This is a genomic window from Stagnihabitans sp., assembly GCF_964946895.1.
Map to the genome: position 1 here is coordinate 54,069 of NZ_CBBQHX010000016.1, position 40,599 is coordinate 94,667.

Below are 40,599 nucleotides of genomic sequence, written 5' to 3' on the forward strand. Positions count from 1 at the left end.
GCCGGATTTGGACGCCGTTCCGGGTCGACACAGCCACGCAAAGTTCCCGCTCGCGCCCCGTATCCCGAAACAGCCGCCCGTCAACTTCGCCAGGTCGAATGTCATGGTGCTGCATCGCCGCGATGAACCTGCGGTCAAGTTCATCGCCGGGGTCCTCCAAGTTGAAAACCCAAACCTTCAGGCCGGGTGCCGTCCATTCGCCCAAGATGCGACGGCCAGAAGCCATCGCCAATGCTTCACAGATCGTCAAAGACGACTTGCCGACACCACCGGGGGCAACCGTCACCGAGACTTGGCCGCGCAAGAGGTGGTGCCCATAAAGCCAAGGGCGGGGCGGGATTGTGGCGGCGTCTCTCCAAAGGAAGGGCGTCGGCAAATTCGACGAAGCCTTGGGCGCGGTGGTGTCGGGGCTTGGGTAGCGCGGGTCGTGCATCATGTCGCCCGCTCCCTCAGGTAGACAAGGAAGGCGCATTGGTCTTTCGGCGAAAGGGCTTCGTAGCAGGCAAGGCCATAAGCTTTGAGTTCCCTTCGTGTGGCAAATTCCGCCCAAGACCGGGCTTCTCCCATCACCCCGAAAAGCGGCGGAACCGGGGGTTTCACGGCGAATTCCGCCAAGGCGTCCAGCAATATCTCGCAAGCCTCCCTTCGCGGGCAGGCCGCAATCGCTTGGATCAGGGCGAGAATGGGTGCAGAGGTGCTGGCGGCGGGTTGCTGCATCATGGCAAAGCCTCGCTTGATGGGCGTTCGTTATGGCGTGCTATGCTGGATTGCACCAAAGGTCGGATCAGATCAGGGACTGGCTTCCAGATCGGGACGGCGTGCCGCTCTTGCCAAAACGAAGGCGGATCACCGGGCAAAGGGAAGCCGTCGCATAAATCATGCGTCATGGCGGTTTCTCGATTTTCAGAGGAGGGTGGGGCAGGCGGTCAGGCTCAAGCCAGACGCGACCATGCCCCCCGATCAAGTGCGGCTGTCAGGCGGTGGCGACGATATTGCGTGCCAACCAGTCGTCCAGATCGGCGCGGCGATAGACGACACAACCGCAGACTTTTGCGAACTTCGGCCCCTGATGGCGAACCCGCTTCATGCGCAGTTTGTTCAGCATGGAAACGGACACGCCCAGATATTGCGCGGCGTCTTGGGGGCGGAGGTTGTCGGAGAGGAGAGAGGGACGGAGAGACATTTCAGCAGGTTCCTTTTGACTGATTTCGTGTCACCTGCTTGGAGAATCTTTCCTCTCAAGTCGTAGGAAAAAATCCGGCCAGAACTTTTCCTACGTCAATATCCAAGCCGGGAAAACGCACCCACGGTGCGTTGACAACCTTACGGACTGCTCTTTGAGTGATGCTTTCGCCATGATTGCTCAACGCAGTTGCAACGATCTTGCTTATTGTCTGGCCGTTTGAAGTCACATTCTCCTCCAGAGGGAAATCAAATTTCCTTCGCAACAGATAGGCAACGACTTGAATTGAAAAATTTCTCAAACGGTTGGCATTTTTTATCGGACCCGGCTTTTTTGCGAGTATCGGGTTTAGTAGAAGGTACATGATCAAATTGGAAATTCCCGTAGATAGCTTCAATTCGTTTGTTAGATAGTGTGAAATCCAGACCATGGCATATCTGCGGCTTTCGGAGTCCACAGCAATTAATTTCAATAAGGTCTGCGCCGCTGTTTCAGGCATTTCACGCCCGAATTCGGGCAGGCCAATATCGCAGATAATTTGAGAAAATTCATCGCCTCTGTTAGTCATGAAAAAATGGTTATTTCCGTTAATTTTGCCTAAAAAAGCTGAAAATGCATGATTTGCGCACAAATTCACATCATCACAATCCGCAAAATACCGGAAAATTCCATAAATTTCATGCGGGTTTTCCATCAGCCAAAGCCAGTGTGTGAACACCTGCTTCTCCCTGACAGTGAGTTCATCATTAACCAAAAGATTCTGTTTGAACACCTCCGTCGAGTTTGAGATGAATTCAGAAATTAGCACCAAGTCATGGTCACGGATTTCTTCTTCGGGGCCTGAAAATAGATTGGTCAACAGGTCAACTGATTGCTGCCCAAGGCGTCGATTTCTCAGCACTTGGTTCAGCGTTCCCTCGGTCGAATACTTTGACATGTTAAATCCCTTAATTCCTAGAAATACCCGCTGTGAATTCACCCCATTCTCTCATCAATTCAGTTATCCTATCAAACAAGTCGGATCGGGCGTAAGCCCTTTCCACTTCATTCCCAACCGCATGCGACAAAGCAGCCTCCGCCACCTCTCGATCAGCCTCGGCCTCCTCCCCGCACCAATCGCGGAAAGTGGATCGGAAACCGTGTGTCGTGAAGCCTTCGCGTGCCATCCGTTTGAACAGGGCTTTGAAAACCATGTCGGACATGATGCGGCGTTTGTCCTTCTCGTCTTTCAGACTGCTTGGAAAGATCAGGTCAGCATCAAGCCCCCGCACCTTTTCCAGAACCGCCTTTGCCTGCGCCGACAGTGGCACGCGGTGGGGCAGGCCGCGCTTCATGCGGTCGCCCGGCACGGTCCACACATCGCCCTCAATCTCCGACCATTGCGCGCCGCGTGCCTCGCCAGATCGGGCGGCGGTCAAGATGATGAACTCAAGACACCGGGCAGAGACGCCTTCTCGCTTGGCAACCTCAACCATGAAGGCTGGGAGGTCGGACCAAGGCAGGGCGTCCAGATGGTCCTTCGTCCGCTTCACCGGGGGCAGGGCCTTCTTCAGCCCATTGATCGGGTTTTCATGCGGGTAGTGGCCCGCCCCCTTGGCCCAGTCGAAAATAGCGGCAAGACGCTGTTTCAGGCGATTCGCGGTTTCATGCTTTTCGGTCCAGATTGGCGACAAGACTTTGAGGACGTCTGCCGTGCGAACCGTGTGGATCGGGCGGGTTCCGAAACTCTTGCAGGCGTAGGTCTGCACACTGGACAGCCACGACTCCGCATGACGCGGGTTGCGCCAAGTTGGCAACAGCGCAGCGTGAACCCGTTCGGCGGCTTGGGCGAAGGTCACCACTTCCTTTTTTCGGTCGGCCCGTGGGTCTTCGCCACTTCGCGCAATTTTGCGCAGGCGAAGGGCTTCAGTCCGCGCCGCCTCAAGGCTGACATAGGACACACCACCAAGCCCAAGGTCACACTGGCGGCCATGGATGTTGATTCGTGCCACCCATTGCTTGGACCCGGTCTTGGTCACAACCAAGAACAAACAGCCGCCGTCCGAGAAGCGCCCAGGTGTAGAGGCCTTTTCGACTTTCGAGACAGTTAGGTTCCCTCTGGCCATTTTTCCTATACCATTTTTTATACCAAGAATATCTCGCCAAAACATAGAATATTCTGGAAACGGAAGGAAAGAGAAATCTGTAACTACCTATGAAATATAAGGAAAAAATGAACGTACAGGAACGTTCTGACAATAGGGTTCGACGGACCTTTGCTCCACCAATTCGCACGAAATCAAGGATGTTGGGTGGCTGCAGTCGGGTATGACACCGGCCTGCGGCTCGACCGTTGAAAGCGGATCCCTGGTGCGCTCAAGGCGCTTGGGATGGCGGGGGTCTTTGCCAGCCCGGGCCATTCCGACCTGAAACGGGCGTCGGGTGGCGGGGCTTTTGGCCGCATTGACGGGGCGGGATCCGGGCCAACCTTTGTGCAGCAGGCAGAACAGTGCTGGAAAGACGGTGCCGATCAGGTAGAATTCGCCAAGAACCACAAGGAGTTCGCCCGCGCCCCTGCAATCCTGTCCGGTGATGTCGACACGCAACCAGACCTCGCGTCAGGCGGTGCGGATCAACGCGCCGCTTGACCTTTATCTTGGCCTGCGGCACCGCAGGCCAAGCCCCCTTTGCCCGGAGAACCCAGATGGCCTTTGACCGTTCCATCAAGATCGCCCCGTCCATCCTTGCCGCCGACTTCGCCAACTTCGGCGCCGAATGCCGCGCTATTGAAGCCGAGGGTGCCGATTGGGTGCATGTTGACGTGATGGACGGGCATTTCGTGCCCAACATCACCTTCGGGCCTGCAACCTGCGCCGCCCTGCGGCCGCACATCAAGGGGATCATGGACGTTCACCTGATGATCGCCCCGGTCGATCCCTATATCGAGGCCTTCGCCAAGGCGGGTGCCGACGTGATCTCGGCCCATGTCGAGGCGGGGCCGCACATTCACCGCACCTTGCAAGCCATCCGGGGGGCCGGGGCCAAGGCGGGCGTGGCGCTGAACCCGGGCACGCCGGCCTCTGCGGTGGCAGAGCTGATGGACATGGTCGATCTGGTCTGCGTGATGACGGTGAACCCCGGCTTTGGCGGACAGAAGTTCATCGACATGACGGCGAAAATTCGCACCCTGCGCCAGATGATCGGAGACCGGCCCATTCACATCGAGATTGACGGCGGGGTGGATCCCGCCACCGCGCCCTTGGTGGCGGCGGCGGGGGGCGATGTGCTGGTGGCCGGTTCGGCGGTGTTCCGGGGCGGCTCGGTCAGCAACAGCGGGCCTTACGGCGTCAACATCCGCGCCATTCGCGCCGCAGCACAAGCCGCACTCTGACCCATGGCCCGCATCGTCTTTGACCTGGATGGCACCTTGGTCGACAGCGCCCCGGACCTGCACGGCATCGCCAATCAGGTGCTGGCCGCGCGGGACCTGCCCGCCATCACGCTGGACGAGGCGCGCAGTTTCATCGGTCAGGGCGTGGTGGTCTTTGTCACCAAACTGCGCGCGGCGCGCGGCATCCCCGATCAGGACCACGCGGCTTTGCTCAAGCAATATCTGGCGCTTTATGAACACGCGGTGACCTTGACCGTGCCGTACCCCGGCGTGGCCGAGGCGCTTGCGCGGCTGCGGGCCCAAGGTCATGCGCTGGGTCTGTGCACCAACAAGCCGCTGCGCCCGACCATGGCCCTGCTGCACCATCTGGATCTGAAGCGGCAGTTCATCACGATCATCGCGGGCGACAGCCTGCCCGTTCACAAGCCCGATCCTGCACCGCTTCTCGCCGCCTTCGCGATGGAGGGGGCGGGCGGCCCGGCGATCTATGTTGGCGACAGCGAGGTCGATGCCGAAACCGCCCGCCGCGCCAAGGTGCCCCTGCTGCTGTTCACCGAAGGCTATCGAACCACGCCCGTTGCGGACCTGCCGCACCGCGCCGCCTTTTCGGCGTTCGCAGAATTGCCCGACCTGGTCGCCACGGTTGCCAAGGCCTGATCCGGCAGGCTTGCCCGATCTTCGATCTCGACGGCCCCCTCCAGACACCGCAAGCCACGATCAAGCCTTGCCGGGGCGGGGTTCGACTGGCACCGGGCGTTGACGCTGACAAACGCCAAAGCCATCGCGCAGACGCCATGACCCTTCTCGACGCCCCGGGAAATCGCCACCTCATGCCGCAGGAAATCCCTGCCGATGCCGTGGTGCTGGCCTTTCGCATCGGCAGCGCCACCGTTCCGTCAGATGACAGCGTGGCGCAAGGCGACCCGATGTCCAACCGGACCCCGCACGCTCAAAAGAGTTTGGCGGAAAGGGCCGATGCGGCCTGATCCAGGTTATTGAAAGGCCGCGCACAATGGGTTTCAAGCGGCAAACCGACTGGGTGTTGCGGCCCCGATCCGGCCGGAAAGCCACCGCTCCCGGGCCAAGAAAACCACCCTGCGCCGTCTGCAGCCTTTTTGCCGCAGGTGACAATTCAAAGCCGCTTTGGCTGACCAAGGGCCGCACCGAACCCCGCTGCAACCGGGCGTTACAAGCGCTTTGAAGTCGCTGGGAAAACATCCTGCCGTCGCGCCTGTCCACCACCCGAAGCCCCAGTTTGAAAGCGCTTTGAGGCGAGAATCGTTGACTTGTAAAAAAATCATGCGATAACCCACCCGAAACGTTTCGGATAAGCCTGCACAGACAGACCTCTGCCGCCACGTTTTAAGGGAGCTCGCGCGTAAGGCGCATATCAATCATTAGGGAGGAAGACCCATGTCCTTTGGATATCGGGCTGGCGCGATGGCTGTCGGCGCCATTATGGCTGTTTTCGGCGCACCGGTTTTGGCTGACGAAGTCACCGTTGTGTCCGGCGCCGTTGGTGCCGCCGTCGACAACTTCAATACCTACGTCAAGCCGTGGGAAGACAAGACCGGCAACACCGTGAAGCTGGTGCCGATGCCGGCGTCCACTTCGGACCAGTTCGCCCAGTACCGTCTGTGGCTGGCCGCGGGCACCTCGGACATCGACCTGTACCAGACCGACGTGATCTGGGCGCCGCAGCTGGCAGAGCACTTCGTTGACCTGACCGCAGCGGCCAAGGACCTGATCCCGACCGAATTCCCCTCGATCGTGCAATCGCAAACCGTGAACGGCAAGCTGGTCGCGCTGCCGCTCTTCACGGACGCCCCGGCGCTGTACTACCGCAAGGACCTCTTGGACAAATACGGCGTGGCCGTTCCCAAGACCTGGGACGACCTGACCGCAGCGGCCCAGAAGGTGCAGGATGGCGAACGCGCCGCCGGCAACAAGGACTTCTGGGGCTTTGTCTGGCAAGGCAACGCCTATGAAGGCCTGACCTGCGATGCGCTGGAATGGGTCAAGTCCTTCGGCGGCGGTCAGATCGTCGAGCCCGATGGCACGATCTCGATCAACAACCCGAAGGCCGTGAAGGCCATCGAAACCGCCAAGGGCTGGGTCGGCACGATCTCGCCGGCGGGCGTTCTGTCCTACCAGGAAGAAGAAGCCCGTGGCGTCTGGCAAGCCGGCAACGCGGCCTTCATGCGCAACTGGCCCTATGCCTACGGTCTGGGCAATGGCAAGGACTCCAAGGTCGTCGGCAAGTTTGACGTGACGACCTTGCCGGTCGGCGCTGCAGGCGACACCTCGGCCGCAACGCTGGGCGGCTGGAACCTCGCGGTGTCCAAGTACTCCAAGCACCAGGACGCCGCGATCTCGCTGGCCCTGTGGCTGGCTGGTCCGGAAGTGCAGAAGATGCGCGCCCTGAACGAGTCGAACCTGCCCACCATCCAGTCGCTCTATGACGACAAGGACATCGCCGCCAAGCAACCGATCATCCCGCAGTGGAAGAACGTGTTCCTCAGCGCTGTTCCGCGTCCGTCGGCCCCGACCCTGGGCAAGTACAACGAAGTGTCGTCCAAGTTCTGGTCGGCCGTCCACGACACGCTGTCGGGCAATGGCTCGGCCGCCGACAACCTCGCCAAGCTGGAAGCTGACCTGACTGACCTGAAGGGCGATAAGTGGTAATCTCCCTCCCATCTTGGGCGTAACCTGAAAGATGGGCGGCGGGAGACCCCGCCGCCCATTCTTGTTCAAACGGTCTCCGGGAGAGGGGCCGTTCCCTGCGGGGTCAATTTAGGGGGGAAGAATGTCAACACCTGACACCTACCAAGGGCAGGCTCAGGGCCCGTCGCTGCAACAGCAGCGCGCCCGTGCCGCTTTCTGGTTTCTGGCGCCGATGCTGTTTGCGCTGTTCTGCGTGGCCGCCTGGCCGCTTTTGCGCACCTTTTACTTCTCGATGACCGACACCACGCTCGACGACCTCTACGGAGGCCAGTTCATCTGGTTCCGGAACTACTTCCGCGTGGTGACCATGCCCTCGGGGGCGGTGTCCTACAGGGGCACGCTGGTTGACCCGGCCTGGTGGAATGCCGTCTACAACACCGTGAAATTCTCGCTCGTCTCGGTGATCTTCGAAACCGTGCTCGGCCTTGCCGTGGCGCTGGTTCTGAATGCCGAATTCAAGGGCCGTGGCTTCGTGCGCGCTGCCATCCTGATCCCGTGGGCCATTCCCACCATCGTCTCGGCCAAGATGTGGGCCTGGATGCTGAACGACCAATACGGCATCATCAATGACATGATGATGCGGGTCCATCTGATCGACCACAAGATCGCCTGGACCTCGACCACCGACACCGCGATGATCGCCGTCCTGATGGTCGACATCTGGAAAACCACGCCCTTCATGGCGCTCCTGTGCCTCGCCGGCCTGCAAATGGTCCCGCGCGATATCTACGAGGCGGCCCGCATCGACGGCATCCACCCGGTGAAAGTGTTCTTCAAGATCACCCTGCCGCTGATCCGCCCCGCGCTGATGGTCGCCGTGATCTTCCGCATGCTGGATGCCCTGCGCATCTTCGACCTTGTCTACGTGCTGACCCCGAACTCGGCCGCCACCAAGACCATGTCGGTGATTTCCCGCGAAAACATGATCGACTTCAACAAGTTCGCCTATGGGTCGGCGCAATCGACCCTGCTGTTCGGCATTCTGGCCGTTTTCGTCGCCCTCTATATCTGGCTGGGCAAAGTGGATCTGACCGGGGAGGGTGGCCGATGAACGCCTCGCTTAGCCAAAAGTTCTGGAACGTCGCCTTCTACGCCTTCGTCGTGGTGATCGTGATCTACGCGATCTTCCCGTTCTACTATGCCATCGTGACCTCCTTCGCCACCGGCACCCAGCTGTTCGAGATTCACTACCTGCCGGCCGGCTTTGACTGGTCGAACTACGCCACCGTTCTGAACGGCCGCAACTTCCCGCGCTCGGTGCTGAACTCGGTCTTCATCGCCTCCACCACGGTGATCTTCGCCCTTTTCCTCGCCGTCACCGCGTCCTATGCGCTCAGCCGGGTGCGGTTCCGCGGCAGGGGCCTGTTGATGATGACCATCCTCGCCGTCTCGATGTTCCCGCAGATCGCTGTGCTGGCCGGCATGATCGAGATGATCAAGTTCCTGGGCCTGTTCAACACGCCCTGGGCGATGATCATCAGCTACACCGTCTTCACCCTGCCGTTCACCGTCTGGGTGCTGACCACCTTCATGCGCGATCTGCCGGTGGAAATCGAAGAGGCCGCCATCGTCGACGGCGCCACCCCCTGGATCATCATCACCAAGGTCTTCCTGCCGCTTTTGTGGCCCGCCTTGGTCACAACCGGCCTTCTGGCCTTCATCGGCGCCTGGAACGAATTCCTCTTCGCGCTGACCTTCACCCTGTCCGAGGATCAGCGCACCACGCCGGTCGCCATCGCGATGCTGTCGGGCGCCTCGGTGCAGGAAATTCCGTGGGGTCCGATCATGGCGGCCTCCGTCGTGGTGACGGTGCCGCTGGTTGTTCTCGTTCTCATATTCCAACGCAAGATCGTCGCGGGTCTGACCGCGGGCGGCGTGAAGGGCTGACAAAATGGCAAAAATCCAACTCAAGAACGTCAAGAAGTCCTACGGCGCGGTCGACGTCATCAAAGGCATCGACCTGACCGTCGAAAAGGGCGAGTTCATGGTGTTTGTCGGCCCCTCGGGCTGCGGCAAATCCACCCTGCTGCGCCTGATCTCGGGGCTGGAGGAAATCACCTCCGGCGACATGATGTTTGATGGCGAAAGGGTCAACAACCTGATCCCGTCCAAGCGCGGCATCGCGATGGTGTTCCAATCCTACGCGCTGTATCCGCACATGAACGTCTATGACAACATGGCATTCGGGATGAAGCTGGCCAAAGCCTCGCCTGACGAAATGGACAAGCGCGTCCGCGACGCCGCCAAACTCCTGCAGATCGAACATCTGCTGGACCGGCTGCCCAAGCAACTCTCCGGCGGTCAGCGCCAGCGGGTGGCCATCGGCCGCGCCATCGTGCGCGACCCCCGCGTGTTCCTGTTCGACGAGCCGCTGTCGAACCTCGACGCCGCCCTGCGCGTCCAAACCCGTTTGGAAATCGCCAAGCTGCACCACTCGATGTCCAACGTCACGATGATCTACGTCACCCACGACCAGGTCGAGGCGATGACACTGGCAGACCGCATCGCCGTGCTGCGCGACGGTCTTCTGATGCAGGTCGGCACCCCGGCGGAGCTTTACGAAAACCCGAACTCCCTGTTCGTCGCGGGCTTCATCGGCTCGCCGAAGATGAACTTCCTGACCGGCAAGTTCGCTGCTGACGAAGGCTGCACCACCTTGGGCATCCGCTCCGAACACATCGACCTCGTCCAGTCGGGTGGCACGTGGCAGGGCAAGGTGATCCACACCGAAGACCTCGGCTCGGACAACTACCTCTTCGTTGAAGTCGGCTCGGATGAACCGCTGATCGTCCGTCAGGACGGCAAGCTGAAAGTCGCCCTCGGCGCCACGCTGCACCTCTCGCCCAAGGCCGGGATGCTGCACCGCTTCGACGCGGACGGCAAACCGATGCGCTGACCCTTCCGGGCGCCCGACAGGGCGCCCGCTTGCCTCCTCGGCCTGCCGAAAGGGCTTCCCATGACCCCCTATTCCCAAGACCCCGACTGGTGGAAATCCGCCACCGGCTACCAGATTTATCCCCGCTCCTTCGCCTGCTCGAACGGCGATGGCATCGGCGACATCCCCGGCATTATCTCGAAACTGGACTACCTCGCCGATCTCGGCATTGGCTTTATCTGGCTTTCCCCGGTGTTTTCCTCGCCTCAAGCCGACAACGGCTATGACATTTCCGATTATCAGGACATTTCACCCGAGTTCGGCACCCTCGCCGACATGGACCGCCTGATTGCCGAAGCGAAGGCCCGCAACATCGGCATCGTGATGGATCTGGTGGTCAACCACTCCTCTGACGAACACCTGTGGTTCCGCTCCGCCCTTCAGGGCCGCGAGGCGCCCTACCGCGATTTCTACATTTGGCGCGACCCGGTCAACGGGGGGCCGCCCAACGATCAGCAAAGCTATTTCGGCGGTTCGGCATGGGACTATGACCGTGCGTCAGGCCAATACTACCTGCACCTTTTTGACAAGAAGCAACCCGACCTCAACTGGCAAAACCCCGCCCTGCGCCGGGCGATCCACCAGATGATGAACTGGTGGCTGGACCGTGGCATCGCGGGCTTCCGGATGGATGTCATCGACCTGATCGGCAAGAACCCCGACGCCCAAATCTTCGCCGACGCCCCCGACCTGCACCCCTTCCTCCGCGAGATGCACGAAGCCACCCTTCGCGGTCGCAACGTGGTGACCGTGGGCGAGGCGTGGAGCGCCACCCCCGCCGGCGCGCTGCTTTACTCCGGCCGCGACGCGGGCGAGTTGTCGATGGTGTTCCAATTCGAACACGTCTCCCAACAGTGGGACCCGGTCATCGGCAAATGGGCGCCAAAGCCTTTTGATCTTGTCGCCCTGAAGCGCGTCTTCAACCGCTGGCAGGCCGCCCTGCAGGACGACGGCTGGAACTCGCTTTTCTGGGGCAACCACGACCTGCCGCGTGCCGTTTCCAAATACGGCGATGGCTCCGAAGCCTCCGCCAGAATGCTCGCCATCGTGCTGCACCTGATGAAGGGCACCCCCTACATCTATCAGGGCGAGGAGATCGGCATGACCAACGCCGCCTTCACCGCCATCAGCCAATTCCGCGATGTCGAAACCCTGAATTTCTACGCGCTCCAGACCGCCAAAGGCATGGACCCCGCCACCTTCATCCAAGGGGCCAACGAAAACGGCCGCGACAACGCCCGCACGCCGATGCAATGGACTGCAGGTCCGCAGGCCGGGTTTACCAGCGGCACGCCGTGGATTTCGGTCAACCCCAACCATGCCACGATCAATGCCGAACGCGCCCAAGCCAAGCCCGATGGCGTCTTTGCCACTTACAAGGCCCTTGCCGCCCTGCGCAAAACCCACCCGATCATCGTCGAGGGCAGCTACACCCCGCTGATGGAACACCACCCGCAGATCCTGGCCTATCTGCGCAAGCATCAGGGCCAATGCCTTGTCGTTCTTGCCAATTTCACCGCCCACAGCGTCACGTTGGACCCCAACCTGACCCTGCAGGGCGAAAGCCTGATCGCCACCCATTCGGCCCGCGTCAGCCTCAACGGCCCCCTCACGCTGGCCCCCCACGAAGCCTTCGCCATTCTTGGCTAGGCCCCAAAGAAAGAGGAAATCATGCCAATCCGCGTCACCGTCTGGGGCGAAAACGTCCATGAACAGAAGAACAAGGTCGTCGCCGAGGTCTATCCCAAGACCATGCACGGCACCATTGCCGAGGCCCTGAACCGCGATCCCGGCTTCAAGGCCACGACCGTCACCCTGCAAGACTACGAACACGGCCTGACGCCCGAGAAGCTCGCCGCCACCGACGTGCTGATCTGGTGGGGCCATGCCGCGCACGGCCAGGTCGATGACAAGATCGTCGAGCGTGTCACCGACGCCGTCTGGGGCGGCATGGGCATCATCTTCCTGCACTCCGCCCACTTCGCCAAGCCCTTCAAGCGCCTGATGGGCGCCCCCTGCAACCTGACCTGGCGCGAAGCCGGCGAACGCGAACGCCTCTGGGTCACCTCCCGCCAGCACCCGATCGCGCAAGGCCTGCCGGACCATTTCGAACTGGAAACCGAGGAGATGTATGGCGAGCCCTTTGGCGTGCCGGAACCCCTTGAAACCGTGTTCATCTCCTGGTTCCAGGGCGGCGAGGTCTTCCGTTCGGGCCTGACCTACCGTCGTGGTGCTGGCAATATCTTCTACTTCCGCCCCGGCCATGAAACCTACCCGACCTATCACGACGCCAACGTGCAGAAGGTCATCTCCAACGCGGTCAAATGGGCCCATAACCCCATGCAGCGCATCGCCAACCCCAACGCCGCGCCCAACACCTCGATTGATATCGCTTTGGAGCCGCTGGTCGAACGCGGCCCCCGCCTGCACCACGCCGGCGAAGAGGGGTTCCGGTAATGAAGAAGCCCGTCCGTATCCTGATCCTCGGCACCGGTGGCATGGCCGCCAACCATGCCGAGAACTTCGCCAAGATCGAGGGCGTCTCGGTTGTCGCCGGCATCGACACCCGGCCCGAACAGCTGAAAACCTTCTGCGACACCCACAAGATCCCGCACGGCTTCGCCTCGATCGGCGAGGCCATCGCCTGGGGCGAATTCGACGCCGTCACCAACGTGACGCCTGATGCCGCCCACTACGCCACCACCCTGCCGGTGCTGGCGGCGGGCAAGCACATCCTGTGCGAAAAGCCCCTCGCCACCTCGGAAGCGCAAGCCGATGAGATGGCGGCGGCCGCCGCCAAGGCCGGCGTCGTCAACATGGTCAACCTCAGCTACCGCAATGGTGCCGCCCTTCAGCAAGCCGCCAAGATGGTGCGCGACGGCGCCATCGGCGAGGTCCGCCATTTCGAGGCCTCCTACCTGCAATCCTGGCTGACCCAACCGGCTTGGGGCCACTGGGACAAGGAACAGAAATGGCTCTGGCGTCTGTCGACCAAGCACGGCTCCAAGGGTGTTCTGGGCGATGTCGGCATCCATATCCTCGACTTCGCCACCTTCATCGCGGGCCAACCCGTCGATGAAATCTCGGCCCGTCTGGCGACCTTCCACAAGGCCCCGGGCGACCAGATCGGCGAGTACCCGCTGGATGCCAACGACAGCGCCACCATGCAGCTGACGCTTGCCAACGGCGCCCTTGGCACCGTTGCCGCCACCCGTTTTGCCACCGGCCACCACAACGACCTGCGCCTGCGGCTTTACGGCACCAAGGGCGGGCTGGAGGTGACCTACGAAAGCAACATCTCCAAACTCCGCGCCTGCCTTGCGGCGGATATGGAAACCGCCACCTGGCATGACATCCCCTGCCCGGTGCTGGGCACGATCTACGAACGCTTCATCGCAGCCATCCGCGGCGAGGGCGAGGCCAACCCGGACTTCGCCCGTGGCGCCATGCTGCAGCGGATGCTGGACCGGGCGGAGCAATCCTCGGCCAAGGGCGGTCTCAGCCTGAAGGTCTGATCCAACTGCGGGGCCGTTGCTGCGGCCCCGCAATTTCTGCTGCACGGCAGAAAAGTCTTGTCGTAGCCGACGGAACCATGGACTTCTGGCGTTAACAGCAAAACCCCTCTGGAGACTCCCATGGTCAAAGGCTTTTCCCTCACGCAAATCGCGCTGCACTGGGCCGTCGCCGCCCTGATTCTGTTCAACCTGATCCTCAGCGACGACATGTCCCACCTGTGGCGGCAGATCCGTCAGAATGGCCCGACCCCCACCACCACCGGCGCTTGGCTCCACATCATCGCCGGCGTGGCGGTGCTGGTGCTGGTGGCGTGGCGGCTGATCCTGCGCTTCACCCGCGGCGTGCCCGAGGCGCCTGCCGGCGAATCCGTGGCGCTCAAGCGGGCGGGCGATGCCGGCCATGTCCTTCTTTATGTCCTGATGATTGCCCTGCCGGTCACCGGCCTGCTGGCCTTCTACGGCGGCGTCACCGCCCTGGGCGAGTTGCATGGCGGCATCCTGAAGGCGCTGCTGTGGGCGGTGATCGGCCTGCACGTCGTGGCGGCCTTCTACCACCACTTCATCCTGAAAGACGGCCTCTTGAACCGGATGCGCAAACCCGGTTGAAGTCTGGCCCGGCTAGGCGTCCAGAAACACCCGGACCGTCTCTTCGAACTCGCGGGGACGGTCCGCATGCAGCCAATGCCCCGCGCCGATCAGCTTGGCAAAGCGCGCGGCAGGAAACAGCGCCCGGATCGTCTCGCGATGTTCAGACCGCACATAGTGGCTTTCCGACCCGGTCAGAAACAGCACCGGCCCCTCGAACCGCCCAGAGGTTCCCGGCCAGCCGACAATCCCCGCCATTTCGGCCTCCAGCACGTCAAGGTTCAGCCGCCAGACCGGCGGCTGGGCCTTCAAATCCAGCGACTGCAGGAAGAAGGCCCGCAAACTGGGTTCCGCCACCGTGGCCGCCAGCCGCTTGTCCGCCTCCATCCGGCTGGTCAGCCCGGTCAGGTCCAGCCCACGCATCGCCACGATATGCTTGCTCTGGTCATGCCCATAAGCCACCGGCGCAATATCGGCCACCACCAGCCGCCGCAGCAGATCACCATGCGTCAGCGCCAGTTGCATCGCAGCCTTGCCGCCCATCGAATGGCCAAGCAGATCGCCACCGCCGACCGACTCCATCACCTCGGCCAGATCGCCCGCCATATCGGCATAGCTTTGCGTGTCGGCCCGGAAACTGCCGCCATGGTTGCGCATGTCCACCGCCACCACATCGCGCCGCACCGCCAGATTGCGCGCAATCACCCCCCAGTTGCGTCCGGACCCGAACAGGCCATGCGCAATCACCAGGGTCGGCTTGTCTTTTGTTTCACGGGCGGGATGAAGGATGGTGTTCAGCATGGCCTTCCTTTACCCCGCATTCACGCGCCCTGCCATATCCGTTGAATTGGCGCAGGCCCAAGGGTAAAAGACCCCAAGTTTTGAGGCGAAGATGAGCAAAGTCAGCATTCAACAAATGGCCGACCGGGTCTCTGCCCTGTTGGAACAACGCCTGAAAGCCTCAGGTCCGACGCTGGACGCCCGCATCAAGCGCGCCGGCTCCAAGTTGCCCCGCAAAGTGCGCGACGCGGCCGAGGCTTTGGTCCAAGCCACCCAGATGGCCGACAATCCCAAACTGCTGATGCAGATTGATGACGAGGCGGTGGCCATCGCCTATGACATCTGCGTCCGTCACCTCAACGGCCTGAACAGGTCCGAGCGGCGGATGGCTCTGCTCCTCGATGCCGGTGCCCGCATCGCCTTCGCGCTTCTGGTCGTGGGGGTGCTGGTGGTGGGCGTCCTGTACTGGCGCGGCTTCATCTGACGTCCCGCCACGCAAAAAGGGTTGACGCCCCGCGCCAACCCCCTGTTGTCGTTTGCCCATGTCAGGGTGCCCCGCAGGACACCCCGCCCGATCACAGCCCTTGGTAAATCGGGAAGGCCCGGCACAAAGCCTCGACCTTGGCCTTCACCGCCGCCTCGACCTCGGCATTGCCCTCTTCGCCATGGGCGGCCAGCCCGTCGACGACTTCCACGATCCACTTGCCAATCTGCCGGAACTCCGCCGCGCCAAAGCCACGCGTTGTCCCCGCCGGCGTGCCCAGACGAACGCCCGAGGTGACAGTGGGCTTTTCCGGGTCAAACGGGATGCCGTTCTTGTTGCAGGTGATATGGGCGCGCCCCAAGGCCTTCTCGGTCGCGTTGCCCTTCACCGACTTCGGACGCAAATCCACCAGCATCACATGGGTATCGGTGCCCCCGGTCACGATATCCAGACCGCCCTTCATCAGCTCATCCGCCAGCGCCTGCGCGTTGACGATGACCTGCGCCGCATAGGCCTTGAACTCCGGCCGCAGCGCCTCACCAAAGGCCACCGCCTTGGCCGCGATCACATGCATCAGCGGCCCGCCCTGAATCCCCGGGAAGATGGCCGAGTTGACCTTCTTGGCGATCTCTTCGTTGTTCGTCAGGATCATGCCACCGCGCGGCCCGCGCAGCGTCTTGTGGGTGGTCGTCGTCGCCACGTCCGCATAGGGGAACGGCGAGGGATGCGCGCCACCGGCGACCAGTCCGGCAAAGTGCGCCATATCCACCATCAGATAAGCACCCACCTTGTCGGCAATCGCCCGGAACTTCGCGAAATCAATCTGACGCGGCACGGCCGAGCCGCCCGCGATGATCAGCTTGGGCTGCGACTCAACCGCCAGACGCTCCACCTCATCGTAATCAATCCGGCTGTCCTGCTTGCGCACGCCATATTGCACCGCGTTGAACCACTTGCCCGACTGGTTCGGCGCCGCCCCATGCGTCAGGTGCCCGCCCGAGGCGAGGTTCATCCCCAGAATGGTGTCGCCCGGCTTCAGCAGCGCCTGAAACACGCCTTGGTTCGCCTGCGACCCCGAATTCGGCTGCACATTGGCAAAGGCCACGCCAAACAGCGCGCAGGCCCGCGCAATTGCCAGATTCTCCGCCACATCGACGAACTCGCAACCACCGTAATAGCGCTTGCCCGGATAGCCTTCGGCGTATTTGTTCGTCATCACCGAACCCTGCGCCTCCATCACCGCCTTCGAGACGATGTTTTCCGAGGCGATCAGTTCGATCTCGTCGCGCTGGCGGCCCAGTTCGTTGACGATCGAGCCGTAAAGCTCGGGGTCGCGGCTGGACAGGCTTTCGGTGAAAAATCCGGTGTCGCGGTGGCTCGTGGTCATGGGTTTCTCCAAAAGGGGTTGGCGCTATCTAGACCGGGATTTCTCGGCATTGAAGGCCAGAAAACGACAGGTTGATGGTCGCAGACGAAAAAAGTTTCCGATAGGAAACTTAATCAGCCCATGGAAAACCACTGTCGCGGGTTATGGCAGGGCTTGAGTTATCCGCCCAGCCTGCCAAGAGTGGCCGCAAAACAGGGATAGCCTCATGACATTCGGCCAAATCGCCTTCCGCGCCAGTTCCGCGCCCGCCGCCCAAGAGGCTTTGGCCAGCCTGACCGCGCGCTATGGCCAGACCGATCTCGACAAGGCCCGCATCATCGTGGCGCTTGGCGGCGACGGATTCATGCTGCAAACCCTGCACGAAGAACACTCAACCGGCTTGCCGGTCTATGGCATGAACTGCGGCACCGTCGGCTTCCTGATGAACACCTATTCCACCGAGGGCCTGTCCGAACGCCTCGCCGCCGCCGAAGAGGCCGTGCTGAACCCATTGGCCATGACGGCCGTCTCCACCGATGGCACCGTGACCCACGCGCTGGCGATCAACGAGGTTTCCCTGCTGCGCGCCGGCCCGCAAGCCGCCAAGCTGCGCATCCTTGTCGATGGCAAGGAACGCATGCCCGAACTGGTCTGCGATGGTTGCCTCCTGTCGACCCCCGCCGGTTCCACCGCCTACAACTACTCCGCCCATGGCCCCATCCTGCCGATCGGTGCCGATGTTCTGGCCCTGACCGCCGTCGCCGCCTTCCGCCCCCGCCGCTGGCGCGGTGCCCTGTTGCCCAAAGCCGCCGTGGTCCGGTTCGAGGTCATCGACCCCGGCAAGCGCCCGGTCCGCGCCGATGCCGACACCCGCCCTGTGACGGATGTGGTCTCGGTCGAGATCCGCTCCGAACCCGATGTCCGCCACCGCATCCTGTTCGACCCCGGCCACGGGCTGGAAGAGCGTTTGATCGTCGAACAATTCGCCTGACCGGGCGTTGCGTTAACCACGCGGGCAGCGCCCCCCGTGTCGTTACGGAAAAATGACGCGGAAAATACGGATAAAATACGCCAAACATACAACCAAAACCCAAGCTTTTCAGCCCGTTAACCCCGATTCCGCCTGCGCCACATTCTGCACCGCAGAATCCCCCGCTTGACATTTCGCCAAAACACCCCCATCTGCCACCTATCCGAAGCCCGTGCCGCGTGAGCACCTGAAGGCCCGGATGACGGTTCCCACCATCACGCAGGGGTACCTGCAATGTGCACGGCCCGCGGACTCCTCCGCTGGCGAGGGTGCATTGTCCCTATGTTTGATGGACCAACCATGACCACATTCGCAGACCTCGGCCTTTCGCCCAAGATCCTGAAAGCGCTGGAAAATACCAACATGTCCACGCCGACGCCCATTCAGGCGCAGGCCATTCCCCATATCATGAAGGGCCATGACCTGATGGGTCTGGCGCAAACCGGCACCGGCAAGACCGCCGCTTTCGGCCTGCCGCTGTTGCACCGCCTTCTGGACATCGGCCACCCGCCGGCCCCGCGCCACGTCCGCGCGCTGGTTCTGGCGCCGACGCGCGAACTCGTCGCGCAAATCGCTGAAAACTTTATGACTTTTACCAAGGGCACCGCCGTCAAGGTGACGATGGTCGTCGGCGGCGCCTCGATCAACCGCCAGGCCGACCGCCTGCTGAAGGGCTCTGACGTGCTGGTCGCCACCCCCGGCCGCCTGATCGACCTTCTGGAACGCGGCGCCGTCACGCTGGAATCCTGCGGCTATCTGGTTCTGGACGAGGCGGACCACATGCTGGACATGGGCTTCATCCATTCGCTCCGCAAGATCGCCAAATACATCCCGCAGCACCGCCAGACCCTGCTGTTCTCCGCCACGATGCCCAATGACATCGAGGAAATCAGCCAGACCTACCTGCGCAACCCGATCCGCGTGCAGGTCGCCCCCCCGGGAAAACCGGTCGAGAAAATCGTCCAGGGCGTCCACTACATCCCCAACGGCGACAAGGCCAAACTGTTGGAATCCTACCTGCTCAAGCACCCGGGCGAACAGGCCCTGGTCTTCGGCCGCACCAAGCATGGTGCTGAAAAGCTTTACAAATTGTTGGTGGCATGGGGCTTCAAGGCCTCCTCGATCCACGGCAACAAAAGCCAGAACCACCGCGACCGCACCCTGACGGAATTCCGCGACGGCCAGCTTGACGTGCTGGTGGCGACCGACGTCGCCGCCCGTGGCATCGACATTCCCGGCGTCCGCCACGTCTACAACTTCGACATGCCGAACGTGCCGGAAAACTACGTCCACCGCATCGGCCGCACCGCGCGGGCAGGGGCCGAGGGCAACGCCATCGCCTTCTGCGCCCCGGCCGAGATGGGTGAGCTGCAAGCCGTGGAAAAGCTGCTGAAAAAGGTGATTCCCGTCATCGGTGGCGCGCCTTGGTCCTCCTCGGAAGTCGCCGCCGCGCCCAAGCCCGCACAAGGCCGCGGCGGTCGTCCGGGTGGCAAGCCGATGGGCCAGCGCCCGCAGGGTCAGGGCAAACCGGGCCAGCGCCCGACTGGCCCCGCCGTGGCCAAGCCGGTGCGCCCGGCGTCCAAGACCGGCGGCGTCCAATCGCCGGCCCGCCAAAAGTCGCGCTAAATCAATGGGGTCGGGGCCAAGGTCCCGACCCTAGCTGACCTCGTGTTCCAGGTTCAGCTTCATTTCCAGAATCACCTCCTGAATGGCCAGCGTTTCGCGCAGCATCCGTTTGGCCTCGTTGATCGTGATCCGCCCGTCGCCGATCGCCTGATTGTATTCCGACATCAGCTGCGCAAACCGCTGCGCCAGCGCCACCACATCATGGTTGACCCCGCCTGAGGCCGCATTGTGCTTGGTGCCATCGTAAGACAATGTAATGCCACGCAAATCCGCCAGCGCTGACGTCACATGCGGAAAGCCCGAGGCGGCCTCCAGCTGGGCCACCACATCAATCGGCATGAAACGGTCGTCATGTTCCTCGGCGTCGGAATAATAGCGGCCCAGCGTGGCTTTCGATTTCCCGGTCAAGTCACAGGCGGCTTCAATTCCCACATCCTTGACCAAAGCCTCGGTATGCTTTTTCAGATAACTTTCCAGCGACATCATTCCAAACCGCGTAAACCGAGGGAAATTCCCTCCGTTTTTCCCATTAATCTGATGACAACACTTTGTCATGTATAAAGAAGTCCCGATGTTGGGGGCTGTGTGAGTGCTGGCCGAAAGGCCAGTTTGGGTGGGGGTCCGCCGGGCCGAAGTCTCGCAAACAGGCTCTGGCGGGCCCGTCTTCCCAAGCTGGCCCTTATTGCAGAAGACTGCGGCCTTGGGTAAATCACCCCATGGCCAAGTTGTACTTTCACTACTCGACGATGAATGCCGGGAAATCCACCCTGCTGTTGCAAGCCTCGCACAACTACCGCGAGGGGGGGATGGCGACCTATCTGATCACCGCCCAATTCGACAACCGCGCCGGAGAGGGCCGGATTGCCAGCCGCATCGGCATCGGGGAACCAGCCGACACCTTCGCCCCGGGCGAGGATCTGTTTTCGAAGCTTAAAGCACGGTTTTTAAAGGATAAAATCGCCTGCGTCTTCATTGATGAGGCGCAGTTCCTGTCCAAGGAACAGGTCTGGCAACTGGCCTGCGCCGTTGATGATCTGGGCGTTCCCGTCATGTGCTACGGCCTGCGCGTCGATTTTCAAGGCAACCTTTTCCCCGGCTCCGCCGCGCTTCTGGCTTGGGCCGATGAGATGCGCGAGGTCCGCACGATCTGCAGTTGCGGCCGCAAAGCCACGATGGTGATCCGCCGTGCCCCCGATGGCAGCGCGTTGAAAGAGGGCGAGCAGGTGCAGATCGGTGGCAACGAGACCTACGTCAGTCTCTGTCGCCGCCATTGGCGCGAGGCGGTCGAACCCGGTTAAGACGCCGTGCTGCGCAGGGCGGGCGCAATCACCCGCTCCTGCAAGGCGCGTTCAAAGCGGCCCGGTTGCCCGCGATCTACCAGATACTGTCGTCGGTAATAGGCAATGAAACGCACCAGATCGTCGTCGGACACGGCGGGGCGAATGGGCGTTGTCAGGGCGTGGAATTGCTCGACCGAGGTAATGCGGTGGGCAATCGCATCATAATCAGACGCTCCAAAGCAATAGATCGGCTTGCGGTGGATCATCACCTCTGAACCGACCCCGGAATTGATCGTCATCACCGCATCGGAGCGCGAGGCCAGCGTGTGGATGCTGTCGTCGCGCAGAAGGATCGCGCCGGTTTCGGCCAGGCCGATCAGCCAGCCGATCATGTTGGGGTCCTTCACCTTGGGGTGCAGCTTGACGACAACCGCAACATCTGTGCCGGCAAACCGATCGACCACAAGCTGCAGCATGGCCTTGGTGCTGAACTTCACCAGATGCGGCGCGTCGATCAGCGGCCCCTGCAAGGCCACGAAGACATAGCGCGCCGGCAACGGCGCTTCGGCCAGATTGGTCTCCGGCTGCCGGTATTTTGAAACATTTGCCAAAACCACATCGCGGTAAATCATCTGGCAGGCCGCTTTGGCCTCCTCCAGCGGTGGCAAATCCAGACTGGCCAGATCCCGCCCTGATACCGAGGACCAGCCGGAATATCCGCCGGCATCGATCACCATATAATCGGGCAAATCGGCTTTCTTGAAATGGACAAAGCCGGGGAATTGGCCCGCCGTGTGGAAGCTGAACACATGGGCCGGGCGCCGCTGCAGAACGCAGAACAGATAGTCGGGGATCAGCGACACCGTCAGCCCCGCCGCCGCCGCCAACTCCGCCGTGGTGGCCAGCGTTCGCAGCAGGGTGGCGGGCAGATCGGTGTCGCCGTCCTCCGGCTGGGCCAGGATGTGAAGCGGCGCGATCAGGCCAAGGTCTGCGGTTTCAAGGGCTTGCAGCGGCCCCGCGCCTTCCAGATAGCGGTGGATCGGCCCAAACAGCGGGCCAAGGCGCTTTCTGGCCTCCAGCAGGCGCGCCGCTGTCCGCCGCATGGCCGGGGCGGGAAGATTGGGTGGCAGGAACCGCAGGACGTCATCCACCCCATAACCGGGCCTGCCCTGATCCAGCAGAGTATAGGCCAGAGTACGGCGTTGCGCATCAAAACCGACAGGGGTCTTGCGCATCTGCGCGATCATCGCCCGGGCCTCTGCGGCGGCCCGCAGCATCGTTTCGGGCTCTGCCAGAACCCCGGCGGCCCGCATCAGGGTCCAATGGTCCTGCAGGGTCTTGGCGGTGCGGCGCCTGGGGGATGACAGCCTGTTGACGTCTGTCCGCGCGTGTCCGGTCCGATTGTAGAAGAACCGAATGGCCTCGCGTTCAGCTTCATCAACCGGAATCGACATCAAAACCTCCCGCTCAAGCCATGCTTGCAGGAAAGGCATTGACGGCGGCAAGTCAAGCCGGATGCACGGTTTGTGCGGCCTGGGACCGCAGGGCGATCATTATTCCGGCAGCGACGATCATCGCCATGCCGGCCACGGCCAAAGGGGTCAGCACCTCGCCCCAGATCACCCAGGACCACGCGGCCGAGGCGGGCAGGATCGCGTATTCAAATACCGAAACCCGTGTCGCATCAGCCACTTGATAGGCGCGCACCATCAGGCCCACCCCAAGCAGAGAGCCCGCCGCCTGCACGAAAGTCCACAGCCAGAAGGCCTGCGTGGGCCAGACCGGGCCGCGCATCAGAAAGCCCGCCGTCCCGTTTGGCACCGGCAGGGGCGCGACGGTCAGCACGGCCATCCCGATCAGTCCGGCAAGCCCAAGCGCCAGAAAGAAGCCGCCCAGCAGCGTTTCGGCACTTTCCTGCGGGCACCAGCGCCGGGTCGCGATGTTGCCCATCGCATACATGGCCCCCGCCAGAACCGGCAGCAGTGCTGGTAACGATGCGCCCTGCATCGCCTCGGGCCCCAGCACCAGAATGACGCCGGCAAAGCCGAGCAGAACCGCCAGCACCCGGAATGGGCCGATGTGGCTGCCATAGGCAAACCGCTCGATCAGCAGCACGAAGATCGGCGAGGTGAACAGGCCCGCCGCGACAAGCGCCACGGGCAGAAAGGCCAGGGCCCCGAAATAGATCACCATCGCAATGCCGTGGATGGCAGAGCGCGCAAGCACAGCTTTCAGGTTCTGCGCACGCAAGCGCAGGTGCAGCGGGCGCGACAGCGCCACCAGCAGGCCAATCGCCATCACGGTGCGGGTTGCATGAAACTGCCACAGCCCCGCCTGAGCGGCGATCACCCGGACAAAATTGTCCGTGAATCCAATGATCCCGGCATAGATCAGGATCATTCCCGCCGCCGCCAATGTCCTGTCGCCCACAGCCTGCCCGCTTGCCATCGCCGCCTCCGCCTTTTTGCCCAGTCGATCTGTGATTTCGGGGTCTTGCCCGCCTGAATGCGACGGAATGTCAGGGATTTGCCCTTTTGGCGGGCTGTTGCCGGTTGGACTGCGGCGGATTGTGGCTTGTGGGGTCCTCCGGTAAGGTCATCTGGCAGACAGCAGACCCAAAGGCCCGATGACAGCGCTGACGAAATACCAAAGGCTGGAATGCACAGGGCTGTGGCGTCTGACGGCCACCTCGCAATTGCGCGAGGTTTTGGTCAATCTGCGCGACACCACGCTGGTTTTGGCCGATCCGCGCACCGAAATGCCGCTGTCGCACTGGTCTTTGCCCTCGGTCGAGCGGGTCAATCCGGGTGCGATGCCTGCGCTGTATACCCCCGGGCGGCTGGAAGACGGGTCCCCGTCCGAAACGGTCGAGGTCGATGATCGCGACATGATCGCCGCCCTCGAGACGGTGCGCACCACCCTGATCCGCCGTCGGCCGCGCCCCGGCCGGGTGCGGGGCATCACGGTCGCGCTGGTGGTGCTTTTTGCCGGGGTGTTCGGTTTCCTCTGGCTGCCAGAGGCGATGATCCGCCACACTGCCTCGGTTCTGCCGACGGTGACGCGGGTGCAGATCGGCAAGCTGGTGCTGCAGGATGCCGCCCGGCTGACCGGCTCGCCTTGTGTCAATCCCTTGGGGCAGCGCGGGGCGGCGGCCTTGGCCCAAAAGCTGTCAGGTCAAGGGGTTGGCGAAATTGACGTGGTGCGCGATGGGGTGGCCGATGCCATAGCGCTGCCGGGTGGCATCGTTCTGGTGTCGGGCAAGCTTCTGGATGCGGCGCAAGATCCTGAGCCGATCGCCGGCTATGTTCTGGCCGCCGTTCTGCGGGCAGAGGTCAGCGACCCGGTCCTGCCCATTCTGCGCCATGCCGGCCTTGCCGCGACCGTGCGCCTGCTGACCACCGGCCACCTGCCCGACGGTGCCGTCAATGGCTATGCCGAAAGCCTGCTCGCCGCCAAGCCCGCCGCCCTTGATGCCGACCGCCTGCTGGAGAAGTTTCGCCAGCTCAACCTCTCCTCGACCGCCTATGCGCGCGCGGTGGACCCCAGTGGCGAAACCACGCTGGGCTTGATCGAGGCGGACCCCTTCAAAGGCGTCTCGCCGACGGCGATCTTGCCGGACAATGACTGGGTCAGTCTGCAAAGCATCTGCGCGGGATGAAAACCCCCGGGACGTTGCCCGGGGCCTGTCTGCTTGCGGTGGTCCGCCTTGAAACCCGGTGGGGCTGAGGTCAGCGCAGGAATGCGTCGGCAAAGCCCGCGCCTTGCACGGCGACCAGCCTCTGCGACGCCTCTGCCGTGCTGCCGAAGGGTCCGGCATAGACGATCTGCAAGTCCTTGCCATTGCGGGAGATTTGCGCCGTTGACACGTGAAGGCCAAGTGCGGCCAGCCGGGACGCGGCGCCTTGCGCGTTGGCCGGATCGGCAAAGCAGCCGACCTGGATGCGAAGGGTGCCGGTGGCCAAGGGGGCGGGCGCAGCCGCAACCGGGGCCGCGATTGGCAATGCCGGTTCCGCCGACATGGTCGAAACGGTGGTGCGCTGCCCGGCTGCGGCCGTCGGCCCTGCCACGCGGGCGGTCTTGGCCTTTGGGTGAATGCCGAACGCACGTTGCCAAGCGGTCTGTGGCAACGGGTCGCCGACCAGAACCATGGGAATCGTGCGCTGCCAGACCTGATCCTGCTGCGCCTCGCCTTGCAGGGTGCCTATGCCGCGCAGGGGATTCAGCCGGTCGTCCTTCCAGGCATAGACCCATCCCTTGGGCGGTTTGGGCAGGACACGCAGGCTTGCAGCCGTCGGTTGCGGCGGTGCGGAAACCGGAACGGGGGCAACCTGCACAGAGATCATGGAGACGTCAGCGCCTTGCGACGGAGCGGCCTGCACCACCACGGGCGCGGCTGACGGGCCGACGTAGGTGCTGGCTTGATAGGCCGGCGCCATCTGTTGCATGGGCGCAGCGGCTGCAACCTTGGCCGGGGCGGGCGAGGTGAAAATGGTCGGCTTGGGGGCTGCGCTGGGACCCGGGCCCTGCGGGGCGGGTGCCAGAAGGGCGAAGAGGTTGCCTTGCGGCACTGGCGCTTGAGCGGCCGGAGCTTGAAGGATCGGTGCTTGAAGGATTGGGGCTTGAAGGATCGGTGCTTGCGCCTGACCGGCGGGTGCTTGCGCCGCTGCCAAGGGATCGGGTGCCATATCGGCCGCCACCGCCGCCTGTGCCGCGGCACTTCCGGTCGGGCTCAGGTTGCAGATCGGCTTGTGATTGCGGTCAACCCGCGCCACCCAATTCACGTTCTTGCCATAGCCGGCCCGTAGGAACAGGCATCCCCGGCTGTCGACGAACTGCTGGCCCTGAAATCCGGGCGGCGGCAGGCTGGCGGGCCCGCCGATCTGGTCAAGGCTTTGCGCCCCCACAGCCGGAGCCATCAGCATCGTCGCGAGAACTGCACCGCTCAATATATTGACAGCCATGAAAGAGCCCCCCAATAGCTGGGGAGAATCATGAATCAAGATAGGGTCTGAGTAAAGGGTAATTCCCTTATTTTGTGCCAAACATGCGGTCACCCGCATCCCCTAGCCCCGGAACAATATATCCTTGGTCGTTGAGATGGCTATCCACAGATGCTGTGACGATCGGCACGTCAGGATGTGCTTCATTCATGTGACGGATGCCTTCCGGGGCGGCCAGAAGGCACAGGAAACGGATGTTTCTGGCACCTGACTTCTTCAGCAGCGACACCGCCGCAGCGCTGGAATTGCCCGTTGCCAGCATCGGATCAACCACGATGCAGACCCGCTCGTCCAGATGATCGGGCACTTTGTAATAATACTGCACGGGTTGCAGCGTCTCATGGTCCCGGTACAGACCGACGAATCCGACGCGGGCCGCCGGGATCAGTTCCAGAATGCCGTCCAGCAGACCATTCCCGGCGCGCAGGATCGAGATCAGCGCCAGTTTCTTGCCGTCAATCGCCGGGGCATCCATCTCGCACAGCGGCGTTTCGATCTTCTTGGTGGTCATCGGCAGTTCGCGCGTGACCTCATAGGCCAAGAGCAGACTGATCTCGCGCAGCAGCTGGCGGAATGACGCGGTGGACGTGTCCTTCTCGCGCATCAGGGTCAGTTTGTGCTGCACCAAAGGGTGGCTCACGACCGTGAGGTTCATAAATTCGGGCAGGTTCTTAGCCATGTGCAGCCTCCAGCAGCTTGCCGATCCTGTCCTTCGTATCCTTGTCACAAAAGGCGGCGTCAAGGGCTGTGCGGTTGAGAGCGGCAAAGACGCCGTCATCCCAGTCAAACGCCTCGTGCAGCATCTCGTATTCGCGGGTCAGGGTGGTGTGGAAGAAGGGCGGATCGTCGGTGGAGACGGTAACCTTGACGCCCCGATGATGAAGCTGGCCGATCGGATGCTTGCGAAAGCTGGGATAGAGGCCAAGTGCGACGTTGGAGCCGGGGCAGCATTCCAGCACCACGCCGGTTTCGGCAAGTTCATCGACAAGGGCGAGGTCCTCGATGGCGCGCACGCCATGGCCGATCCGAAGCGCGCCGAGCGCCAGCGCATCGCGCACTTCGGAGGGACCCTTCCATTCGCCCGCGTGGATGGTCGGCTTGAGGCCTGCCTCGCGCGCCGCATCGAAGGACCATGTGAAGTCCTTCAAAGCGCCCATGGTTTCCGCGCCGGCGATGCCGAAGCCGACAAGGAAATCCCCTGCCGTCTCGGCGGCGCAAAGCGCGGTTTGGCGTGCCTTGTCGGGGCCGAAATGGCGGATGCAGGTCGCGATGGCTTTCATGGTGATCCCGGCCTCGCGCTCAAGCGCATCGGCCTCTTCGCGCATGGCTTGCAGATATTCGCGCCAGGCGCCCCGGTCGCGCCCGCCGCAGAAATCGGGGCAGAGGAAGATTTCGGTGTAGATCACGCCGTTTTCTGCCTGGGTTTCCAGAACGGCGCGGGTGAGGCGCTGGTAGTCCTCGGGCGTTGTCAGGGTTGTACAGGCGGCCTCGTAGACCTTCACGAATTCGGCGAAGCCGTCGAAGCGGTACGTGCCTTGCGGTGTGAAGATGCCGCCGATGTCGATGTGCTTTTCCTTGGCAAGCGCCGCGATAAATCGCGGCGGGGCGGCGCCTTCGAGATGGAGGTGGAGTTCAAGTTTGGGCGTCATCGGGCGCTCCTGTTGAAAGGCTGGGGGGCTGACGGCCCCCCAGACCCCCCGTGAGTATTTGCAAAGGAGCAAAGCGTCACAGGAAGGACCTGCCCGGTCCTTGCGATGGAATGCTCAGGTGCGCAGCGAGGGAGGCTGCCACATCGGTGAAGGCGCAGAGCCCGATCTCGCCGGTGCCTGCGCCGGCGATCAGGACGGGGACACGCTCGCGGGTGTGGTCGGTGCCGCGCCAGGTGGGATCGTTGCCGTGGTCGGCCGTGAACAGGGCCAGGTCGCCGGGGCGGAGTGTGCTGAGGAAGCGGCCTGCGCGGGTGTCGAACCATTCCAGCGCACGGGCGTAGCCAGAGACATCGCGGGGGTGGCCGTAGAGGCTGTCAAACTCGACAAAGTTGGCAAAGGTCAAGGAACCGGGCTCTGCCTTGGAGGAAAGGTGGTCGAGATGATCGAAAAGGTCGGCATCATTCTTTCCTTTCCAGAGCTTGCCCACCCCGTGCATCGAGAAGATGTCGCCGATCTTGCCCACGGCGTGGGTCGCGCGGCCGGCCCCGGTCGCCCAATCAAGCAGGGTCGGGGCCGGGGGGGCGATGGCGTAATCGTGGCGGTTGGGGGTGCGGTGGAAGGCCTCCGGCGTGCCGGTGAAGGGGCGGGCGATGACACGGCCCACCTTCATGGCGTGCAGGTGGGGGGCAAGATCGGCACAAAGCTTCAGGAGCCGGTCCAACCCGAAAGCCTCCTCATGTGCGGCAATCTGGAAGACCGAGTCGGCGGAGGTGTAGCAGATCGGCCAGCCTGTCCGCAGGTGTTCCACGATGTGCTGGGCGATGATTGGCATGCCGGAGGAGTGGCAGTTGCCGAGAATGCCGGTCGTGCCCGCCAACTGGCAGACAAGGGCTGTGAGATCCGCTGGAAACGCTGGCACCGTGTTGGGGAAATAGGTCCAGTCCCATGGCACGGGAACGCCGGCCAATTCCCAGTGGCCGGAGGGGGTGTCCTTGCCCTTGCTGATTTCCTGCGCGGCACCCCAGCGGCCTTGCGGGGCGGCGGTCAGGGTGGTTTCGGCACCGCAGGCGCACCGGATGGCGGCGCCAAGGCCCAAGGCGTCGAGGTGCGGCATTTTCAGCGGACCGGATCTGCCGTGCTCGGCCCGTCCTTCCGCGCAGGCCTTGGCGATGTGGCCGAGGGTGTTGGCGCCCTCATCACCAAAGGCTGCCGCATCGGGGGCGCCGCCGCAGCCTACGGAATCCATCACGATCAGGAACGCACGCGCCATCAGGCGATCCTTTTCAGCACAAGTGGCGGGTCTTCCGGGGCGGTGTCGCCCAACGTGTAGGCGGCCTGGATCACGCGGATCGCCGCCTCGGCCTGTGCCTCGGTGGCGGCGTGGACCATGCAGAGGGGGTCGCCCGGGCCGATATCCTCGCCAATCCCGGCGAGGTCGGAGAGGCCGACGGACGGGTTGATCTTGTCGCCCTCTCGCTGGCGGCCCCCGCCAAGGCGCACGACGGCCAGACCCAGGGCCTCGCCGTCGATGGATTGCACGAAGCCCTGGCGCGGGCAGGGCACCTCGCGGATCACGGTGGCGGCGGGCAGGCGGTCGGGCCAGCGGTCGACGAAATCGGCGGGCCCGCCCTGGGCTGCGACCATGCGGCCGAAGGCGTCGGCGGCGGCGCCAGATTCCAGCGCCTGTGCGATGCGGGCCTCACCGTCCAGCACGTCATCGGCAATGCCGCCCAAGGCCAGCGCCTCGCCGCCCAAGGCCATCGTCAGATCCCAGAGGGCGGCGTTGACGGAAGTGCCGGTCAGCGTCTCCATCACCTCGGACACTTCCAGCGCATTGCCGGCGGCGGTGGCAAGCGGTTGGCTCATGTCGGTGATCAGCGCCGAGGTCATGCAGCCGGCGCCTTGCGCTGTAAAGACGAGGGCGCGGGCCAGTGCCTCGGCATCCGCGAGCGTTTTCATAAAGGCGCCAGAGCCGCATTTGACATCAAGAACAAGGGCTTCAAGCCCTGCCGCCAGCTTCTTGGAGAGGATTGAGGCGGTGATGAGGTCGATGCTTTCGACCGTGCCGGTGACATCTCGGATGGCGTAGAGGCGGCGGTCAGCGGGCGCAATCTCGGCGCTGGCCGAGACGATGGCGCAGCGGATTTCCTTCATCTGGCGGCGAAGTTGGTCTTCCGCCAGCCCGGTGCGGAAGCCGGGGATGGCTTCCAGCTTGTCCAGCGTGCCTCCAGTGTGGCCGAGGCCACGGCCCGAGATCATCGGCACGTAGGCGCCGCAGGCCGCCAAGGCAGGTGCCAGAAGCAGCGAGATGCTGTCGCCGATGCCGCCGGTCGAGTGCTTGTCGATCACCGGGCCGGGCAGGTCCCAGGTCAGCACCTGACCGGAGTCGCGCATGCCGGTGGTCAGGGCGACGCGGCCCGCCTCTCCCAGACCTTTCAGCAGAACCGCCATGGCGAAGGCACCCGCCTGCGCGTCGGTCACGGTGCCATTGGCCAAGCCGTTCGCGAACCATTTCAACTCTTCCGGCGCGGGCACGCGGCCGTCGCGGATCTGCGCAATGATGGCGCGGGCGTCCATCAGGCTTTCGCCATATGGGCAGCGGTGAAGACGCCGGGCAGCAGGTCGGCGACTGTCATGACCAACTGCGCGCCGTCGGTCGTGCACAGGGTGACCTTGACATCAGGTGCCGCAAATTCCGCGATTTTCTGCCGGCAGCCACCGCAGGGCGGCACGGGCGAGGGGCTGTCGGCGATCACCAGAATCTCGGCAATCGCCGTGTCGCCCGAGGCGATCATCGCGGCAATGGCCCCGGCCTCGGCGCAGGTGCCTTCGGGGTAGGCCACATTCTCGACGTTGCAGCCGACATGGGTTTGGCCGGTGGTGGAACGGATCGAAGCACCGACCTTGAAGCGGGAGTAGGGGGCATAGGCGCGCAGGCGCACATTGGTGGCAAGTTGCAGAAGCATGGAGACTCCTTTGACCATCTGGACAGGAATTGTGGGCCGATTGCAGCTGGCTTGCAAGCGGCGCGCAGGCTGAAAAGGCGGGGGTTTCACACCCCCGCACCCCCGTGGGATATTTGGACCTGAATGAAGAGGTCAGAGCGCGGTTGTCTGGAACGTGCCGGGCAGCGAGACTTCGAGGAGTTGCAGATCCGGCGTTGTTTCGGCGTAGCGGGTGGCCATGCCGGGCGGGATGACGAAGGCGTCGCCGGCGGTCAGGCGATAGGGGGATTTGCCCTCGCCTTCCAGGGTCATCTCGCCGGACATGACGAAGGTGAAGAGGATGTCGCCTTCATGCTTGGTCCAGGGCGCTTGACCTGTGGGGCGGGCGACCATGACCGAGGCGACGCCCTTGGTGTTGGCGTTGATCGTGGTGTCGCGCGCCTCAAACCCCGGGATGCGGAAGGGGGCGAAGGTGCCGGTGCTGCCCAGGTTATGGACAAATCGCTGGCCGTCCCATTCGCGGTCAGGGGCAAGGGTGGCATTGGGCAGGGTCAGGGTGTGGTCGATTTCGGTGATGTGTTCGGCCGGGACGCCGATTTCGATCACCTCGATGTCGTCGCCGGATTCCGCGACGCGGTGGCGGATGGTGGGCGGTTGGATGAAGCAATCGCCGGCGTGCAGGCGTCGAAGGCCGCCCTGATCTTCGTAAAGGACGTCGACCCAGCCCTTGATGCAGAAGATCAGCTGGAAGCCAACCTTGTGGAAATGCACCATGTCCGGCACCTTGCCATCGGGCACCCGGATGTGGCTGGCGATCATGGCGCCGCCGAGACGTGTCGGCACGAGGTCGCGGTACATCATGCCCGCGCGGCCGATCACCCAGGGTGCCTGATCGGCCAGACGGCGGACGACGAAGGCGTGTTCGGTCTTGGGCAGCACCAAGGGCGGGTTCAACTCGTCCAGTTCCACCGAAGTCCCGCCGGGAGATGTCAGCGCAGACTGACCCTCGGCAATCGCCGCCCAATCGTCGGACAGGATGCGGATCAGGCCGGGGGCGCTTTTCGCCTCGGCATCCAGACGCAGGCGCAGACCGTGGCCGGAGACGACGGCGACATGCGGGTTGTCGGCTGGATAGATCATGTCGAGCCGCATCTTCAGCGTCTTGGTGAAAAAGGGCAGGTCACCCCGCAGGTCCTTGGTCGGAAGCAGGATTTCGGCGCGGGTCTCGGTTTGGGGATCGGGCATGGCATTCTCTTTCGCTTTGCGACATGGTGGCCCTCGCCTTGGTGATTTGCAAGAAGTGCCGAAAGGTGATGCAGGAAACCTGATGGCAGCCGAATGGCCTCGGCTGTGTCAGGGTGGACGGATGGTTGAGGAGACGGACATGACCGAAGCGCGGGCTGACAATGCGCGGCAAGCCGCACTGGATTACCACGAATTCCCCAAACCGGGGAAGCTGGAGATCCGGGCGACCAAGCCTCTTGCCAACGGCAAGGACCTTGCGCGGGCCTACAGCCCCGGCGTGGCCGAGGCCTGCCTGGAGATCAAGGCCGATCCGGCGACGGCAAGCCGGTACACCTCGCGTGCCAATCTGGTGGGGGTGGTGACCAATGGCACTGCGGTGCTGGGCCTTGGCAACATCGGGGCGCTGGCCTCGAAGCCCGTGATGGAGGGCAAGGCGGTTCTGTTCAAGAAATTCGCCAACATCGACTGCTTCGACATCGAGTTGAATGAGCCCGACCCGGTGAAGCTGGCCGCCATCGTTTGCGCGCTGGAGCCGACCTTTGGGGCGATCAACCTTGAGGATATCAAAGCGCCCGACTGCTTCATCGTGGAAAAGCTGTGCCGCGAGCGGATGAAGATCCCGGTCTTCCACGATGATCAGCATGGCACGGCGATTGTTGTGGGGGCGGCGGCGACCAACGCGCTGCACGTCGCGGGCAAGGCGTTTGGCGACATCAAGGTCGTGTCCACCGGGGGCGGGGCGGCAGGGATTGCCTGCCTCAACATGCTGCTGAAGCTGGGCGTGAAGCGCGAGAATGTCTGGCTGTGTGACCTTGCGGGCCTCGTCTACCACGGCCGGGTCGATCAGATGACCGACCAGAAGGCAGATTATGCCCAAGGCACGACTCCTGCCACGCTGGCCGATGTGATCGAAGGCGCCGACCTGTTCCTTGGCCTCTCGGGCCCCGGCGTGCTGACGGCGGAGATGGTCAAGAAAATGGCCAGCCGTCCGATCGTCTTCGCATTGGCCAACCCCAGCCCGGAAATTTTGCCCGATGCCGTGCGCGCCGCCGTGCCCGATGCCATCATCGCCACCGGCCGCAGCGATTTTCCCAACCAAGTCAACAACGTTCTTTGCTTCCCCTTCATCTTCCGGGGCGCTTTGGATGTTGGGGCCACCACGATCAACGCGGAAATGGAACTGGCCTGCATCGAGGGCATCGCGGCCCTTGCCCGCACCACGACCAGTGCCGAGGCCGCTGCCGCCTATGCCGGGGAAAAGCTGACGTTCGGGGCCGATTACCTGATCCCCAAGCCTTTTGACCCGCGTCTGATCGGCGTCGTCGCCAGTGCGGTGGCCAAGGCCGCGATGGAAACCGGCGTGGCCATGCGCCCGATCAACGATCTGGACGCCTATCGGCAAAAGCTGGACTCCTCGGTCTTCAAATCCGCCCTGATCATGCGTCCGGTGTTCGAAACCGTCCGCAATTCGAACCGCCGGATCATCTTTGCCGAGGGCGAGGACGAGCGCGTCTTGCGTGCCGCCAACGCCATGCTGGAAGAAATGACGATCAAGCCGATCCTGATCGGCAGACCAGACGTGATTTCGGCGCGCTGTGAACGCTTTGGTCTGTCGATCCGGCCAGATCGCGATTTCGAGATCGTGAACCCCGAAAGCGATCACCGCTATCGCGACTATTGGGGCAGCTATCACCAGCTTCTGGAACGGCAGGGGGTGACACCGGATACGGCGCGGGCGGTCTTGCGCACCAACTCCACCGCCATCGGGGCGATTGCCGTGCACCGCGGCGACGCGGACAGCATGATCTGCGGTGTCTTCGGGCAATATCTGTGGCACCTGAACTATGTGCGCCAAGTGCTGGCGCGGGGTGGGCGCCACCCGCATGGCGCCTTGTCGTTGATGATCCTTGAGGATGGTCCGCTGTTCGTGGCCGACACCCAGGTCAACCCGATCCCCTCGCCCGAGCAGATCGCGCAGGCGGCGATGGGGGCCGTCCGTCACGCCCGCCGGTTCGGGGTAGAGCCCAAGGTGGCGCTGTGTTCGCATTCGAACTTCGGCAACCTTGACAGTGACTCGGGCCGCCGGATGCGGGCGGCGATGGAGATCATGGACGCCCGCGAATGCGACTTCGAATATGAAGGCGAGATGAGCCTTGATGCCGCGCTGGATGATGAATTGCGCGACCGCATCTTCCCGAATTCGCGTCTGAAGGGTCCTGCCAACATCCTGATCTTCGGCTATACCGATGCCGCCAATGCGGCGCGCAACATGCTGAAGATGAAGGCTGGCGGGCTTGAGGTTGGTCCGATCCTGATGGGAATGGGCAATCGGGCGCATATCGTCACCCCCTCGATCACGGTGCGCGGGCTGCTGAACGTCTCGGCGCTGGCAGGCTCGCCGGTGGCGCATTACGGCTAGGGTTCGGGCGTTGGGTTCTGGACTCTGGCCCCTGAAGGCGTAACCTGCGGTTGAAGTGTGTGGGTGCGGTGTGGGGATGCCATGGCGGGTAGCAGTGTTCAGCGCGTGACGGTGGACGGAACCCGGGATGCCGCTTTCGGTCCGCAGGGCCTTGATGAAGCCGCCTTGTTGCGCCTTCTGGCGCTGGCCGGGCCAACTGACGGCCGCGAATTGATACGCCGTCTGATCACCGATCTGGACGAGGTGGCGGCAGGTTTGAACGCCGGCCTTGCCCAGCGTGACCGGGCGGCCCTGCGCAAGCACAGCCATGTTCTGCTGGCGATCGCGGGCACCATCGGTGCCGAGCAGATCTACCGTCAGGCGCAGGACCTTAACCAATGCGCCAAGGACGATCGCCGGACCGAGGCAGAGCCCCTCGCCGCCGAGGTTCTGCCCCGGTTGGTGGCCCTGACCCAGCGGCTGCGGGCCGTGTCCGTCGAACTGGGCATGGGGGGCTGACATGGCCCCAGCCCGCGGCAAATCGGTGACTGTGCTGCTGATCGAGGATACCCCCTCGTTGCAACTGATCTACCGCTCGGTTCTGCTGGGCGCGGGCCATGACGTGCGGGTCGCGGCCTCGGCTGCGGAAGGCATGGCGCAGTTTCTGGCCACCGGGGTGCAGGTCGTGCTGCTGGACCTTGGCTTGCCGGACCGTGACGGGCTGGACCTGATGGCCGAAATGATGGCCGTGCGCCCCGACACCCGCGTCATCATCATCACCGCCAACGGCTCCATCAACAAGGCGGTCGAGGCGATGCGGGCGGGCGCGCATGAGTTTCTGGTGAAACCTTTTGACGAGGCGCGCTTTCTGAACGCGGTTGGCAATGCGATCGAACGCACCTCGCCCCGCCGTGTCGTGCCCAAAGAGGCGGGGCAGGGCGCAAATTCCTTCATTGGGTCGTCCGAGGTCATGGCGCGCATCCATGCCAAGATTTCCTCGGTTGCGGGGTCGATGGCCACGGTCTTCATCACCGGCGAAAGTGGCACGGGCAAGGAACTTGCGGCGCTGGCGGTGCATGGCAATTCGCCCCGCGCCAAGGGCCCGTTCATCGCGCTGAACTGCGGTGCCATCCCGCATGACCTGCTGGAATCGGAAGTTTTCGGCCATGTGAAGGGCAGCTTCACCGGTGCGATCTCTGACAAACCGGGGGCGGCCACGGCGGCGGATGGCGGCACGCTGTTTCTGGATGAAATCTGCGAGATGGCTCCGGCCCTGCAGACCAAGCTCTTGCGTTTTCTGCAAACCTCGACCGTCGTGCCGGTCGGGGCCACGCGGCCCATCAAGGTCAACGTCCGCATCGTCTGCGCCACCAACCGCGACCCGCTGGACGCCGTCCGACGCGGCCAGTTCCGCGAGGATTTGTACTACCGGCTTTTTGTCGTCCCCATCCACATGCCGCCACTGCGCGACCGGGGCGACGATGTGATCGAGATCGCCGAGGCCGCCTTGAGCCGCTTTGCCGAGGAAGAGGGCCGCCGTTTTGACGGCCTGACCGCCGACGTCGCCGACCTGTTCCGCCGCCTGCCTTGGCCCGGCAACGTGCGGCAAGTGCTCAACGTCATCCGCAACGTGGTGGTCCTGAACCCGGGCGGTCCGGTCACTTTGACCATGCTGCCGGAAGACATGGCCCGCACCGTGGAAACCGGCTCTGGGGCTGCGGCGCATGTGCCCGCCCCGCCAGAGGCCGAGCCGTTGATGGACAGTCTTCTGGGACGCCCGCTTGCCGAGGTGGAGCGGATCATCGTCACCGCCACGCTGGCGCGTTACGGTGGGTCAATTCCCAAGGCGGCGCGTGTGCTGGACCTGTCTCCCTCAACCCTTTACCGCAAGCTAGAGGCCTGGTCCAAGGACCCGATCCTGCGGTAAGCCTGCGTCGTGCGGTGCCACAGCGCGATCATGTTTGGCACCTCGGCCCGGGCCTGATCGGTCTTTCGCTGGTCGCACAGGTCTTCCATCATCGACAGTTGAGTGTGCAGCAACGCGGCGCCAAACATGGCGGCAGTGCCGTTCAACCGGTGGACTTCGCTGGCCAGATCGGCGTCAGAGGCCGAAGCGCGCACCCGCTCTGTCAGGTCATGAATGCGCTTGTCGGTGTCGAGCAGGAACTTGCCAATCAGTTTATCGGTCTTGGCGGCCCCAAGACTGTCGCGCAACTGGGCCAGAACCGACATGTCGACAAGCCCTTCGTCCGAACCGTCGTCCGGCGGTTCGGACGGCATGGCGTCGGACGGTTTGGCCAACCCGAGGTCGGGCAGTCCTGCCAGCACGGCTGCCAAAGTGTCGCGCGTGATCGGCTTGATCAGCACTTGCGTCATCCCCCCTGCGCGAAATCGCTCGGCTTCTTCTGGCAGGGCATGGGCGGTCAGCGCAACAATCGGTGTGCTGCGCGATGCGCCGTGCCCGGTCCTGATCCGCTTGGCGGCCTGCAACCCGTCAATGCCCGGCATCGAAATGTCCATGAAGATCAGGTCAAACCTCTGCCCCTCTGCCAGTCTGACGCCTTCCAGCCCGTCACGCGCCTCGGTGACGCTGTGGTCTTCGGCCAACAGCATGTCGCGCACGATCAGGCGGTTGAAATCGTTGTCCTCGACGACCAGCACCGACAGGCCGGAGACCTTGGCCGGACCGCTCGCCCGATCGGGCAGCAACGCGTCGTCGTCCAGACGTGTCAGCGGCAGAAAGACGCGGAAGGTGCTGCCTTGACCGGCCTCGCTCTCCACCGTGATCTTGCCACCCATCCGGGTCACGACGCGCCGAACGATGCCAAGGCCAAGACCGGTGCCAGCGGCGCGGCGGGCATAGGACGCATCAAGGGTAACGAAATCCTCGAAGATCCGCGCGCGATCTTCGGGCGGGATGCCTACGCCGGTGTCATGCACCGCGATTTCGGTGGGGCCCTGCGGCGACCGCTGCGTCACCTCGACCGTGACAAGGCCGGCATGGGTGAACTTCACGGCATTGCCGACCAAATTCATCAAGACTTGCCGCAGCATCGCCGCGTCGGCAAGAACCAGATGGCGGTCGTCATCCGACGGCGTGAAGGTCAGCGCGTTGCCGTTGGCCAGACTGGTCGGCGTCTGGTTCTCGATCACCTCGCGCACCAGATCCGACAGGTCGACCGGCGCCAGATTGAGCGCGGCCTTGCCACTGTCCAGCCGGGCGATGTCGAGCACGTCATTGACATGATGCATCAGCAACCGTCCCGAGGCGGCCATGATCCGCAGGTATTCGCGCTGGTGCGGGGCAAGGGCCGTGCTGTCCAACAGTTCCATCGTGCCGATCATCCCGTTCAGCGGGGTGCGGATCTCGTGGCTCATCACCACCAGAAGGTCGGCCTTGGCCTTCTCTCCCGCCAAGGCCTCGTCGCGGGCCGTCACCAGCGCCTGTTCGGCCGCCAGTTGCTGGGACAGGTCGCGCAGGAAGACCACATGCACCCAGCCCGCGCCCACCTGCGAGGAGGCCAGCGAGACTTCGGCCGGAAAGTCGTGGCCATCGCGGTGCCGGGCCGTCACCCGCCTGCGGCGCTGGCTGGCATCCAACCTTTGGCTGCGTGGGGGCAGTTGCGAACGGCCTTCGGCATTGGGTGGGATCAGTAAGGTCAGCGGCTGGCCAACCGCCTCGTCGCGGCCATGGCCGAAGGTGTGGACGGCGGCTTGATTGAATTCCGTGATCAGACCCTCGTCGTTCAGCGTGATCACCGAATCCAGCGAGGTGGCCACCACGGCGTCCAGCCGGGTCAGGGTCTCGGCATTTTCGGCGGCTTTCAATTGGTTGACCCGGTCCAGCCGCAGCACCCGCAGCAACATGGCGACCAGAATAGCCACCAGAACCATCGTCATCCCGGCAAGCTCGATCAGCGTTGACTCCACCGCGGCCCGCCGGACATCAGACAGTTGGGCGAAACTGGCGACCCCTTTGAGGGCGATCAGATGGGCGTCGGCCAGCAAGTCCCGCGTCTTCCGGCCGAGGTCGGGGAGCGCCTTGACCAGATCGGCGTCCGGGCCATCCATCTGCGCGGCAGTCTTGGCCGCGAACCCCTTGAGCCGGTCGAAACTGGCGGTGAACGCAGGGTTCTGGCGCAATTCGGCAAAAAGGCTGCCCACCTGCAGGGTATCCAGACGGCTGTAAAAGACGTCAAACCGGGTTCTGATCTGCGACAGGTCAGTGGGGGTCTGGATGGCATCGTCCAGTGCCAGGGTCAGGGTCTGCAACTCGACATCCAGCTGTGCCAGCGCCCATTGCACATTGTCGGAACTTGCACTGCTTTGCAGGTTGATCTGGCGCGAGACGTTGACGCTGAGAACGGCAATCCCGAAGCCGATCGCCACCAGTCCAACCACCGCCAGCACCACGCGCAACCTGTGCGCAAAGGCCTGCGCCGGGTGAGAAGGTTGGATCAATGCGACGATCTCCAATACGGGGACGGCCCGGACGCAGGATTGGGCCACATCATCTTAGCGCAAAACGTCGATCCGGTCGAGTTGCCAGACGCTTCGGGTGTAGGTGGTGTCGGTGCGGTAGCGGGTCCCGGCGTCATAGGGATAGATCACCCAGATCGGACCCTTGTCGCGCACCGGCATCAGTGCGCCATCCATCTCATAGGCCAGGATGGGCGCGTCCGGTTCGGCCTCGCTCAGGGGCATTTCGATGGAGTAGTCATTCAAGGCGTGCAGGCTCAGGGTCACGTTGGCCACATGCAGATAGGCGGCCAGCGCAGCCATGGGAACGCCTGTGAACCGGTGCAGGCCCTCGGTCCAGATCGAGGTCGTGGTGATGGTATCCTGCGGCAGGGCTTCCAGCATGGCCATGTCGAACCTTTCTTGCCCGCCGGTGTGCAGCTTTGGGTCAAGGCCGGTGATCGTCAGAATCGTTGGCCCGGTTCGGGCCGGAAGGGTCTGCCCGTCGCCCGGAAACCCCGACAGCACGCACACAAGAACCCCGAAAACCCCGCAAAAGCCTGAAAGAACCGCCATGGCCCGCCTTATTTCTTCCACTCCGGCTGGCGTAGCAAGCCAGCCCTTTTCCTGCGACTGAAAACGCCCTATTCCGAAGGATAGGTGTCGCGTAGTCTTTCGGGAAGTCAGCCCCTGCGTTTGGCGAGTCTTGCGGCAGAATTGCACCGGCGAGGGGCTTCAGGCTTGGCCAGAAAGGACGGTTGAATGGCGCGTATACTGGTAGCCGACGATCACGATCTGGTCCGCGAAACCCTGGCCGCCTATCTGCAGGCGGAAGGGTTTGCGGATGTGCGCGCCTGTTCTGACGTGGCCGAGGCCGAAGGCTTGATCCTTCGCACCGGCCCCTTCGATCTGGTGCTTCTAGATTACAACATGCCCGGAATGGCCGGGCTGAAGGGTATGACCCGGATCATGGCGGCCAATGCCGGACGTCCGGTGGCGTTGATTTCCGGCTCAATCTCGACCGACGTGGCCGAACAGGCCCTGGAGGCGGGGGCGGCAGGCTTCGTGCCCAAGACGCTCGGGTCCAAAGCCCTGGTCGCGGCGGTGCGGTGCATGATCGGCGGGGACATCTTCGCGCCCGTCTCGCTGATCGCCAAGCCCGCGCAACACGAAGAAACGCTGTTGTCCCCGCGCGAGACGGAAGTGCTGCGCGGGATCTGTGCCGGCAAGTCCAACAAGGAAATCGCCCGAGAGCTGGACCTGCAAGAGGTGACCGTCAAGTTGCATGTCAAGACGATGAGCCGCAAGCTTGGGGCGCGCAACCGCACCCATGCCGCGATGATCGCCCGCGACCGCAAGCTGATCTGAGCCGAAGGGGCGGATCGCCCGTCCTCGCGTGGTCCTGACCGTTGTGTCCTTGGCCGGCCACTGGACGATTTTGCAAAGGCAAGGGCACCGCGGCAGACGGGGGACGGAAGGGCGCTTGGCCCGTGTTGGCCGGTGGTCAGTAGAAGCTCTGCGGGTCGATGTCGATCGCCAGCCGCAGGTTGGTGGGTTGCTTCAGTTGGCCCACCCATTCCGCGAGGGCGGCCTGCAGGGGTACCGATTTGTCGGCCTTGACCAGAAGCCGCACGCGATGCCGTCCGCGCACTCTGGCAATCGGGGCGGGGGCGGGGCCATAGACCGTGGCGCCGATCTTGCGCAAAGGACCGTCGCGCCGCGCAAGTTCCGCGCCGAAGTCAAAGACTTGCGCCACATCCGGTGACGACAGGATAATCCCCGCCATCCTCCCGTAGGGCGGCACGCCAGCCGCCTTGCGCTCCGCGGCCTCTGCCGTCCAGAACGCCTCTTCGTCGCCGCCCAGGATGGCCCTGATCACCGGGTGATCGGGTTGAAAGGTCTGCAGCAGTGCCGTGCCGCGCTTTTCTGCCCGTCCTGCGCGGCCAGCGACTTGGCGGATCAGCTGGAAGGTCCGCTCCGCCGCGCGCAAGTCAGATCCCTGCAAGCCAAGATCGGCGTCGATCAC

40 protein-coding genes and 1 pseudogene (1 of these 41 cut by a window edge) are annotated in these 40,599 nt (G+C 63.3%); 21 read left to right on the forward strand and 20 right to left on the reverse strand.

The genetic code is table 11. The features are described from left to right. The 5 genes from AC1Y2B_RS12295 to AC1Y2B_RS12315 form a co-directional block, all read right to left on the reverse strand. Positions 1–436, reverse strand: partial view of an AAA family ATPase gene (locus AC1Y2B_RS12295; RefSeq protein WP_482253384.1) — the beginning only. 728 nt of this gene lie to the left of the window's left edge; 436 of the gene's 1,164 nt are visible here — the first part of the coding sequence; it begins with the start codon at positions 434–436; its stop codon lies off the left edge, out of view. Beyond that, entirely contained in the window at positions 433–720 is a 288-nt protein-coding gene (locus AC1Y2B_RS12300; RefSeq protein ID WP_482253385.1) for a hypothetical protein, read from the reverse strand. Before AC1Y2B_RS12300 ends, AC1Y2B_RS12295 begins: the two co-directional genes overlap by 4 nt. Positions 721–973: 253 nt before the next feature. After that, positions 974–1,183, reverse strand: coding sequence for a helix-turn-helix domain-containing protein (locus AC1Y2B_RS12305; protein WP_482253386.1), 210 nt, complete (start codon positions 1,181–1,183; stop codon positions 974–976). 55 nt (positions 1,184–1,238) lie between these two features. Further along, entirely contained in the window at positions 1,239–2,120 is an 882-nt protein-coding gene (locus AC1Y2B_RS12310) for a hypothetical protein (RefSeq protein ID WP_482253387.1), read from the reverse strand. 10 nt (positions 2,121–2,130) lie between these two features. Next, positions 2,131–3,333: a tyrosine-type recombinase/integrase gene (locus AC1Y2B_RS12315; protein WP_482253388.1), complete on the reverse strand. Its 1,203-nt coding sequence runs from the start codon at positions 3,331–3,333 to the stop codon at positions 2,131–2,133. 192 nt (positions 3,334–3,525) lie between these two features. Between AC1Y2B_RS12315 and AC1Y2B_RS12320 the strand changes: the two genes are divergently transcribed. The 12 genes from AC1Y2B_RS12320 (at position 3,526) to AC1Y2B_RS12375 (ending at position 14,333) form a co-directional block, all read left to right on the forward strand. After that, positions 3,526–3,810 carry a RuBisCO large subunit C-terminal-like domain-containing protein gene (locus AC1Y2B_RS12320; protein WP_482253422.1) on the forward strand — a complete coding sequence of 95 codons (285 nt, stop codon included), beginning with the start codon at positions 3,526–3,528 and terminating at the stop codon, positions 3,808–3,810. A 56-nt stretch (positions 3,811–3,866) separates the two neighbouring features. Next, positions 3,867–4,553, forward strand: a complete 687-nt coding sequence (rpe, locus tag AC1Y2B_RS12325; protein ID WP_482253389.1) for a ribulose-phosphate 3-epimerase — start codon at positions 3,867–3,869, stop codon at positions 4,551–4,553. A gap of 3 nt (positions 4,554–4,556) precedes the next feature. Next, a complete protein-coding gene (gene gph / locus AC1Y2B_RS12330) occupies positions 4,557–5,210 on the forward strand; it encodes a phosphoglycolate phosphatase (protein ID WP_482253390.1) in 654 nt (217 codons plus the stop codon). A 137-nt stretch (positions 5,211–5,347) separates the two neighbouring features. After that, a complete protein-coding gene (locus AC1Y2B_RS12335; protein WP_482253391.1) occupies positions 5,348–5,539 on the forward strand; it encodes a hypothetical protein in 192 nt (63 codons plus the stop codon). A gap of 427 nt (positions 5,540–5,966) precedes the next feature. Beyond that, complete coding sequence (locus AC1Y2B_RS12340; protein ID WP_482253392.1) at positions 5,967–7,238, forward strand: ABC transporter substrate-binding protein; 1,272 nt, start codon at positions 5,967–5,969, stop codon at positions 7,236–7,238. Between the two features lie 121 nt (positions 7,239–7,359). Continuing rightward, positions 7,360–8,328 (forward strand): carbohydrate ABC transporter permease, encoded by a 969-nt coding sequence (locus AC1Y2B_RS12345; protein ID WP_482253393.1) that lies wholly within the window; start codon positions 7,360–7,362, stop codon positions 8,326–8,328. Further along, the gene (locus tag AC1Y2B_RS12350) at positions 8,325–9,164 is read left to right on the forward strand and encodes a carbohydrate ABC transporter permease (RefSeq protein ID WP_482253394.1); all 840 of its coding nucleotides are present in this window, start codon (positions 8,325–8,327) and stop codon (positions 9,162–9,164) included. The genes AC1Y2B_RS12345 and AC1Y2B_RS12350 overlap by 4 nt, the downstream gene beginning before the upstream one ends. Before the next feature lie 4 nt (positions 9,165–9,168). Next, positions 9,169–10,173, forward strand: coding sequence for an ABC transporter ATP-binding protein (locus tag AC1Y2B_RS12355; RefSeq protein WP_482253395.1), 1,005 nt, complete (start codon positions 9,169–9,171; stop codon positions 10,171–10,173). A 60-nt stretch (positions 10,174–10,233) separates the two neighbouring features. Then, on the forward strand, positions 10,234–11,862 hold the full coding sequence (locus AC1Y2B_RS12360) for a glycoside hydrolase family 13 protein (RefSeq protein WP_482253396.1): 1,629 nt from the start codon (positions 10,234–10,236) through the stop codon (positions 11,860–11,862). Positions 11,863–11,883: 21 nt separating this feature from the next. Then, positions 11,884–12,669 carry a ThuA domain-containing protein gene (locus tag AC1Y2B_RS12365; RefSeq protein WP_482253397.1) on the forward strand — a complete coding sequence of 262 codons (786 nt, stop codon included), beginning with the start codon at positions 11,884–11,886 and terminating at the stop codon, positions 12,667–12,669. Beyond that, positions 12,669–13,727 carry a Gfo/Idh/MocA family protein gene (locus AC1Y2B_RS12370; protein ID WP_482253398.1) on the forward strand — a complete coding sequence of 353 codons (1,059 nt, stop codon included), beginning with the start codon at positions 12,669–12,671 and terminating at the stop codon, positions 13,725–13,727. Before AC1Y2B_RS12365 ends, AC1Y2B_RS12370 begins: the two co-directional genes overlap by 1 nt. Positions 13,728–13,847: 120 nt before the next feature. Beyond that, on the forward strand, positions 13,848–14,333 hold the full coding sequence (locus tag AC1Y2B_RS12375; protein WP_482253399.1) for a cytochrome b: 486 nt from the start codon (positions 13,848–13,850) through the stop codon (positions 14,331–14,333). Positions 14,334–14,345: 12 nt separating this feature from the next. On the opposite strand, the gene AC1Y2B_RS12380 is transcribed toward AC1Y2B_RS12375, so the two are convergent. Further along, positions 14,346–15,113, reverse strand: a complete 768-nt coding sequence (locus AC1Y2B_RS12380) for an alpha/beta fold hydrolase (RefSeq protein WP_482253400.1) — start codon at positions 15,111–15,113, stop codon at positions 14,346–14,348. A gap of 91 nt (positions 15,114–15,204) precedes the next feature. Here AC1Y2B_RS12380 and AC1Y2B_RS12385 point away from each other — a divergent pair, with 91 nt between their 5' ends. Then, a complete protein-coding gene (locus tag AC1Y2B_RS12385) occupies positions 15,205–15,576 on the forward strand; it encodes a hypothetical protein (RefSeq protein WP_482253401.1) in 372 nt (123 codons plus the stop codon). Between the two features lie 91 nt (positions 15,577–15,667). Here AC1Y2B_RS12385 and glyA read toward each other — a convergent pair whose 3' ends face one another. After that, entirely contained in the window at positions 15,668–16,963 is a 1,296-nt protein-coding gene (glyA, locus tag AC1Y2B_RS12390) for a serine hydroxymethyltransferase (RefSeq protein ID WP_482253402.1), read from the reverse strand. A 205-nt stretch (positions 16,964–17,168) separates the two neighbouring features. Here glyA and AC1Y2B_RS12395 point away from each other — a divergent pair, with 205 nt between their 5' ends. Further along, positions 17,169–17,933, forward strand: a complete 765-nt coding sequence (locus tag AC1Y2B_RS12395) for an NAD kinase (RefSeq protein WP_482253403.1) — start codon at positions 17,169–17,171, stop codon at positions 17,931–17,933. A 339-nt stretch (positions 17,934–18,272) separates the two neighbouring features. Further along, positions 18,273–19,598: a DEAD/DEAH box helicase gene (locus AC1Y2B_RS12400; RefSeq protein ID WP_482253404.1), complete on the forward strand. Its 1,326-nt coding sequence runs from the start codon at positions 18,273–18,275 to the stop codon at positions 19,596–19,598. A 30-nt stretch (positions 19,599–19,628) separates the two neighbouring features. Here the strand turns inward: AC1Y2B_RS12400 and AC1Y2B_RS12405 are convergent, their stop codons facing one another. Next, complete coding sequence (locus AC1Y2B_RS12405; RefSeq protein WP_482253423.1) at positions 19,629–20,081, reverse strand: hypothetical protein; 453 nt, start codon at positions 20,079–20,081, stop codon at positions 19,629–19,631. Positions 20,082–20,314: 233 nt separating this feature from the next. On the opposite strand from AC1Y2B_RS12405, the gene AC1Y2B_RS12410 reads away from it, so the two are divergent. Then, a complete protein-coding gene (locus AC1Y2B_RS12410) occupies positions 20,315–20,896 on the forward strand; it encodes a thymidine kinase (RefSeq protein WP_482253405.1) in 582 nt (193 codons plus the stop codon). Here the strand turns inward: AC1Y2B_RS12410 and AC1Y2B_RS12415 are convergent. Then, a complete protein-coding gene (locus tag AC1Y2B_RS12415; protein ID WP_482253406.1) occupies positions 20,893–22,332 on the reverse strand; it encodes a capsular polysaccharide export protein, LipB/KpsS family in 1,440 nt (479 codons plus the stop codon). The two genes, AC1Y2B_RS12410 and AC1Y2B_RS12415, sit on opposite strands and share 4 nt — an antisense overlap. A gap of 52 nt (positions 22,333–22,384) precedes the next feature. Next, complete coding sequence (locus AC1Y2B_RS12420) at positions 22,385–23,326, reverse strand: DMT family transporter (RefSeq protein ID WP_482253407.1); 942 nt, start codon at positions 23,324–23,326, stop codon at positions 22,385–22,387. A gap of 178 nt (positions 23,327–23,504) precedes the next feature. Here AC1Y2B_RS12420 and AC1Y2B_RS12425 point away from each other — a divergent pair, with 178 nt between their 5' ends. After that, positions 23,505–24,536, forward strand: a complete 1,032-nt coding sequence (locus tag AC1Y2B_RS12425) for a hypothetical protein (protein ID WP_482253408.1) — start codon at positions 23,505–23,507, stop codon at positions 24,534–24,536. 70 nt (positions 24,537–24,606) lie between these two features. Here AC1Y2B_RS12425 and AC1Y2B_RS12430 read toward each other — a convergent pair whose 3' ends face one another. The 7 genes from AC1Y2B_RS12430 to AC1Y2B_RS12460 all read right to left on the reverse strand — a co-directional run bounded on the left by AC1Y2B_RS12430 (position 24,607) and on the right by AC1Y2B_RS12460 (position 31,717). Beyond that, complete coding sequence (locus AC1Y2B_RS12430) at positions 24,607–25,839, reverse strand: SPOR domain-containing protein (protein ID WP_482253409.1); 1,233 nt, start codon at positions 25,837–25,839, stop codon at positions 24,607–24,609. 67 nt (positions 25,840–25,906) lie between these two features. Then, the gene (gene upp, locus AC1Y2B_RS12435) at positions 25,907–26,557 is read right to left on the reverse strand and encodes a uracil phosphoribosyltransferase (RefSeq protein ID WP_482253410.1); all 651 of its coding nucleotides are present in this window, start codon (positions 26,555–26,557) and stop codon (positions 25,907–25,909) included. Then, a complete protein-coding gene (locus AC1Y2B_RS12440; RefSeq protein WP_482253411.1) occupies positions 26,550–27,527 on the reverse strand; it encodes an adenosine deaminase in 978 nt (325 codons plus the stop codon). The genes upp and AC1Y2B_RS12440 overlap by 8 nt, the downstream gene beginning before the upstream one ends. Before the next feature lie 76 nt (positions 27,528–27,603). Continuing rightward, positions 27,604–28,797: a phosphopentomutase gene (locus tag AC1Y2B_RS12445; RefSeq protein WP_482253412.1), complete on the reverse strand. Its 1,194-nt coding sequence runs from the start codon at positions 28,795–28,797 to the stop codon at positions 27,604–27,606. Next, a complete protein-coding gene (locus tag AC1Y2B_RS12450) occupies positions 28,797–30,104 on the reverse strand; it encodes a thymidine phosphorylase (RefSeq protein ID WP_482253413.1) in 1,308 nt (435 codons plus the stop codon). Before AC1Y2B_RS12450 ends, AC1Y2B_RS12445 begins: the two co-directional genes overlap by 1 nt. Further along, positions 30,104–30,493 (reverse strand): cytidine deaminase, encoded by a 390-nt coding sequence (locus AC1Y2B_RS12455; protein WP_482253414.1) that lies wholly within the window; start codon positions 30,491–30,493, stop codon positions 30,104–30,106. Before AC1Y2B_RS12455 ends, AC1Y2B_RS12450 begins: the two co-directional genes overlap by 1 nt. Positions 30,494–30,625: 132 nt before the next feature. Continuing rightward, positions 30,626–31,717 (reverse strand): cupin domain-containing protein, encoded by a 1,092-nt coding sequence (locus AC1Y2B_RS12460; RefSeq protein WP_482253415.1) that lies wholly within the window; start codon positions 31,715–31,717, stop codon positions 30,626–30,628. Between the two features lie 139 nt (positions 31,718–31,856). On the opposite strand from AC1Y2B_RS12460, the gene AC1Y2B_RS12465 reads away from it, so the two are divergent. From AC1Y2B_RS12465 to AC1Y2B_RS12475, 3 genes are all read left to right on the forward strand, one after another. Next, the gene (locus tag AC1Y2B_RS12465; RefSeq protein ID WP_482253424.1) at positions 31,857–34,136 is read left to right on the forward strand and encodes an NADP-dependent malic enzyme; all 2,280 of its coding nucleotides are present in this window, start codon (positions 31,857–31,859) and stop codon (positions 34,134–34,136) included. Between the two features lie 81 nt (positions 34,137–34,217). Beyond that, on the forward strand, positions 34,218–34,634 hold the full coding sequence (locus AC1Y2B_RS12470) for an Hpt domain-containing protein (protein ID WP_482253416.1): 417 nt from the start codon (positions 34,218–34,220) through the stop codon (positions 34,632–34,634). A 1-nt stretch (position 34,635) separates the two neighbouring features. Then, positions 34,636–36,042, forward strand: coding sequence for a sigma-54-dependent transcriptional regulator (locus AC1Y2B_RS12475; RefSeq protein WP_482253417.1), 1,407 nt, complete (start codon positions 34,636–34,638; stop codon positions 36,040–36,042). Here the strand turns inward: AC1Y2B_RS12475 and AC1Y2B_RS12480 are convergent. Together AC1Y2B_RS12480 and AC1Y2B_RS12485 are read right to left on the reverse strand one after the other, a co-directional pair. Beyond that, on the reverse strand, positions 35,997–38,576 hold the full coding sequence (locus tag AC1Y2B_RS12480; RefSeq protein ID WP_482253418.1) for a hybrid sensor histidine kinase/response regulator: 2,580 nt from the start codon (positions 38,574–38,576) through the stop codon (positions 35,997–35,999). The two genes, AC1Y2B_RS12475 and AC1Y2B_RS12480, sit on opposite strands and share 46 nt — an antisense overlap. 54 nt (positions 38,577–38,630) lie before the next feature. Next, positions 38,631–39,149, reverse strand: a complete 519-nt coding sequence (locus AC1Y2B_RS12485) for a putative pterin-binding protein (protein WP_482253419.1) — start codon at positions 39,147–39,149, stop codon at positions 38,631–38,633. Between the two features lie 186 nt (positions 39,150–39,335). Between AC1Y2B_RS12485 and AC1Y2B_RS12490 the strand changes: the two genes are divergently transcribed. After that, complete coding sequence (locus AC1Y2B_RS12490) at positions 39,336–39,941, forward strand: response regulator transcription factor (protein WP_482253420.1); 606 nt, start codon at positions 39,336–39,338, stop codon at positions 39,939–39,941. A 136-nt stretch (positions 39,942–40,077) separates the two neighbouring features. Here the strand turns inward: AC1Y2B_RS12490 and AC1Y2B_RS12495 are convergent. Continuing rightward, positions 40,078–40,599, reverse strand: a pseudogene (locus AC1Y2B_RS12495) (replication restart helicase PriA); the annotation flags it as partial.

Bases quoted from the DNA above. Each gene is read 5' to 3' on its own strand.
- AC1Y2B_RS12300 (WP_482253385.1), bottom strand. From the start codon at position 720: ATGATGCAGCAACCCGCCGCCAGCACCTCTGCACCCATTCTCGCCCTG.
- AC1Y2B_RS12305 (WP_482253386.1), bottom strand. From the start codon at position 1,183: ATGTCTCTCCGTCCCTCTCTCCTCTCCGACAACCTCCGCCCCCAAGAC.
- AC1Y2B_RS12310 (WP_482253387.1), bottom strand. From the start codon at position 2,120: ATGTCAAAGTATTCGACCGAGGGAACGCTGAACCAAGTGCTGAGAAAT.
- AC1Y2B_RS12315 (WP_482253388.1), bottom strand. From the start codon at position 3,333: ATGTTTTGGCGAGATATTCTTGGTATAAAAAATGGTATAGGAAAAATG.
- rpe (WP_482253389.1), top strand. From the start codon at position 3,867: ATGGCCTTTGACCGTTCCATCAAGATCGCCCCGTCCATCCTTGCCGCC.
- gph (WP_482253390.1), top strand. From the start codon at position 4,557: ATGGCCCGCATCGTCTTTGACCTGGATGGCACCTTGGTCGACAGCGCC.
- AC1Y2B_RS12335 (WP_482253391.1), top strand. From the start codon at position 5,348: ATGACCCTTCTCGACGCCCCGGGAAATCGCCACCTCATGCCGCAGGAA.
- AC1Y2B_RS12340 (WP_482253392.1), top strand. From the start codon at position 5,967: ATGTCCTTTGGATATCGGGCTGGCGCGATGGCTGTCGGCGCCATTATG.
- AC1Y2B_RS12345 (WP_482253393.1), top strand. From the start codon at position 7,360: ATGTCAACACCTGACACCTACCAAGGGCAGGCTCAGGGCCCGTCGCTG.
- AC1Y2B_RS12350 (WP_482253394.1), top strand. From the start codon at position 8,325: ATGAACGCCTCGCTTAGCCAAAAGTTCTGGAACGTCGCCTTCTACGCC.
- AC1Y2B_RS12355 (WP_482253395.1), top strand. From the start codon at position 9,169: ATGGCAAAAATCCAACTCAAGAACGTCAAGAAGTCCTACGGCGCGGTC.
- AC1Y2B_RS12360 (WP_482253396.1), top strand. From the start codon at position 10,234: ATGACCCCCTATTCCCAAGACCCCGACTGGTGGAAATCCGCCACCGGC.
- AC1Y2B_RS12365 (WP_482253397.1), top strand. From the start codon at position 11,884: ATGCCAATCCGCGTCACCGTCTGGGGCGAAAACGTCCATGAACAGAAG.
- AC1Y2B_RS12370 (WP_482253398.1), top strand. From the start codon at position 12,669: ATGAAGAAGCCCGTCCGTATCCTGATCCTCGGCACCGGTGGCATGGCC.
- AC1Y2B_RS12375 (WP_482253399.1), top strand. From the start codon at position 13,848: ATGGTCAAAGGCTTTTCCCTCACGCAAATCGCGCTGCACTGGGCCGTC.
- AC1Y2B_RS12380 (WP_482253400.1), bottom strand. From the start codon at position 15,113: ATGCTGAACACCATCCTTCATCCCGCCCGTGAAACAAAAGACAAGCCG.
- AC1Y2B_RS12385 (WP_482253401.1), top strand. From the start codon at position 15,205: ATGAGCAAAGTCAGCATTCAACAAATGGCCGACCGGGTCTCTGCCCTG.
- glyA (WP_482253402.1), bottom strand. From the start codon at position 16,963: ATGACCACGAGCCACCGCGACACCGGATTTTTCACCGAAAGCCTGTCC.
- AC1Y2B_RS12395 (WP_482253403.1), top strand. From the start codon at position 17,169: ATGACATTCGGCCAAATCGCCTTCCGCGCCAGTTCCGCGCCCGCCGCC.
- AC1Y2B_RS12400 (WP_482253404.1), top strand. From the start codon at position 18,273: ATGACCACATTCGCAGACCTCGGCCTTTCGCCCAAGATCCTGAAAGCG.
- AC1Y2B_RS12405 (WP_482253423.1), bottom strand. From the start codon at position 20,081: ATGTCGCTGGAAAGTTATCTGAAAAAGCATACCGAGGCTTTGGTCAAG.
- AC1Y2B_RS12410 (WP_482253405.1), top strand. From the start codon at position 20,315: ATGGCCAAGTTGTACTTTCACTACTCGACGATGAATGCCGGGAAATCC.
- AC1Y2B_RS12415 (WP_482253406.1), bottom strand. From the start codon at position 22,332: ATGTCGATTCCGGTTGATGAAGCTGAACGCGAGGCCATTCGGTTCTTC.
- AC1Y2B_RS12420 (WP_482253407.1), bottom strand. From the start codon at position 23,326: ATGGCAAGCGGGCAGGCTGTGGGCGACAGGACATTGGCGGCGGCGGGA.
- AC1Y2B_RS12425 (WP_482253408.1), top strand. From the start codon at position 23,505: ATGACAGCGCTGACGAAATACCAAAGGCTGGAATGCACAGGGCTGTGG.
- AC1Y2B_RS12430 (WP_482253409.1), bottom strand. From the start codon at position 25,839: ATGGCTGTCAATATATTGAGCGGTGCAGTTCTCGCGACGATGCTGATG.
- upp (WP_482253410.1), bottom strand. From the start codon at position 26,557: ATGGCTAAGAACCTGCCCGAATTTATGAACCTCACGGTCGTGAGCCAC.
- AC1Y2B_RS12440 (WP_482253411.1), bottom strand. From the start codon at position 27,527: ATGACGCCCAAACTTGAACTCCACCTCCATCTCGAAGGCGCCGCCCCG.
- AC1Y2B_RS12445 (WP_482253412.1), bottom strand. From the start codon at position 28,797: ATGGCGCGTGCGTTCCTGATCGTGATGGATTCCGTAGGCTGCGGCGGC.
- AC1Y2B_RS12450 (WP_482253413.1), bottom strand. From the start codon at position 30,104: ATGGACGCCCGCGCCATCATTGCGCAGATCCGCGACGGCCGCGTGCCC.
- AC1Y2B_RS12455 (WP_482253414.1), bottom strand. From the start codon at position 30,493: ATGCTTCTGCAACTTGCCACCAATGTGCGCCTGCGCGCCTATGCCCCC.
- AC1Y2B_RS12460 (WP_482253415.1), bottom strand. From the start codon at position 31,717: ATGCCCGATCCCCAAACCGAGACCCGCGCCGAAATCCTGCTTCCGACC.
- AC1Y2B_RS12465 (WP_482253424.1), top strand. From the start codon at position 31,857: ATGACCGAAGCGCGGGCTGACAATGCGCGGCAAGCCGCACTGGATTAC.
- AC1Y2B_RS12470 (WP_482253416.1), top strand. From the start codon at position 34,218: ATGGCGGGTAGCAGTGTTCAGCGCGTGACGGTGGACGGAACCCGGGAT.
- AC1Y2B_RS12475 (WP_482253417.1), top strand. From the start codon at position 34,636: ATGGCCCCAGCCCGCGGCAAATCGGTGACTGTGCTGCTGATCGAGGAT.
- AC1Y2B_RS12485 (WP_482253419.1), bottom strand. From the start codon at position 39,149: ATGGCGGTTCTTTCAGGCTTTTGCGGGGTTTTCGGGGTTCTTGTGTGC.
- AC1Y2B_RS12490 (WP_482253420.1), top strand. From the start codon at position 39,336: ATGGCGCGTATACTGGTAGCCGACGATCACGATCTGGTCCGCGAAACC.